This window comes from Microbispora rosea, from assembly GCF_044460045.1.
GTDB classification, from domain to species: Bacteria; Actinomycetota; Actinomycetes; order Streptosporangiales; family Streptosporangiaceae; genus Microbispora; species Microbispora rosea.
In genome coordinates, this window is sequence record NZ_JBITJO010000018.1 from 1 (window position 1) to 56,902 (window position 56,902).

A 56,902-nucleotide genomic window follows, 5' to 3' on the forward strand; every position below is an offset into this window, starting at 1 on the left:
ATGTTCTGCGCCACCGGATGATCCAGCAACAACGCCTGCGCCTTACGCTCCTCCGGCGCCAGACCCATCCCCATCCGCACCGCCCGCGTCGTACTACCCGGACGCACTACCCGACCGTCCAGCACCACCCGCCCACTGGCCCGCCGCGCACCGTAGATCGCCTCGACGATCTCACTACGCCCCGAACCCACCAGACCGGCCAGCCCGACGATCTCCCCCGCCCGGATATTGAACGACACCTGCTCAAACCGCCCCGCAAGCGTCAGGTTCTCCACCCGCAACACCTCAGGACGCCCCTCATGAGCACCCCCGTCCGGCCGCGGCGGAAACACATACTCCACATTCCGCCCCGTCATCAACGCCACGATCTGCGACGTCGGCGTGTCCTTGGCCGCCAAACCCACCGCGACCGTCCGCCCGTCCTTCAACACCGTGACCCGATCCCCGATCTCCCGGATCTCCTCCAGACGATGCGAGATATAGATCACCGCCACCCCCTGCGAGGTGAGATCACGGATCACCCGGAACAGATTGGCCACCTCGTCATGCGCCAACGCAGCCGACGGCTCATCCATGATGATCAACCGCGCCGAATGCGACAACGCCCGGGCCATACTCACGATCTGCTTGTGCGCCGGCGACAACCGGCCCACCTCCGTACGCGGCCGGATCTCCCCATGCCCCAACCGCCCCAGCAACCGCGCCGTCGCCCGATCGGCCTCACCCCGCCGCGAAAACCCCCACCTGGCCATCTCATGACCCAGGAAAATGTTCTCCGACACACTCAACCCGTCCACCAGGTCGAGCTCCTGATAAATCGTCGCGATGCCATGACCCATCGCCGCGGTCGGCGGCGCCAGCCGCACCGGCGAACCGTCCAGCAGCACCTCCCCCTCATCCGGCGCATGCGCACCCGACAAAATCTTGATAAGCGTGGACTTCCCGGCGCCGTTCTGCCCGAGCAGACAGTGCACCTCGCCGGCCCTGACCTCAAGGTCCACACCGTCCAGCGCGCGTACGCCGGGGAACTGCTTGACGATCCCCCTCATCTGCAGCAGGGGGTGTTCGTCGGCCATGGGGATCTCCCAAACGATGATCAGTTGGCGGAGTAGACGTGATCGCTGATGAGGCGGGTGGCGCCGATGACACCCGCGGTGTCGCTGAGTTCTGACAGCACGATCGGCAGGTTTCCGGTGGCGAGCGGCAGCGACCTGCGGTAGACGACGCTTCTGATCTCCGCGAGCAGCAGGTGGCCGAGCTTGGCCACGCCACCCGCGATGATCACGAGGCCGGGGTTGAAGAAGCTGACCAGGCTCGCCAGCACCTGACCCACCCGGCGTCCGCCGTCGCGGATCAGCCCGATCGCGCCCGCGTCGCCCTGCGCCGCCGCGGCGGCGACGTCCTCGGCCGTCAGCGTGCCCGCGACCGCGAGCCGTTCGGCCAGGTAGGGCGAGCCGCCCGAGCGTGCCACCACGACGGCCTCGCGCGCCAGCGCGGCGCCGCCGAAGTACGCCTCCAGGCATCCGGAGTTGCCGCAGGAGCAGACCGGCCCGAGGTCGTCCACCCGGATGTGGCCGATGTCGCCGGCGCTGCCGGACACCCCGCGGTAGATCTTCCCGTCCACCACGATGCCGCAGCCGATACCGGTGCCGATCTTGACGAGCAGGAAGTCGCCGACGTGCCGCGCGAGACCGGCGTGCAGCTCCCCGAGGGCCATGATGTTGACGTCGTTGTCGACCACCGCGGGACAGCCCAGCGCCTGCCCGACCGTCTCCCTGACCGGGTAGCGGTCCCAGCCCGGCATGATCGGCGGCACCACCGGAACGCCTTCGGCGAAGCTCACCGGCCCGGGGACGCCGATGCCGGCGCCGCTGAGTTCGGTGAACAGCCCGTCCCTGCTCAGCTTGCCGAGCAGTTCGACGGCCCGGTCGAGCACGAAGGCGGGCCCCTCTTTTATGTCGCAGGGCTCGCTCAGGTGACCGAGCACCTTGAGCTCTCCGTCGGTGACCGCGACGTCGATCGAGGTGGCGCCGATGTCGATCCCGGCGAACCGGATGTTGCGGGCAAGTCGCACGCGTCCCGAGCGCCTGCCCCCGCGTGAGGCGGCCAGTCCGTCGGGCTCGGCGAGTCCCAGCTCGATCAGCCGGTCCAGCTCGACGTTGAGCTTGGAGCGTGACAGGTCCACCACGTCGCCGAGTTCGGCGCGGGAATGCCCGCCGTCCCTCAGCAAACGCAGGAGCGCGGCCTGATGGACGTTCTCCGGCCTGATGGTCGTCCTCTTCACGTACGCCTCCGCGTCCCGGTGATTGGCTGGAAACGTACCCCTTTTCCGCTGATCAGGGAAGAGCTTTTATCGTTTCGATGCAACCTTTCGCTGAAATCAACAAAAGTTAGGAACGGCTGACGGGGTAGGAGTGCAGGAGGACGGTTGGAGGGCGCATGCTGGGGTTGCCTGACGAGGTGCGCGGCTGCCTGTTCGACATGGACGGGGTGCTCACGCGCACGGCCCGGATCCACGCCGCGGCGTGGAAGGAGATGTTCGACGAATACCTGCGCGATCGGGCGGCCGCCACCGACACGCCGTACGTGCCCTTCGACGAGGCCGGCGACTACGAGCGGTACGTCGACGGCAAGAAGCGCCTGGACGGCACACGGGGGTTCCTGCTGGCCAGGGGCATCGACCTGCCCGAGGGCAGGCCGGACGACCCGCCGGGCATGCCCACCGTCAACGGCCTGAGCAACCGCAAGAACGAGCTGGTCCAGGCGATCCTCGACCGGCAGGGCGTGGAGGTCTTCGAGGGCTCGCTGCGCTACCTGCGCGCCGTACGCGACGCGGGACTGCGCCGCGCGGTCGTCTCCAGCAGCGCCAACACCGTGCGCGTGCTCGCCGCGGCCGGGATCGACGACATGTTCGACGCGCGGATCGACGGCGAGGTGGCCAAGGAGCGCGGGCTTGCGGGCAAGCCCGCGCCCGACATGTTCCTCGCCGCCGCCGAGGCGCTCGGGATCGCGCCGGCCGAGGGCGCGGTGTTCGAGGACGCGCTGGCGGGGGTCGCCGCCGGGCGCGCGGGCGGCTTCGCCGTCGTGGTGGGCGTGGACCGCGGGCATCAGGCGCAGGCCCTGCGGGACAACGGCGCCGACGTGGTGGTGACGGACCTCTGCGAACTGCTGGACGAGAAATGATCAAGCATCCCGCCTTCATCGTCGAGCCGTGGTCGGTGCGGGAGTGCCACCTGCACACCGACGTGCTCGCCCAGACCGAGTCGGTGTTCGCACTGTCCAACGGGCACATCGGGCTGCGCGGCAACCTCGACGAGGGCGAGCCGTTCGGTCTGCCGGGCACCTACCTCAACTCCTTCTACGAGCTGCGCCCGCTGCCGTACGCCGAGGCGGGCTACGGCTACCCCGAGTCCGGGCAGACGGTCGTCAACGTCACCAACGGCAAGGTGATCCGGCTGCTCGTGGACGACGAGCCGTTCGACGTCCGCTACGGCACGCTGCACTCACACGAGCGGGTCCTCGACCTGCGGGCGGGGACGCTCATCCGGAAGGCCTGCTGGAGCTCGCCGACCGGGGCGCAGGTGCGCGTCACCTCGACCCGGCTCGTGTCCTTCACCCACCGGGCCGTGGCCGCGGTGCGCTACGAGGTGGAGCCGGTGGACCAGCCGCTCAACGTGGTCGTCCAGTCGGAGCTGGTGGCCAACGAGACCGTGCCGCCGCCGACCGCCGACCCCCGCGCCGCCGCCGCGCTGGAGGCGCCGCTGGTGCTGGAGGAGAACGTCACCGCGCGCAACAACGTGTGCGTCATGGTCCACTCCACCCGGGCCAGCAGGCTGCGGGTCGCCGCGGGGATGCGTCACGAGATCGAGGGCCCGGACGGCACCCGGGTCGAGTGCGACGGCGGCGGCAACGTCAGCCGGGTCACGATCGCCACCCGGCTCGTGCCGGGCGAGCGGCTGCGGCTGGACAAGTTCTTCGCCTACGGCTGGTCGGCCAAACGGTCCAGGCCCGCGATGCACGACCAGGTCGTGGCGGCGCTGGCGGCGGCCCGGCTCACCGGATGGGACGGCCTGTGCGCCGAGCAGCGCGCCTTCCTCGACGACTTCTGGGCGGGCGCGGACGTCGAGGTCGAGGGCGACGCCGAGGTGCAGCAGGCCGTGCGCTTCGGGCTGTTCCACCTGCTCCAGGCGGGCGCGCGGCTGGAGCGGCGGCCCATCCCCGGCAAGGGGCTGACCGGCTCGGGCTACGACGGCCACGCGTTCTGGGACACCGAGAGCTTCGTGCTGACGGTGGCCACCTACACCTACCCCCGGGCCGCCGCCGACGCCCTGACGTGGCGCGCCTCGATCCTGCCCCTCGCCCAGGCGCGGGCCGAGCAGCTCGGGCTGGCCGGGGCGGCCTTCCCCTGGCGCACGATCAACGGCGAGGAGTGCTCGGGATACTGGCCCGCGGGCACGGCGGCCTTCCACGTCAACGCCGACATCGCCGCCGCGGTCACGCGGTACGTCGACGCGACCGAGGACACCGATTTCGAGCGGGACATCGGCCTGCCGCTGCTCGTCTCGACCGCCCGGCTGTGGTGCGCCCTCGGCCACCACGACGCCGAGGGCCTCTACCGCATCGACGGCGTGACCGGCCCGGACGAGTACAGCGCCATCGCGGACAACAACGTCTTCACCAACCTCATGGCCCAGCGGAACCTGCGGGCCGCCGCCGCGACGGCCGTACGCCACCTCGACCGGGCCGAGCGGCTCGGGGTCACGCTGGAGGAGACGGCGATGTGGCGCGACTGCGCCGCCGCCATCTCCCTGCCGTACGACGAGCGGCTGGGGGTCCACGAGCAGAGCGAGGGGTTCACCGGGCACGCCGTGTGGGACTTCGCGGGCACGACGCCCGAGCAGTATCCGCTGCTGCTGCACTTCCCCTACTTCGACCTCTACCGCAAGCAGGTCGTCAAGCAGGCCGACCTCGTGCTGGCCATGCATCTGTGCGGCGAGGCGTTCACGCCCGAGCAGAAGGCGCGCAACTTCGCCTACTACGAGGCGCTGACCGTGCGGGACTCCTCGCTGTCGTCCTGCACTCAGGCCGTGCTCGCCGCCGAGGTGGGGCAGCTCGATCTCGCCTACGCCTATCTGGGCGAGGCCGCGCTGATGGACCTGCGCGACCTGGAGCACAACACCCGCGACGGCGTCCACATGGCCTCGCTCGCCGGGGCGTGGATCGCGCTGGTGGGCGGGTTCGGCGGCATGCGGGCACGCGACGGGCGGCTCCGCTTCGCGCCCCGCCTGCCGTCGGGCATCACCAGGCTCACCTTCCGCGTCCGCTACCGGGGCCGCCTGCTGCGGGTCGACATCACCCAGGACGGCACGACGTACCGGCTTCTGCACGGCCCGCCGCTCACGCTGTCGCACCACGGCGAGGAGCTCACGCTGGGCGCGCAGCCGCAGGCCCGGCGCAACGCGCCGCCGCCCTTCCCTGACCTGCGGGTCAAGCAGCCGCCGGGCCGCGAGCCCGCACCCCGGCGGCCCGGGGACCTGTCCCGCGATCTCATCGGCCCGGCCGAGGAGCCGGCCGAGGAGCTCTGACGGCCCGGCCGGCGCGACGAGGGAGGGTCAGAGCATCGCCTGCAGGGAGGCGCCGGCCTGCTGGCCCAGTGTGGTGGGGAGATAGGGCTGCTCGGCCATGACGGCCTCCCAGTTGTCGCGGATCGCCTCGATGGTGAGGTCGTCGGTCCGCCAGCCCGGCCCCTCGGCCACGAACACCCTGGCGATCCGCCCGGCGCCGACCGAGAACACCTCGCCGGTGGTCTCGCAGCTCTCGTGGGCCAGGTAGGCCACCAGCGGGCTGACCCGCTCGGGGGTGAACCTGCTCTCGAACTCCGCGGGCAGCAGCGTCTCGGTCATCCGCGTCCACGCGACCGGGGCGATCGCGTTGGCCTTGATGTTCGCCCGCGCGCCCTCGATGCCGAGGGTCTTGGTGAGGCCCACCAGGCCCATCTTGGCCGTCGAGTAGTTGGCCTGGCCGAAGTTGCCGAACAGCCCGGCGGGCGAGGAGGTGTTCACGATCCGTCCGTACGCCTGCTCCTTCATATGCGGGAACGCCGCGCGGCTGACCAGGAACGAGCCGCGCACGTGCACGGCGATCACGGCGTCGAACTCCTCGACCGTCATCTTCCCGAACGACCGGTCGCGCAGGATGCCGGCGTTGTTGACGACGACGTCGACGCGGCCGAACGCGTCGAGCGCCGTCCGCACGATCGCCTCCGCGCCCTCCGGGGTGGCGACGTTGTCGGTGCTGGCCACCGCCTCCCCGCCGTTCTTCACGATCAGTTCGGCGACCTCCGCCGCGGGGCCGGAGGACGCGCCGGAGCCGTCGAGGGCGCCGCCGAGGTCGTTGACCACGACCTTCGCCCCGCGCCGGCCGAGCAGCAGCGCGTGCGACCGGCCGAGCCCGTGTCCGGCTCCGGTGACGATCGCGACCTTTCCGTCGAACCTCAGCTCGGACCCCTCAGCAGCCGTCATGGCGCCACCCTTCGATAAAGAGAACAAGGTTCTGGTAGCACTTTAACCTCTGGCGGCGGTGCCGGCCGGTGCCGTGTCGTGGTGCGTCAGACGGCGACGTCGCCGCCGTGACCACCGTCCTGGACGTCGTCGCCGCCGGGTGCGACGGTATGGCCGCGGGCGGCCGTCAGGCGGACGGCGCGTACCAGAGGTCGGGCTCGCCCGGCACGCGGGTGACCATGTCCCGCCGCTCCAGCCACACCAGGTGGGCGAGCGTCTCGTTGTTGGCCGCCCGCCGCATGTACGCGGGGATCTCCTCCCAGCTGCGCGACCAGGTGAGCCGGGTGGCGATGTCCCAGCAGGCGGAGCCGTCGCCCTCCGCCACGACGCGCCGCACCTCCGCCAGCCGCTCCTCGTGGTGCCCGATCACGTAGTCCACGCGCTTCGCCAGCTCCAGGAAGCGGTACTCGTGGGCGGGCAGCACCTCCTCGACGTCGAGCTTGCCCACCGCCCGCAGCGCGTCGAGGTAGTCGGCGAGCGGGTTGGCCGTCGACTGGGGGTGCACGGCGACCATCGACGTGATCCGGGCGAGCACGTGGTCGCCGGAGAACAGCAGCCTGCGCTCCGGCTCCACGAAGCACAGGTGACCGGGCGAGTGGCCGGGGGTCCACATCGCCCGCAGGTTCCAGCCGGGCAGGTCGAGCCGGTCGCCGTCCTCGATGAGCCGGTCGGGCGTCGCCATCGTGACGAACTGGCGCACCATGACCGACGCCCCGGCGAGCTCCTGCGCCGTCATGTCCGGCACCCCGCACCTGACCAGCAGGGACCGCTCCCGCTGCACGAGCGACTCGATCGCCGACTCGTCGTAGCGGTCGTGCACGAGGCGGGCGTCGGCCGGATGCAGCCCGATCCAGGCGCCGGAGGCCTCCCGGATCCGCCCGGCCAGGCCGTAGTGATCCGGATGGATGTGCGTGACCAGCACGGCCTTCACGTCGGTGATCTCGTACCCGGCCGTGGCGAGCCCCGCGACGAGCGCCTCGTACGCCTCCTCGGTGTTCCATCCGGCGTCGATGATCACAACCCCGTCCGGGATCTCCAGGGCGTAGACCAGGACGTAGCGCAGCGGGTTGATCGGGATCGGGACGGGAATCGACCACAGCCCCGGCCGCACTCGCTCGACCTCGGGCAGTCCCCCGCCCAGCCACGCCGCGCGCTGCGCCTCGTTCGCCGCGGTCACGATCACCTTGCTCATCCGGCTCCCGCCCCTTTCGCCGCCCTGCCCGCTTGATTGTGCCGTCTTACCGAATTTGGTTCTACTGGGGGTGCCTCGGAGCGGGACCGGCCGGGAGGCGTACGTACAGAAGCGCGGAGGCGAGGACGACCCCGGCGGTGAGCGCCCAGACGGGGCCCACGCCGGCGACCCCCGCCAGCGGCACGAGGCAGAGCGAGGAGAGCATGCCGCCGAACTGGAGCTGCAGGGAGTCCACCGACATGACGGTGGCCCGGCGCTCTGCGGCGACCCGCTGGTGCAGCAGTTCGGATCTGAGCAGGGAGGCGACCGCGAGCGCGGTGAACAGGAGCACGTAGGCCGCCGCGGTCGCGACGACCCCGGCCGCGCCCCGCAGGACCGTCGATGCGGCCAGCGCGACGACCGCCGCCCCCGTGACGACCGTGGCCGAGGCGGCCGCGCGGACCGAGCCGCGGACGAGCCGGGCGACCGGCGGCGCGAGGGAACTGCCGAGCGCGTTGGCGGCGAAGCCGGCGAAGGTCACGAAGCTGTAGGCCGCGCCGCCCGTCTCGGATCCTCCGGTCAGGGCGGCGAGGCGGCCGGGGGTCAGCAGCTCGATGCTGTTCAACATCACACCGGCCCCGGCGGCCAGCAGCAGCAACCGCCCGAGGGCGCGGTCGGCCAGGCCGAGCCGGATCCCGGCGACGATCGTCACCGGCACGTCGCGAACCACCTCGGCCAGCCGTGCCGCCGCCCGGCCGGGTCCCCTCCCCGTACGGCTCGGCTCGCGCATGAGCACGAGCACGGCCACGAGGAGGACGATCGCGGCCCCCGCCCCCGCCCAGACCGGCGCGGCCAGCGGATCCCGGCGTACGGCCAGCGGGAGCAGGCCGCCGGCGAGCGTGCCGAGCGCCAGGGCGGCCGAGCCCGCGACGTTGCCGGCCGCCAGCCCGGGCTTCAGGTCGGCGGCCGGGCCGTATCGGGCGTGCAGGGTGTCGACGTACCACGCCTGCGCCGGCCCGCTGGACAGCGCACGCGCGGCGCCCTTGAGCACGGACGCGACCAGGAACGGCCACACCGAGTGCGCCAGCGCCATCACGACCAGTCCGGCCACGCTGACGACGGCCGACGCAGCGAGCACCGGGCGTCTCCCGAGGACGTCGGCCAGCCCGCCCGTCGGCAGTTCGAGCACGACGATCGTGACCGAGTAGGCCCCGCTGACCAGGCCTACCTCGGCGATGTCCAACCCCCTGGCGGACATCAGCAGCACCATCGGCGCCAGCATGAGGCCGGTCGGCAGCCAGGTGAGGAACTCGATCGCGGCGTAGCGCCCGTGCTCACGCATGCCCGGCCGCGGCGTCTCGGCGAGCGATCGCTCGGGCTCGCCCACGACCGGCTCACTCATGACCGGCCGCCGGGTCCCGGCGCGGATGGGCCGCCAGCAGGACCGCGACCTGACGCGCGTCCGGGTCGTCCCGATCCCGCTCTGCGGCCTCCAGGAGCATGGCCGACACCCGCTCGTAGAGGGACGCCACCGTCGCCGGCGACAGCCGCACCACCACGTCGGACATCCCCGCGGCCTCGACCCACGCCTCGCTCCACAGGTCGCGCTCGCGCTCGAAGTTCTCCACGTCGGCCGTGAGCTTTTCGAGCTGACGCCGCCGCAGGAACGCCGCGGCCTCGCGGCCCTCGGCGGTCGCGGCCATCTCCACGTCGCTCCAGGAGGTGAAGCGGTGGATCGCCCGCCACCGGCGCTCGCGCCGGTCGCGCCGGTCGGGATCGGCCTCCAGGAAGCCATACCTGGCGAGCTGGCGCAGGTGATAGCTGGTGGCGCCGGAGCTCTCCCCGAGGCGCCCGGCCAGCTCGGTCGCGGTCGCCGGGCCGTTCGCGCGCAGCTCCCCCAGCAGCCGCGCCCGCAGCGGGTGGGCCACCGCCTTCAGAATGCGGGGATCGTCGACGTGGAAGACCTCGTGATCCATACGGCCGACGCTAACCTCGCAAAGATAGTTTTGCAAAAGTCTCTTTGCGGAAATGTAAGTTTCAGCCGCGTCCCCTCGCAATGGCCGGTCAGGCGCGTCTCGCCGCCCCGATCGTTGACGCCCGTGGAAAGCCGAAGGAAGCATGCGAGTCGCCTCCCACCTTGGGAGCGCTCCCACTCTCCCCGAGGACCACTGTGCTCAGACGAATCGGCATCCTCGCCGTGGCGGCACTGGCCACGGCCTGCCTGACCGGCGCACCTCCCGCCACGGCGGACGAGGGCCCGGAACAGGTCCCCAACGGCACGTTCGACACCACCACCGACCCGTGGTGGCACACCGAGAACCTGAACTTCGAGCTGTCCGACGGCCGGCTCTGCTCCGACGTCCCCGCGGGCACGACCAACCCCTGGGACGCGATCATCGGGGTCAACGACATCCCGCTGGTCAAGGACGAGACCTACGCGTTCAGCTTCTTCGCCACCGCGAACCCCGGGAAGGTCGCCAGGGCGTACGTCCAGCTCCCGGTCGACCCCTACACGCAGTACGTGTCGGCCGCCCCCGAGCTGAGCGTCTCCGGCAACACCTACAGCTACACGTTCACCTCGCCGGTCGACCTGCCCAACGCGCAGGTCGTCTTCCAGCTCGGCGGCAGCGCGACGGCGTGGCGGTTCTGCATGGACAACGTCTCGCTCAAGGGCGGGGCGCCGCCTGAGGTCTACACGCCCGACACCGGCCCCCGGGTCCGCGTGAACCAGGTGGCCTACCTGCCCAAGGGCCCCAAGAACGCCACCGTGGTCACCGACGCCACCGAGGCGCTGCCCTGGCAGCTCAAGAACTCCGCCGGGACCGTGGTCGCGCACGGCACGACCACCCCGCGCGGCGTCGACGCCAGCTCCGCCCAGAACGTCCACTCGATCGACTTCGGCGCGTACACGAAGGCCGGGACCGGCTACACGCTGACCGCCGACGGCGAGACGAGCCGGCCGTTCGACATCAAGCCCGACGCGTACGCCGGCCTCAAGCTCGACGCGCTGAAGTTCTACTACACCCAGCGCAGCGGGATCGCGATCGACGACGCCCTGCGTCCCGGCTACGGCCGGCCCGCCGGCCACGCGGGCGTCGCCCCCAACCAGGGCGACACGAACGTGCCCTGCCAGCCGGGCGTCTGCGACTACTCCCTCGACGTGTCCGGCGGCTGGTACGACGCGGGCGACCACGGCAAGTACGTCGTCAACGGCGGCATCTCGGTCGCCCAGCTCATGAGCGAGTTCGAGCGCACCAAGAACGCCGCGACCGCCAAGCCGATCGGGAGCCTGAACATCCCCGAGAGCGGCGACGACGTCCCCGACGTGCTCGACGAGGCCCGCTGGGAGCAGGAGTTCCTGCTGAAGATGCAGCGCTCCGACGGCATGGTCCACCACAAGATCCACGACGAGAACTGGACCGGCCTGCCGCTGCTGCCGCACCTCGACTCGCAGAAGCGTGAGCTGCACCCGGTCTCCACGGCCGCCACGCTCAACCTCGCCGCGACGGCCGCCCAGTCGGCCCGGATCTTCGCGCCGTACGACGCCGCGTTCGCCGCGAAGAACCTCGCGGCGGCGAAGAAGGCGTGGACGGCGGCCAAGGCGCACCCGGACCTGCTGGCCTCCCCCTCCGACGGCGTCGGCGGCGGCACCTACGACGACGCCAACGTCAGCGACGAGTTCTACTGGGCCGCGGCCGAGCTCTACATCACGACGGGCGACAAGGAGTACAAGGACTTCGTCCTCGCCTCGCCGCACCACACGGCCGACATCTGGAAGACGGGCGCCATGGACTGGGGCAACGTCGCGGCGCTCGGCCGCCTCGACCTGGCGACCGTGCCCAACGCCCTGCCCGGACGCGACGAGGTGCGCGCCTCGGTGGTGGCCGGCGCGGACAAGTACCTCGCCGCGCTGAAGGCCCACCCGTACGGCCTGCCGTACGCCACGACGTCCTACGACTGGGGATCGAACAGCATCGTCGTCAACAACCTGGTGGTCATCGCCACGGCCTACGACCTCACCGGCGACGTGAAGTACCGCGACGGCGTGCTGGAGGGCATCGACTACATCTTCGGCCGCAACGCGCTCAACCAGTCGTACGTGACCGGTTACGGCGAGGTGGCGTCGAAGAACCAGCACACCAGGTGGTACGCCCACTCGCTGGACACCTCGCTGCCGAACCCGCCGCGCGGCACGCTCGCGGGCGGCCCCAACTCCGCCATCCAGGACCCGGTGGCCCAGGCGAAGCTCAAGGGCTGCGTGGCGCAGTTCTGCTACATCGACGACATCGGCTCCTGGGCGACCAACGAGCTGACGATCAACTGGAACTCGCCGCTGTCGTGGATCTCGGCGTTCGTCGCCGACCAGGGCGACGGCGCGGTCAAGGCGCCGGGCGGGTGCAAGGTTACCTACACCACGCACGGCTCGTGGCCGACGGGCTTCACCACCCAGATCACGCTCAAGAACACCGGCACGAAGGCGATCGACGGCTGGTCGCTGAAGTGGTCGTTCCTGGGCGGCCAGAAGATCGACATCGGCTGGAACGCCAAGTTCTCCCAGCAGGCGGCCACCGTGACCGCCGGGAACGAGTCGTACAACAAGACCATCCGGCCGGGCCAGTCGATCACCTTCGGCTTCAACGGCCAGGGCGCGCCGGGGGCCAACCCCGCGCCCGACCTGTTCACGCTGAACGGCGCCGCCTGCGCCTGACCCGATCCGCACCGGATCGGTAAGACTCCGGCCGCCGTCCCGGCAGGGGCGGCGGCCGGTTCCATTCACCCCCTGCGTCGTCGGGGGCGTTCCTCCTTGACCAAGGCGGCGAAACGGAAGGCGACCTCACCCCAGGCGGCCCGCGAGAGCGGGTCGTCGGTCACGGCGGCGGCGTACAGCTCGTCGACGTCGAGACCCCGCCTGCGGGTGTGCTCGACGTCCCACTTCCGGATGCGTTCCGGCCCGACCTCGGGGTGGAACTGCACGCCCCAGGCGCGGTCGCCCAGCCGGAACGCCTGGTAGGGGCAGCGTTCGGTCTCGGCGAGCCACACCGCGCCCGGCGGCAGGGCCGTGACGGCGTCGATGTGGTTCTCGATCGCCGGGACGGCCGCGGGCAGCCCGCCGAAGACCACGTCGTCCGCCGCCTCGGCCCTCATGGTGATGGACGTGCTGCCGTGCTCGGGCGCCCCGGCGTCGCCCTGGACCTTCCCGCCGCCGACCGAGGCCAGCATCTGGCCGCCCAGGCAGATGCCGAAGAACGGCGCCGACCGGGCGAGGGCCTGCTCGACGAGCGCGCGGGTGGCCGGCAGCCAGGGCGCCCTGTCGTCGTCGTCCGGCAGGTAACCGCCGCCGAGCACGAGCAGGCCGTCGTGCTCCAGTCGCGGTGGGAGGGCGGAACCGTCGAAGGCGGTGACCACGTCGACGGCGACCCCGGCGGCGTCCAGCCATTCCCCGAACCGCCCGGGACCTCCGTTCGCTCCGTTCTGTACGGCGAGCACACGTGGCGTGTCCGGCATGAGCCCGGACTCTACCGCCCTCGCCCCCGGACGCCGGGCGGCGGCCGCTCCCCCGCCCCCTGACGGGGGTCACAGGTCCGTCGTCCAGGGCACGTCCACCCAGGCCAGGGATGGCGCCACCCGGGCCGGCCTCGACGCGGCGGCGACGCTCGCCCTGCGGGCGTGGCCGTAGGCTGTCGGGCGTGATCGACGACATCTGGGTGGACGACGCCGTCACGGCGCTGCGTCCGGACTTCGCCGTCCTGGTGGTCTGCGCGTACGGCCTGCGCAACGGGCCCTCCGACGACCGTTCGCGGGCCTGGCTCGCCGACGCGGCGGCCGACGCCGTGCCGCTCGACGACGAGAGGATCGAGGCCTGGCGGGCGGCCTACCGCGCCTTCGGCGCCAAGCCCCAGCGCACCCGGCCTTCGGTCGACGCGCTGGTCCGCCGGATGCCGCTCCCCGAGATCAACCTGGTGGTGGACGCCTACAACAGCGTGTCCGTACGGCACGGCCTCCCGATCGGCGGCGAGGACCTGCGCCGCTACCAGGGCGCCGCCCGGCTGGTGCGGGCCGCGGGAGACGAGCCCTCGGAGGAGGCGCTGGGCGACCCCGAGATCGGCGAGGTGGTGTGGCGCGACGACGCGGGCGTCACCTGCCGGCGGTGGAACTGGCGGCAGTGCGTCAGGACGAGGATCACCGAGGAGACGGTGGACGCCCTCTTCCTGCTGGAACGCCTCGAACCGCTCTCTCTCGACGCGCTGCGCGCCGCGGGCGACGACCTTGCCGGTATGCTGTCCGATATAGCTCCCAATATCCGGATCGAGTCGCGGCTCATCGGCTGACCAGTCGTTGTGACCAGAGGGTAAGGGACACCTCACCACCCAGACGGGCTATCCGCGCGTGACCTGTTTTATCGATCCTGGGAGGATGGGCCGGGACCTGCGACCCGCCGGGGCGCACGTCGGTGTGTGAGGCGAGTAGCCTTGGACAGGTTCACCAAACATCAACGCCGATCTGCGGAAGAGGGCGATTTCCGCCGTGTCGTCTGAGTCGTCGCGGTCAAACCCACTGGCAAGCTTTGGGCAAAATGAGTGGCTTGTCGATGAGTTGTACCAAAAGTATCTCGAAGATCCCGAGTCTGTTGACCAGGCCTGGTGGCACTTCTTCGCTGACTACAACGGGACGGCCAAGCCCGCTCCGTCCAAGTCCGCGGTCGGCGCGAACGGCGCGACCGCGACGGCCGCGCCAGAGGCTCCCGCTCCGGTGAGCCCGGCCCCGCAGACGGCGCCACCGCAGCCGAAGCCGCAGGCGAAGCCCGAGGCCAAGGCGCCCGCCAAGCAGCAGACCCCGGCCGGCGCGGTCGAGGAGAAGCTGCGCGGCGCCGCCGCGCGCACCGCCGCCAACATGGAGGCCTCGCTGGTCGTTCCCACGGCCACGAGCGTCCGCGCGGTCCCCGCGAAGCTGTTGATCGACAACCGCATCGTCATCAACAACCATCTGTCCCGCGGACGCGGCGGCAAGATCTCCTTCACCCACGTCATCGGCTACGCGATCGTCCGGGCGCTGAAGTCCATGCCCGAGATGAACCACTCGTACGCCGAGGTGGACGGCAAGCCGGTCCTCGTCAAGCCCGAGCACGTCGGGCTCGGCCTCGCGATCGACGTGCAGAAGAGCGACGGCTCCCGCCAGCTCCTGGTGCCGTCGATCAAGCAGGCCGAGAGCATGGACTTCCGCCAGTTCTGGGTGGCGTACGAGGAGATCGTGCGCAAGGCCCGCGCGGGCAAGCTCGGCGTGGAGGACTTCCAGGGCACGACGATCTCCCTGACGAACCCCGGCACGATCGGCACGGTCCACTCGGTGCCGCGGCTGATGCCCGGCCAGGGCACGATCATCGGCGTCGGCGCGATGGAGTACCCCGCGGAATACCAGGGCGCCTCGGCGGAGACGCTGTCCCGCCTTGCCATCAGCAAGGTGATGACGCTCACCTCCACCTACGACCACCGGATCATCCAGGGCGCCCAGTCGGGCGACTTCCTGCGCCGCATCCACCAGCTCCTGCTCGGCGCCGACGGCTTCTACGACGAGATCTTCGAGTCGCTGCGCATCCCCTACGAGCCGGTGCGCTGGGTGCAGGACATCTCGGCCACCCACGACGACGACGTCGCCAAGTCCGCGCGCGTGCTGGAGCTCATCCACGCCTACCGGGTCCGCGGCCACCTCATGGCCGACACCGACCCGCTGGAGTACCGCCAGCGCAAGCACCCGGACCTCGACATCCAGTCGCACGGCCTGACGCTGTGGGACCTGGAGCGCGAGTTCCCCACGGGCGGCTTCGGCGGCAAGCCGCTGATGAAGCTGCGCGACATCCTCGGCGTGCTGCGCGACTCGTACTGCCGCACGATCGGCATCGAGTACATGCACATCCAGAACCCCGAGGAGCGGGCCTGGATCCAGGCGCGGGTGGAGCGGCCGCACTCCAAGCCCAGCCGCGAGGAGCAGCTGAACATCCTCCGCAGGCTCAACACCGCCGAGGCGTTCGAGACCTTCCTGCAGACCAAGTACGTCGGCCAGAAGCGGTTCTCGCTGGAGGGCGGCGAGTCGCTGATCCCGCTGCTCGACTCGGTGATCAGCGACGCGGCGGCCGAGCGCCTCGACGAGGTCGTCATCGGCATGGCCCACCGCGGCCGGCTCAACGTGCTCGCCAACATCGTGGGCAAGTCGTACGCCCAGATCTTCGGCGAGTTCGAGGGCAACATCGACCCCCGCAGCTCGCACGGCTCCGGCGACGTGAAGTACCACCTCGGCGCGAGCGGCGACTTCACGACCGTCGACGGCAACAAGATCAGCACGTCGGTGGTGGCGAACCCCTCGCACCTCGAGGCCGTCGACCCCGTCCTGGAGGGCGTGGTCCGGGCCAAGCAGGACCTGCTTGAGCGCGGCGAGGAGGGCTTCACCGTCCTGCCTGTGCTCGTCCACGGCGACGCGGCGTTCGCCGGTCAGGGCGTGGTCGCCGAGACCCTGCACCTGTCCCAGCTGCGCGGCTACCGCACCGGCGGCACCGTCCACATCGTGGTGAACAACCAGGTCGGCTTCACCACCTCCCCCGCGTCCTCGCGGTCGAGCGTGTACGCCACCGACGTCGCGCGCATGATCCAGGCGCCGATCTTCCACGTGAACGGCGACGACCCCGAGGCGGTCGTGCGGGTCGGCCGGCTCGCCTACGAGTACCGCCAGACGTTCCGCAAGGACGTCGTCATCGACATGGTCTGCTACCGGCGGCGCGGTCACAACGAGGGCGACAACCCGGCGTTCACGCAGCCGCTGATGTACGACCTCATCGACGCCAAGCGCTCGACCCGCAAGCTGTACACCGAGGCCCTCATCGGCCGCGGGGACATCACGGTCGAGGAGGCCGAGCAGGCGCTGCGCGACTACCAGGAGCAGCTTGAGCGGGCCTTCACCGAGACCCGTGAGGCCGTCAAGCAGCCGCCGGCGCCCGGCGCGGTCCGGGTTCCGGAGCCCGACGAGCTGATCCCGTGGTCGCACGAGGACACCAAGACGGCGATCTCGGAGGAGGTCGTCAAGCGGGTCATCGACACCCAGCTCAACCTGCCCGAGGGCTTCACCGTCCACCCGCGTCTCGCCCCGGTGATCCAGCGCCGCGGCGCGATGGTCTCCGAGGACGCGATCGACTGGGCGACCGGTGAGCTGCTCGCGTTCGGCTCGCTGCTCATCGACGACCACCCGGTCCGCCTGGTCGGTCAGGACTCCCGGCGCGGCACCTTCGGCCAGCGGCACGCCGTGCTGGTCGACCGCGTCACGGGCGATGAGCACACCCCGCTCAAGACGTTCAACCAGGGCACCACGAAGTTCTACGTGTACGACTCGCTGCTCAGCGAGTTCGCAGCCATGGGCTTCGAGTACGGCTACAGCGTGGTCCGCCCGGACGCCCTGGTCGCCTGGGAGGCGCAGTTCGGCGACTTCGCCGACGGCGCCCAGTCGATCATCGACGAGTTCATCTCGTCGGGCGAGCAGAAGTGGGGTCAGCGCTCCTCGGTCGTGCTGCTGCTGCCGCACGGTTACGAGGGCCAGGGCCCGGACCACTCCTCCGCCCGCATCGAGCGCTACCTGCAGATGTGCGCGCAGGACAACATGACGGTGGCGCAGCCGAGCACCCCGGCGAACTACTTCCACCTGCTGCGCTGGCAGGTGCTGTCGGAGCGGCGCAAGCCCCTCATCGTGTTCACGCCCAAGTCGCTGCTGCGGCTCAAGGCGGCGGCCTCGGCCACCTCGGAGTTCACCTCCGGCGCCTTCCGCCCGGTCATCGGCGACTCGACGGTGGACCCGTCGGCGGTCCGCAAGGTCGTGGTCTGCTCGGGCAGGATCTACTACGACCTGCTCGCGCGGCGCGAGAAGGAGGGCAGGAAGGACGTGGCGCTGGTGCGCCTGGAGCGCATCTACCCGTTCCCGGAGAACCCGCTCAAGGCCGAGCTGGCCCGCTACGGCGCGGACGCGGAGCTGCTCTGGGCGCAGGACGAGCCCGTCAACATGGGCCCGTGGCCCTACCTGAGCCTGAAGATGGTGGAGAAGCCCGACCTGCTCGGGGGCCGCACCTTCCGCCGGGTCTCGCGTACGCCGAACTCCTCGCCGGCCGTCGGTTCGCACTCCAAGCACGACGAGGAGCTGCGCGGCATCCTGGACGAGATCTTCGGCTGAGCGAGGATTCCGTACCACTGAGGAGGTCCCCCACGCCCGTGGGGGGCCTCTCTCCATGATCAGGTCATTCACTGGAGCGAGGTATGTACTTCACCGACAGGGGGATCGAGGAGCTCGTCGAGCGCCGCGGCGAGGAGGAGGTCAGCGTGGGCTGGCTCGCGGAGCGGCTGCGTGAGTTCGTGGACCTCAACCCCGAGTTCGAGGTGCCCGTCGAGCGGCTGGCCACCTGGCTCGCGCGCCTGGACGAAGACGACGACTGACGACCACGACCCACGAAGACGACCCACGAAGTCGACTGACGGGGACGGCTGACGGGGACGGGCGCACGACGAGACCCAGGGTCCGGGGGCGGACGCGGAAAACGCGATACATCTTGACTTTGCACAAACGCGATATATCTTGTTTGTGGATGGTTCGTCCGCGCGGATGCCGACCCGCGCGGGCGCAGGACTTCGCGTGGAAGGGCCTGAGTGATGCCCCAATGGACGATCGACTCCCCCGGACGGCTCACGTTCGGAGCGGTCACCGCGCTCAACGTGCGCATCGTGGCCGGCCGGCTGGCCGTGCTGGCCAGTGACGGCCCGCCGACCCTCGAAGTGACGGAGGTGGACGGCGCGCCGCTGGTGGTGACCCATGACGACGACGGCCGCCTGACCGTCGCGTACAAGGACCTGACGTGGGACGGGATCCTCGGGTGGTTACGCCCGGGCCCGCGCAGGACCACGCTGACGCTGACCGTGCCGAGGACGTGCCCCGTCCAGGCCGGGGTCGTCTCCGCCTCCGCCGTCGTGGCGGGCATGGAGGCGACCACCGGCGTGAAGGGCGTGTCGGGGGAGATCGTCCTCGACGGCGTCAGCGGCGAGGTGCAGGCCGAGACGGTCTCGGGCTCGGTGGAGAGCCGGAGCCTGGCCGGCGACCTGTCCTTCTCCAGCGTCTCCGGCGACCTCACCGTGGCCGCGGGCCGGCCGCGGCGGCTGCGCGCCAACACCGTGTCGGGCCGCGTCACCGCCGACCTCGAACTGGAGCCCACCGGTCACGTCACCGTGAACAGCATGTCGGGCGCGATCGTCGTACGGCTCCCGCACGACGTGGACACCGACGTGTCCGTCCACTCGACCTCAGGCAGGATCGAGTCGGCCTTCCCCGAGTTGCGCGTCGCCTCGGCCCCGGGAGCCCGTTCGCTCAGCGGCCGGCTGGGCGGCGGCATGGCGTCCCTCTCGGCGATCACGGTGTCCGGCGCCGTCACCCTGCTCAGCGGCCAGCCCGCCGGCAGGAGAGAAGAGGAGAGAGCGTGAGCGAGCGAACAAGGCGACACCGTGGCGGGCGACGGCCGCTCCGAGCCGAAGGCGGGGAGACGGCATGAGCCCCGTGTTCGGGCACGGCAGGCTGCGGCTCTACCTGCTGAAGCTGCTGGAGGAGAGCCCGCGGCACGGCTACGAGATCATCCGGCTCCTGCAGGACCGCTTCCTCGGCGTCTACTCCCCCTCCCCCGGCACGATCTACCCCAGGCTGGCCCGACTGGAGGACGAGGGCCTGGTCACCCACGAGGTCGTGGACGGCAAGAAGGTCTTCACCCTCACCGACAAGGGGCGGGCCGAGCTCAACGACCGGATGGACGAGCTGGCCGACCTGGAGCAGGAGATCACCGCCTCGGTGCAGGACATCGCGCGCGAGGTGAAGGAGGACGTGCGGCAGACCGTGCGATCCCTCCGCGAGGAGCTCACCCAGATGGCCAGGGACATCGGCCACGACAACCGCGACCCGCGGCGCGAGCAGAAAGACGAGTGGCGGCGGCAGCGCGACCACGCCAGGGAGGAGTGGCGCAGGCAGAAGGAGGAGTGGCGCCGCCACAAGCGCCAGTGGCAGGAGGAGAGCGAGCGCTGGCAGCACGAGTGGCGCCGGATCTGGGAGGAGTCCTGGGGGGCCGGCGGCGGCCGGCAGGGCGGGCACGACGCCGCGCTCAGCCGGATGCTGGCCGACTTCGTCGCCGACGTCCACCGGTCCTCCGGCGCGGGCGTGTCCGAAGGAGCCCTTGCCGAGTGCCGGGCCGCCCTCGACGAGGCCGCCGAGCGCATCCGCCAGGCGCTGCGTTCCTGACCTGGGTCGTCAGCCGGACCGCCGACGACCGAGCCGGACCGCCGGACGACCGGGCGTTCCGGCTCCGCCTCACGGCGCTCCGCCGCGCCGGGTCCGGTGGCCCGCCGCGGCGGACGGACGTGGGCCGCCGCGGCGGACGGACGTGGGCCGCACGACGCCTTCCGCGCCCCGGCCCCTCGTCAGAGTGTGAAGACCACCTTGCCGAAGACCTCGCCGCGGTGCATGGCCGCGAAGCCCTCCTCCGCCTCGGCCAGAGGCAGCACCCGGTCGATCATCGGCCGGACACCCGTCTGCTCCAGGAACACCGCGAGCCGCGCGAGCTGCGCACGCGTCCCCATCGTGGATCCGATGATCGACTTCTGCAGGAAGTAGACCTGCGCGAGCTGTGTCGCGGCGACCATGCCGCTCGTCGCGCCGCAGGTGACGATCCGGCCGCCCGGGCGCAGGGAGCTGAGCGAGTGCTTCCAGGTGGCCTCGCCGACCGTCTCCATGACGGCGTCCACCCGCTCGGGCAGCCGTGCGCCCGTCTCGAAGACCCGGTCGGCGCCGAGCGCGAGGGCCCGTTCCCGCTTGTCCTGCGAGCGGCTCGTCGCCCAGACGCGGAAGCCGCCGGCCCGGCCGAGCGCGATCAGCGCGGTCGCCACGCCGCCGCCGGCGCCCTGGACCAGGATGGTGGAGCCCGGCTCGAGCCCGGCCTTGTCGAAGATCATGCGGTAGGCCGTCAGCCAGGCCGTGGGCAGGCAGGCGGCCTCCTCGAAGGAGATCGCCGCGGGCTTGGGCACCAGGTTGCGGCGGGGCACCGCGACCTTCTCCGCGAACGTCCCGTCGTACTTCTCCGACAGCAGCGAACGCGCCGGGTCGAGCGTCTCGTCCCCGTCGACCGGCGTGCCGATGACGGAGTGGACGATGACCTCGTTGCCGTCCTCGTCCACCCCCGCCGCGTCGCAGCCGAGCACGATCGGCAGCCGCTCCTGGCTGATCCCCACGCCCTTGAGGGTCCACAGGTCGTGGTGATTGAGCGCGGCGGCCCGGACCGTTACGGTCGTCCATCCCTCCGGTACGACCGGCTCGGGGTGGTCCCCGAACGTCAGGCCCTTGATCGGGTCGTCCGGATCGAACTGTGTGGCGGTGACGGCGAACATGCCAGAACATTACTCCGGCCGTCGCGCCCGGCCCGGACATCCCCCGCACGGCTCGCCGCCGCGCGCCTTTTGATACCGGAGACCATCACTGGGACCAGAGCGCCGGAAATCAAACAAGACCGGTCAAGAATGGCGCGTCAACCCGCCGGCGCCGCCACGCGACGCCGTACGGCCAAGGCGCCATGACCTGGCACGATCAATCCCATAACCGCTCGCTATGGATAACAGATAGGGCAAAGTGCCGATTGTTCTCGTTATAGCCGCGGCAATTAGCAAGATCCGGTCATTAATCTCGGAGCGTTTTCCTGCGGAATGGGACGCACCCTCACCGTCCCAGGGAAAGGAGCTCCATGATCCCCCGAGCACGGCGTCTGGCCGTTCCCCTCACCGGCGCGCTCCTCGCGACCGCCGTGGCCGGCGCCATCCCGACGGCCTCCTGGGCCGCCACCGGCGCGGCCACGGCCATCGCGGCGGCACAGGCCGCCCCCGGCGACGTGACCGTCGAGGCCGCGCCCCAGACGCCCGACAAGGCCGCCGCCTTCTGGTCACCCCAGCGGTTGCGGGCGGCCACGGACTACACCGAGGAACTCGGCACCTCCGTCAAGGGCTTCGGCAGGGCCGGCGCCGCCATCCCGGACGGCAAGGCGGGCACGGTCCCGCCGATCGGCGCGGGCACAGGCGGAGCCGGCGGTTCCGGCACGATCAGCAAGCAGGTCAACCTGCCCCGCACGGTCGGCCGGGTGTTCTTCACCCTGCCGGGCAGGAACTCCCTGGACCCCAAGAGCTGGAAGTACTGCTCCGGCACCTCCGTGCAGGGCCGCTACCGCAACGTCGTCGCGACGGCCGGGCACTGCGTCTACGACCCGGTGACCAGCCGGTTCTACGACAACTGGGTGTTCGTCCCGTCGTACTGGGACGGAGATCAGGCTCGGGAGGGAAAGGCGCCCTACGGCATCTATCCGGCGAAGTGGTTCCAGGTGCACGACGACTTCGTGGCCAGGGACGACTACGACTACGACTACGCGTTCGTGAACGTGTCGTCGGGCTTCACGCTCACGCCCAGGAAGGACAGGGGCGTCACCCGGTACGCACGCACCCCGGCCGGCCGCCTCGGCGACAACGTGGGCGGCCAGGGCTTCACCTGGAACCGCAGCCCCAAGGTCACGGTCTTCGCGTTCGGCTATCCCGCCGGGCCGCACCCCGACGGCGACCGCCCCTTCACGGGACGGACGATGAAGTGGTGCTACGGCCGGTCGGCTCCGATGCCTGCCGTACCGAAGCACGACATCCAGGAGCACCTCGGGATCGCGTGCGGCATGACCTCCGGCGCCGGCGGCGGCCCCTGGCTGATGGGCTACAAGAGCGCGACCCGCATGGGCTACCTGAACGGCATCAGCAGCGTGGCGTGGGACAGCGACGGCAACAACAGGTACGACAAGATTTCCTCGCCGTACTTCAACGGCGAGACCTACGACGTCTACAAGGTGGCCGACAACCGGTGGACACCGTGACCGCGGACGTCTGACCGCACGGCCATTAGGTCAGGCAGGGGGCCCGGCGGGACTTCGCCGGGCCCCCTCGTGTCACGGCTCCCCTGCGCACCTTTACGTTCCCTGTACGCCGCGTGCGGTCGACTGGCATCGTCAGAAGTCGAACAGCGCCCCGGCGGCCGATTTCAGCTCACAGTCGTTGCCGAAGGTGCGCCCGAACTGGAAGTACTTCCCGTCCCATATGCCGCTGGCGGTGACCGTGACAGGTGCGTAGATCATCGTGCAGGGCTCGGCCGCGTTCACCCGCAGAGCGCTCGGGTCGACGCCCGCCCTGTTCAGCCACGCGCACGCCTTCTCCGCCGAAGGGTGCGAGCCGCCCACCGGAGAGCAGTTCAGGAACGCCGACCGCGCCGGCGGCTCCGCCTTCTCGCCGTTCGCGACGGTCAGGATCACCGCCCGCACCCGGGAGGCGACCGACGGCTGCGACGCCCGCAGGGCGACCTCGGGCGGCGGTGGAGCCGGCAGGGTGTCGGCCCGCGCCGGGGCCGACGTCGCCCCGTCGCCGGACACGCCCGGCTGGGCCCACGCTGAGGCAGAGGGGCCGGCGGCCAGCGCCGCACCGGCCAGTAGGACAAGCAGCGGTTTCATGCGATCCCCCCGTTTCCGCTGGTGACCAGCGTTCTCACGGGAGGCCTCCGGGGCAAGCGTCCACTCCGGACCTCACCGGAAACATGGCGTACCACAGATCACATCGGTTCCGCTCGATTCATAACGAGCTGGACAAGAAGGTGTGCCACAACCGTATGGATCTGGAAAAATCACCCCTTACTGACCATATCTCCGCCCCGAGAGGCTCACGGTGACCAGGAAGCTCACACTCGCCGCGGCCGGCGTCGTCGCCGCCGCGAGTGCGGTCGCCGTGATGTGGAGTCAGGAACCGGCCGTTCCCGCGACCGCCGTGGCCCACGCGGCCACGACGCCGGTCTCCGCGGTGACCGGCGTCAACAACAACACCGGCGTCAACAAGAACGGGGTCAGCGCCTTCCCCCTCGCTTCCAGCCAGGCGGACGAGCAGCGGGTGGCGGCCTACTGGAGCCCCGAGCGGCTCAAGCAGGCGAGCAGCTACGTGCCGAGCACGAAACCGTCCCCCTCGACCAGGAGCACGACCTCCGCGGTGGAGGTGGGCCCCGGAGACGCGAAGACCCGCACGGGGGCTCCGCGGGCCGCGACGCCCCCGCCCGCGGCCACCCCGCCGATGGTGGGCAAGGTGTTCTTCAAGGTCGGCGACAAGGAGTACTGGTGCTCCGCCTCCGCGGTGCACTCCGCCCACCGCAACCTCGTCGCCACCGCGGGGCACTGCGCGTACGCGCTGTCGCAGGACAAGCCGGTGCAGAACTGGGTCTTCGTCCCCGGCTACCACGACGGCGTCGCCCCTTCCGGCATCTTCGTCGGCCACACGCTCTACATGCAGGAGGACTTCGCCGGCCAGGGCGACTTCGACCGCGACTACGCCTTCGTGACCGTGCACCGGGGCTTCTCCTGGCAGCCGTACGTGGAGAGCGGCAGGCTCAAGTACCGCTCCGTCGACGTGGGCCGGCTGGAGGACAAGGTCGGCGCCTTCCGTTTCGCCTCCGGCAAGCCGCTCGGACGAGCGACGTACGTCTTCGGCTACCCGGCGGGCGCCAATCCCGACGGCAGCCGCCCGTACTCGGGACAGGCGGTGAAGTCCTGCGACGGCACCACCGAGAAGAAGTTCGTCAGCGCGCCGACCTGGCAGCTCGAGCACGGGGTGCGGCTGCCGGGCTGCCCGTTCACCGCCGGCGCCAGCGGCGGCCCGTGGGTGACCGGCTACAACGCCGCCACGCGGACCGGCTACCTCAGCGGCATCACCAGCCTGACCTGGAACCTCAGCGGCGGCGGACGCCTCGACGCCGTCTCCACGCCCTACTTCAACCAGCTGACCAAGCGGGTGTACGCCCAGGCGAGCAAGCAGGGCACGGGCTGACCTTCTTCACACCCGGCGAACCCCTATGTGTGATTTGCATCACACGTCAACGCTCTTCTCGACTGCGCCGCGTGCTCGATTTGACACGGACGGCGTCCGAGGGGACCTGCGCTGATCGCCCCGCACGCCTCAGCTCCTGACAAGCGCTGTCGAGGATCACGGAAAAGTCACGTGAGCGATGTGCCGGAAAACGCGTAAAACACGGATAAAGGCGAGAGGTACTGTCTTTACTAGCCCTTTACTGACGGGTGGGACGCATGTGGCGTGCCACGACAGCACCTGGAGATTCATGAACACGCGAGTCAAGCGCCTTATCCTCCCCATCGGGGGCGTGGCCGTCGCCGGCCTCGTCGGGGCCACGATGGCGGCGCCGGCTCAGGCCGCCGGTGACACGGCTCACGACACCCTGGCCGGCAGCGGCCTCGCCGCGAAGAACGTCATCGCCTACTGGCTCAACCAGAAGGCCTCCAACCTGGTCCACGCCACCCCGTACGGGTACGAGAGCCAGGTCAGCGCCAAGCACATCTCCACCGGCGGGCCGTCCGCCGACAGCAAGCCCGGAACCGTCTCCGCCACCGGCGGCGGGAAGTCCGCCGGCAGCCTGAAGAACGTGAACCTGCCGCGCACCACCGGCAAGGTCTTCTTCCGCGGCGGCGACGGCAGGCCGCACTGGTGCAGCGCGACCTCCGTGCACTCGAAGTACGGCAACCTGGTCGCCACGGCCGGGCACTGCGTCTACGACACCAAGACGAACCGGGCCACCATGGACCGCTGGGTGTTCATCCCCGGCTACTACCAGGGCAAGGCGCCGTGGGGCATCTACGTCGGCAAGACGGCCTACACCCACTACGACTTCGACGTCTACGAGGACGGCGACCGCGACTACGCCTTCGTGACCGTCTACAACGGCATCAAGGCGGGGCGCGGCGGCGACCTGCGCAACGTCGCCGAGTGGAGCTGGAAGCAGGTCGACAAGAAGACCTACACCGGCCACGACCGCTTCCTGCGCAAGAGCAAGGGCGGCAAGTACTACGTCGTCAAGTTCACCGACGCCGGCCGGCTCGAGAGCAACGTCGGCGCGCAGGGCCTGGCCTACAACCAGAAGGTCGGCAGCTCGGTCTACGTGTTCGGTTACCCGAGCGGGTCGCACCCGGACGGCAACCACGCCTTCACCGGCCAGACCCTCAAGTGGTCGTACGGCAAGACCTTCGCCGCCAAGGCCCCCGCGGTCAAGGGCGAGGAGCTCGTGGGCGTCAAGTCGTCCTTCACCGGTGAGGGCTCCTCGGGCTCGTCGTGGCTGCTGCGGTACAGCAGCGCCAAGCGGCTCGGCTACCTCAACGGCGTCACCAGCGGCGTCTCGGACACCGACGGCAACAAGCGGATCGACACCAGCGTCTCCCCGTACTTCGACGGCGAGACCTACGGCGTCTACAAGGCCGCCGCCGGCAACTGGTCCGGCTCCATCGCCTGAGTCGCGGGCATCACGGCGCCGGTCCGCGAGTGGCATGCTGGGTGGACGGCGATCACGAGGAGATCAGGATGACCCACCCTTCCGGCACGCAGCCCGCCTTCCGGCGCACCCCCCTGAACGCGGAGGAAAGGGCGCGCGGTGAGATCGCCTTCTCGCAGCTCGTCGTCGAACACCTCACCACGCAGGGACGGTTCAGGATCACCGCGGACAGCCCGGAGATGACGGACCTGTGGCAGGCGGTCGCCCGCAGGGCGGGTGAGACGCTGCGGCGGCCGGTGGTCAGCTACGCCAACGGCCGGGACATCGTCATCACCTTCGCCCAGGAGGCCCCGGGGCTCACGTCACAGGCCTGAGCACCCCCAAGAAGTGCCCCGTCGCGCCGCGGCGGGGCACTTCGGCGTTCGGGGAGGAACCGCGCTCCTTCCGCGTTGTTTTCCCGACTTGATCCCCGTCGCTGTATCTTCCTTCGCAGCCCGTTCACACCGCACTCCCGAGGGCGCCATCGGGCGAGGGAGACGTTCCACAGCAAGGAGATCCGGTTGAAGCGCATCCTCCCCCCGCTGTGGGGTGCGGCGGCGACGGCCGCGTTGCTCGTCAGCGGGACGGCGGTGCCCGCTCACGCCTACGAGATCACCGTGACCACCCCCCTCGTCTCCGACGCGAAGGCGGCGGAGGTGATCTCCTACTGGCTCGGCGACGGCGGACGCCTGCTCGCGGCGGCCACCCCCGTCTCCGCGCCGGCCGGGATCGACGCCACTCCCCTCCCGGCCGAGGGCAGCGCTCCCGGCGGCGTACGGGGCGTGGTGCCGGCCTCCGCCGGGGTCAAGCGGGCCGCCGGTCCGTCGAGGAACGTCAACCTCCCGAGGACGACGGGCAAGGTCTTCTTCGTCGGCTCGGACGGACTCCCCCACTGGTGCGCGGGCACCTCGGTGCAGTCCGATCACCGCAACCTCGTGGCGACGGCCGGACACTGCGTCTACGCCACGAGGCCCACGGCCGAGGGCGCAGGAGAGTCCGCCCCGACGCCCTACCGCTACTGGGTATTCGTTCCGGGGTTCGCCGGCGGCGGCACGCCCTGGGGCGTCTACGCCGGCGAACAGGCCTTCGCCCACAGCGACTACACCAGATATGGCGACCTCGACCGCGACTACGCGTTCGTCAGCGTCCACGCGGGCGTGCTGCCCAAACGCGTCACGCTGCGGGACGCGGCGCAGTACGCCGCGTTCTCCGCCGGGCCGAAGTATCACACCGCCACCGGCTACACCGGGGTCAGGCTGCTGCCGGCGGGGCGTCTCGGCGACAAGGTCGGCGGGCAGGGCCTCGCCTACAACCTGCCGGTCGACCGGCCGCTCGCCATCTTCGGCTACCCCATGCGGACCGCCGAGGGCCACGCGAGCGGCAACACCCGGCTCACCCGTGCGTACGGCAAGCCCTTCCTGGCCCGGGACCTGTCCAGGAGGGCGAACGAGCTGGTCGCCGTGCGCTCGGCCTTCACCGCCGCCTCCGGGTCGCCGTGGCTGGCCGCCTACCGCGGCGTCCGCGGTCTCGGATATCTGAACGGCCTGACGATCGGTCTGTCCGGCCCGGGGACCGGCCTGTCGCCGTACTTCGACGGGGAGCTGTTCCAGGTCTACAACACGGCCCGGCGCGCCGGCTGAGGACGCCGCTCGGCGTCCGCTCAGACGACGACCGCCGGCCTGCTCGCTCCCTGCCTGGTCGTGCTCTGCCTGGTCGCGCCTTCTCCGTCCCTCGCGCGGCCCCGGCCGCGCTCCAGCAGCTCCGCCACCCGCGGCTCCGCGGCGTGCGGCGCGAACCTGCGGCACATGTCGGCCACGTACGTCCGGGTCCGCGCCGACTGGATGCCCTCGGCCAGGTCGAGGGCCGACGACGCCGCCTGGCAGGCCTCCTCCAGCTCGCCCTCCTGGATGAGCGCCGTCGCGAGCAGCGAGAGGTTGAACATCTTGCCGCGCACATAGCGCCCGTCCATCACCAGCGAGCGCCGGGCCTGCCGTACGGCCCGCGCCCCGTCGCCGAGGTCGCGCAGGCAGTGGGCCGACTTCGCGGCCAGGTAGGCCTCGTCGAAGTAGCCGATCCAGCCGGGCTCGTTCTGCGGTCTGCGCCGGTCGAAGGCGACCTCCGCCTCGTGCAGCGCGCCGCCGCACGCCGTGCGCTCCCCGAGCAGGGCCAGGGCGTGCGCCTCCAGCACCCGGGCCTCGGCCAGCAGCGTGCCGACCCCCGAGCGCCGGGCCGCCGCGACGGCCGCCCTTGCCAGCTCCAGCGCGTGCCGGGAATGCCCGATGTAGACCGCCTGATGGCTCATCCCGGCCAGGATCTCGCCGCACAGGGCGTGGTCGCCCGCGCCGCGCGCCAGGCCGAGCGCCTGGATCAGATAGCGCTGGGCCAGCCCGTGCTGCTCCAGGTCGTAGGCCATCCATCCGGCCAGCCGGGTCAGCTCGGCCGCCGCGGTCGCCAGCGATCGCCCGGTGGCCTCGCCGTACGCGCCCTCGCGCAGCAGCGGCGTCACGGCGGTGTGCAGGTAACGCACGACCGGACCGCGGATGCTGCCGCCGCCGAACCGGTTGTCCAGCTCGCTGAACGATCGGGTGACCTCACGGATCGCGGCCACGTCAGAGGGCCCGACCCGGCGCGGCCCGTTCGCGGAGAGCCGCTCCCCGCCGGGCGCCGCCAGCCAGCGGAACATGCCCGCCGAGCCCGCTCCCAGGGCGAAGGTGGAGTCGAGCAGGAACCTCCGCCGCTCGACGTCGGCCCTCCACAGTGCTGTCACGCTTGCCACACCCTCCTCCCACGAATGGGGGAACTCCTGTCCCAGATCGGCGGGGACCGTTCCGCGCGGCATCCCGATGTCCTCCCTGGACACCTGCCGCCCCAGCCGCAGCGAGAAGATCTCGGCCAGCAGGCCGGGAACCGGTTCACGCGGGCGGCGCCCGCCGATCCAGCGCAGCACGGAGCCGTGGTCGTACCGCATCCCCAGCAGGCCCCGGGCCGAGCCGAGACCGTTGAGCCGCCGGGCCAGGCCCTTGCGGGACAGTCCGGCTTCGGTGAGGTGCTGCTGGAGGAGGCGGTTGGGGTCACATCGCATTGCTCTCCAACCGGGACAGGCAATAGCCGAGTTGGTTACGGAGAGCTTTCTTTATAGCACTAACCGTGAGGACCTAAAGGGATTCCCAAATGTTTGACGGCCCTGGCATGGGCGCTGACGAGGAAAGACGAGGGGCCGCGCACCGCGCCTGTCACGCGGTGCGCGGCCCCTCGGGGTCCGTGCCTGGTCTGTTCCTGCGTCCGTTCCTGCGTCCGTGTCCGCCTCGGGACGGCTACTTGCGGGCGACGCCGTCCTGCCGGGCCTGCCGCGCCACCGCGGCGATCACGGCGGGCGCGACCCGGGTGTCGAACGGCGAGGGGATGACGTAGCTCTCGGTGAGACCGTCCCCGACCACGGCCGCCAGCGCGTCCGCCGCCGCCACCTTCATGTTCTCGGTGATCGTCGTGGCGCGGACGTCGAGCGCGCCGCGGAAGACCCCGGGGAAGGCCAGCACGTTGTTGATCTGGTTGGGATAGTCGGACCGGCCGGTGGCGACCACGCGGGCGTGCCTGCCCGCCACCGCGGGATCCACCTCAGGGGTGGGGTTGGACAGCGCGAACACGATCGAGTCCGGCGACATCGCCGCGATCGCCTGCTCCGAGACCGTCGACCCGGACAGGCCGACGAACACGTCGGCGCCGGCGAGCGCCTGCTCGGTCGACCCGGACAGGCCCGCCTTGTTGGTGTCGCGGGCCAGCGCCCGCTTGACCGGGTTCAGGTCCTCGCGGCCGGCGTGGATGACGCCCTTGGAGTCGGAGACCGCGATGTCGCCGATCCCGGCGTTCAGCAGCATCCGCGAGACGGCGACGCCGGAGGCGCCGGCGCCGGCCACCACCGCGCGCAGGTCGCCGAGGGACCGCCCGGTGAGGCGGGCCGCGTTGCGCAGCGCGGCGAGGACCACGATCGCGGTCCCGTGCTGGTCGTCGTGGAAGACGGGGATGTCGAGAAGCGCCCGCAGGCGCTCCTCCACCTCGAAGCAGCGGGGGGCGCTGATGTCCTCCAGGTTGATGCCGCCGAACGACGGCGCGAGCCTGGCCACGGTCTCGACGATCGCGTCCACGTCGGTGCAGTCGATGCAGATCGGCACGGCGTCGACGCCGGCGAACTGCTTGAACAGCAGGGCCTTGCCCTCCATCACGGGCATGGCCGCCGCCGGCCCGATGTCCCCGAGCCCCAGGACGGCGGTGCCGTCGGAGACCACGGCCACGACATTGGACACCCAGGTGTAGTCGTTGACCAGGTCCGGGTTGTCGGCGATGGCGGTGCAGACGCGGGCGACTCCCGGCGTGTACGCGAGCGACAGGTCGTCGGCGTCGCGGACCGGGACGGTCGAGCGGACCTCCAGCTTGCCGCCGCGGTGCAGCGCGAAAGCGGGATCCAGGTCGAGAGATTCCAGGGAAACAGGTGTTACGGTCACAGCGACCCCAGTGTCGAAAGGACGAGATTCCTTCGGTAGACGCCGTCAAGAGAACGAGAGCCCAGGCTTCGGTAGCCGCCGGAGGCCGTCGTCGTTGACGGTCGTCTCTTGAGGGGGGTACGGGGGTCACCCGTTCCCTGATTGTGCCACACGAAGTGACAAGCGCCCCTGCCCGATCGGGTCACATAACGTTGTACGTTCAGGTGTTCCCCCAGGCCATCGGGCGTGTAATACTCGGCTTTGCCAGTGATCTCTTACGTATTTGGGCGCCCCAGTGGACTTGACGTCTTACGCCGAGCTGGCCGTTCAGCTGGTCAACATGGGCGACGAGCTCAAAAACCCCTTCTCCCTGCGAGCCCTGCTGGAGGAGACGGGCCGCACGGAGGCGGCCGCCCGCCTCACCCGCCGTGACATCGACGCGCTGTGCGAGCTACGCGACGAACTCGCGGAGGTCTTCACGTCCGCCGCCGAGGGCGACGACGCGGACGTGGTCGAGCGGCTCAACGGGCTGCTGGTCCGCCATCCCGTGCATCCGCAGATCTCCGGGCACGACGGGCAGCCCTGGCACCTGCACCTGACCGAGGGCGGCCGGGTCGCCGACGCCCTCGCGGTCGGGTCGGTCATGGGCCTGGCCAGTGTGGTGACCCGGCTCGGCGTGGACCGGCTCGGCGTCTGCCAGGCGGCGCCGTGCCGCAACGCCTATCTCGACACCTCCTCCAACCGGTCGCGCCGCTACTGCTCCGAGCGGTGCGCCAGCCGGGCCAACGTGGCCGCCTACCGGGCGCGCAAGCGAGGCGCCTGACCAAGCCGTCCCGGCCGGTCAGGGGGCGGGCGCGGGGAAGCGCAGCGCGGGCCGGGGCCAATAACGCAGCACCACCCTGCCGACGACGTCCTCCTCGGGCACGGCGCCGAAGTCCCAGCTGTCGCGGCGCCCTGGGGCCGACTGGTTGTCGCTCTCCAGCCACCAGCCGTCGCCGGTGAGCCGGAAGGCCCGCTTGACGATCAGGCCGTGCGGCCGCCTGGCGACCACCACGTCGCCCGGGCGGACGGGGGCTCCGCGCCGTACCAGCAGCCAGTCTCCCGGCCGCAGCGCGGGCAGCATCGAGTCGCCGGTGACACACACCGCGGTGAGCACATCCCCCTCCGCACAGTGATTTCGAGACGAGTAAGGTCGGTCCTGGAACAGTGCTGTCACCAGCATTCCTAAGGAAGGATTCCGATGCTCGCACGACTGCTGCGACCCAGGCACGAGGCGTCCGCCCACTGCGACCTGCCGTGCGGGGTCTACGACCCGGCGCAGGCCCGCATCGAGGCCGAGTCGGTGAAGGCGATCATTAAGAAGTACGCCGACAACGACGACCCGGTCTTCAGGACCCGCGCGCTGATCATCAAGGAACAGCGGGCCGAGCTGGTCAAGCATCACCTGTGGGTGCTGTGGACCGACTACTTCAAGCCCCCGCACCTGGAGCAGTACCCCCAGCTTCACCAGCTCTTCTGGGACGCCACGAAGCTCGCCGGCGCCGCCGGCGCCAAGGGCACCGTGGACCCCTCGCTGGCCGACGACCTCCTCGCGAAGATCGACGAGATCGCCAAGATCTTCTGGGAGACCAAGGCCGCCTGAGCCGCGGAATCTCGGGCCCCGCACGGCCTCCAGGGTCGCGCGGGGCCAGATCATCTCAAGGCCCATACAAACTCCATATTCGGTAGTACGGAATTTACGTGCAGTTACCTCCAAGGATCGCCACAATCAGCGCGTCCAGCCGGGGCAGCACCGCGCGAGTGGCGGTAAGTTGCAGTCAGCGGCACTCAGCCGGCTGAAGGGGCGAGGAGGAACGTGACCGAGGAAACCGAGACGCCTGCGGTGGATCTGACCGGGATTCGCGATGCTGTGAGTGTCCGGCTGCCCGCCGTGAGCGCCTACCTGTCCGTGCTGCGCACGGCGACCGCCGGGCTCGCCGCGCGGCTCGACTTCACCCTCGATCAGATCGAGGACCTGCGCATCGCCGTCGACGAGGCGTGCGCCATGTTGCTGCGGCACGCCGTGCCCGGAACGGACCTCCTCGCGGAGTTCGAGCTCACGGGCCAGGAGATGACGGTCCGCGTCGAGGTCAACACGCTCGGCGTGAGCTCGCCCAACCGGGAGGACTTCGCCTGGATGGTGCTGACCGCGCTGGCCGACGACGTGGACGCCATCTCCGATCACGCGGACCACCTGGCGATCGTGCTGCGTAAGCGCCGGAGCCCGGCGAGGCCGTCGTGATGACGGAAAGGACGAGTGCGATGACCTCCGGCGACTCGGCGGTGCCGGACCGCGTACGCGCGCGCACACTCTTCGCCGAGCTGTCGGAGCTCCCGCCGGACGACCCGAGGCGCCAGCGCATCCGCGACGAGCTGGTCGAGCTCCACCTGCCACTGGTGGAGTACCTGGCCCGCCGCTTCCGCAACCGGGGCGAGTGGCTTGACGATCTCACGCAGGTCGCCACGATCGGGCTGATCAAGTCGATCGACCGCTTCGACCTCGCACGCGGCGTGGAGTTCTCCACGTACGCCACCCCGACCATCGTCGGCGAGATCAAACGGCACTTCCGCGACAAGGGCTGGGCGGTCCGCGTCCCGCGCCGGCTGCAGGAGCTGAAGCTCTCGCTCACCAAGGCGATAAGCGAACTCTCGCAGCGGGAGAGCCGGGCGCCCACGGTCGCCGAGCTCGCCGTCCACCTGGGCATGAGCGAGGAGGAGGTCCTGGAGGGCCTGGAGTCGGCCAACGCCTACTCCACCGTGTCGCTCGACGCGCCGGACTCCGGCGACGACGACGCTCCCGCCGTGTCCGACTCGCTCGGCATCGTGGACGAGTCGCTGGAGGGCGTGGAGTATCGGGAGTCGCTCAAGCCGCTGCTCGAGCGCCTGCCGCCGCGTGAGAAGCGGATCCTGCTGCTGCGTTTCTTCGGCAACATGACGCAGTCGCAGATCGCGACCGAGCTGGGGATCTCGCAGATGCACGTGTCCCGGCTGCTCGCCCGGACGCTGGCCCAGCTCCGCGAGGGCCTCACCGCCGAAGACTGATCGTCCGGCCCGGGCGGCCTGGATAGATCAGAGACGGACGACCGCGACGCCGTGCTCCCCCCGGCGGCGCCCGGTCAGTGACCGGTGGCTGTCCCGCGGCTTGCCCGGTGTCGGCCCCGTGTCGGCCCGCTATCGGCCCCGTGTCGGCCCGATGTCGGCCCCGTGTCGGGTCAGTGCCTGCCCGCCGTCCGCTCAGCGTGCACCGTCTTCGCCCATGAGGGCGTGGGTGGAGGCCGGCGCGAGCAGCGCGACCAGGGCGATCGCCGCCGCGGTGATGAGAGGGACGCCGAACCCGTACTGCGCGGACTGGATGAGGCTGATCGCCACCGGAAGCGCGAATATCTGCGTCACCACGGCCGGGCCCCGGCTCCAGCGCAGCACCTGCCACACGCCCCAGGCCACCCAGAGCAGCAGAGCTCCGCCGAGCACGCCGAATCCGGCCACCGCGATGCTGGTGACCAGGTCGGTGGGTTTGCCGATCACGGTCTCGACGCCGACATATCCGCCCAAGGCGAGGGCGAGCAGGCCTTCCGCGGCCAGAACGGCGGCGGCCACGGTCAGCGTGGCGGGGCGGCCGACGGAACTGCTGATCACACCGCCCAACCCTACCCGCAGACACCCGCGCCCCCGTGGGGGAGTCACCGGAGAGGCATCACCCGGCGCGAGCGGTAAACCGTTCGTTAACCTTCAGGCATGCGGGCACTCCTCCTCGTCAATCCCAAGGCGACCTCGACGCACCGGCGCACGCGCGACGTGCTGATCCGGGCGCTCGGCGCCGCCGTCGACCTGTCAGTCGAGGAGACCGCCTATCGCGGCCACGCGACCACGCTCGCGGCCACCGCGCACGCCAAGGGCTTCGACACGGTGGCGGTCCTCGGCGGCGACGGCACGATCAACGAGACCGTCAACGGCCTGCTGGACGCCCGGCCCGCCGGCGGCGCGAACGAGCGGCCCGCGCTCATCGTGATCCCCGGGGGCAGCGCCAACGTCTTCGCCCGCGCCCTCGGGCTGCCCAACAACCCGGTCGAGGCGACCGGCGCCGTCCTGGAGGCGCTGCGCGAAGGACGCCGCCGGACCATCGGTTTGGGACAGGCGATTTGGCACGACGAGGTTTCAGGGCCGGACCCGGGGGCAGGTGCGCCACCTGACCAGCGAAGGTCTAGATATTTCACATTTTGTGCTGGGCTGGGATACGACGCCGAGGTCGTCCGGGCCGTGGAGGGCCTGCGAAGCGCGGGGCATCGCGCGCTGCCCGCTCTCTACGTGAACACGACGATCCGCCACTTCTTCGTGACGGACCGCCGGCGGCCGGCCATCCGGCTGACGCGTCCCGGCCGGCCACCAGAGGATGGGATCTTCATGGCGATCGTGTCCAACACGTCGCCGTGGACGTACGCCGGCACACGTCCGATCAACCCGACGCCGTGGGCCGGCTTCGAGACGGGGCTCGACATGCTCGGACTCCGCAGGATGGACCTGCCGACGGTGCTCGCGCTCGCCCGGCAGATCATCGGTGAGCACCGGGGATTGCCTCGCGGTAAACACCTCGTTCAGCTGCATGACGAGGCCGAGTTCACGCTCCACGCCTCCCGCCCGGTCGCCTTCCAGCTCGACGGCGACTACCTGGGAGAACACGAGTGGGTGATCTTCCGCGCTATCCCGGACGCATTACAAGTCCTCGTCTAGCTTGTTACATGTAGTCATAGTGTGACGCATCCGACAGCCACGACGGGCAAAACCTTGTTCCAAACCTCTTGTGTGGTGTTGGAACGGCTGAAAAGCTGAACTACGACGTCGGAACGTAGGACCTTTACGGAGACCACCGCCTCCGTGAGGAGCCCCGGCGATCACGTGAACGAGCCCGGCCCCCATCCCAGGATCCGGGCGATTGTTCGCATCAGCTAGTGAAAGAGTTCACAAAGTTGACGGCTAGAGGAGCCACGGAGGCTCCACTTTACGAAGGAGTGGAACGCATGGACTGGCGCCACCGCGCTGCCTGCCGTGACGTGGACCCCGAACTGTTCTTCCCGATCGGGAACACTGGTCCGGCGCTCATGCAGATCGAAGAGGCCAAGCAGGTATGCCGGCGATGCACCGTCGCCGAGTCCTGTCTCAAGTGGGCCCTCGAGTCGGGTCAGGACGCCGGAGTCTGGGGCGGGCTCAGCGAGGACGAGCGTCGCGCCCTCAAGCGCCGTACGGCTCGCGCCCGCGCCCGCGCCGCCGTCTGACTCCCCCGCCGCACGCGAACGCCTTCGGTGAATGCCAGTGACGGCATTCACCGGATCGCGGGACCTCGGAGCCCGGCCGGGACGGCCGCGTAGCCTCCCGCCCACAGGGCCGTCTGTCCACCAACGCATCGCGTCCACTATGGCATCCCCCACACAGGTCTCGCACAGCGGGACCCCCTGTGGGGCCTCCCGCGAACCCGAGGCCCCTGTGGGGGATCGAAGCCCTCGGGGAGATCAGCCCGACTGCACCGGGATGCTGAGGCTGACCTCGGTGCCCCCGCTGTCTCTCGTGGCCACACCCAGGCGGCCCGACAGTTCGCCGACGACCAGCGTACGGACGATCTGAAGACCGAGGCTCCCCGTGGCCTCCAGGTCGAAGTCCTCGGGCAGGCCCTTGCCGTCGTCGGCCACGGTGAACTCCAGCCGATCGGCGTCGCGGGAGACGACGATCTGGACGTTTCCGGAGGAGTGGGCGAACCCGTGCTCGACCGCGTTCTGCAGCAACTCGGTCAGCACCATGGCGATGGGGGTCGCGACCGCGGCGGGCAGCACGCCGAAGCTGCCGACCCGCTTGATCGCCACCTGCGCGACCGCCACCTCCGCCGTCATCGCGATGACCCGGTCGGCGATGTCGTCGAACTCGACCATCTCCTCCGGCATCTGGGCGAGGATCTCGTGGACGATCGCGATCGAGCCGACCCGCCGTACGGCCTCGTTCAGCGCCTCCTGGCCCTCCGGGTTGTTCAGCCGGCGCGCCTGGAGCCGCAGCAGCGCTGCCACGGTCTGCAGGTTGTTCTTGACCCGGTGGTGGATCTCGCGGATCGTCGCGTCCTTGGTGAGCAGTTCCCGCTCACGCCGCCGCAGCTCGGTCACGTCGCGGATCAGCACCAGCGCGCCGATGCGGCCGCCACCGACGATCAGCGGGATCGCCCGTAGCTGCACGACCGTGCCGCCGTTCTCCACCTCGGTCTCCCGGGGGGCCCGCCCGCTGGCGACGAGCATCAGGTCCTCGTTGATCGGCTCGTCGGAGTAGCACAGGTCGGCGGTCGTCTTCCCCAGGTCCGCCCCCACGAGATCGGCGTGCAGGCCGAGCCTGCGGTAGGCCGACAGCGCGTTGGGCGAGGCGTAGGTGACCCGCCCGGCCTTGTCCAGGCGGAGCAGGCCGTCGCCCACCCGGGGCGACCTGACCAGGATCGGCTCCTCCTCCGCGAAGGGGAACCTGCCCTCGGCCACCATCTGCGCCAGATCGGACGCGCTCTGCAGATAGGTCAGCTCCAGCCGGGACGGGGTCCGCGCCGACGACAGATTGGTCGAGCGCTGGATGACCCCGATGATCGGGCCCTCCTTGTCCCGCCGCACCGGGATCGTCTCCTCGCGCACCGGCACGCCGCTGGACCAGTCGGGGTCGCCCTCCCTGCAGATGCGGTTCTCGGCCCAGGCCACGTCGATCAGCGGCCGCTCTCCGACGGCGATGGACATGCCCACGACGTCGTCGTGGTAGACGGTGGGACCGGTCGTGGGCCGCATCTGGGCCACCGCCACCCACCTCGTGCCGCTCTGATCGGGAACCCACAGTATGAGGTCGGCGAACGACAGGTCGGCGAGCAGCTGCCAGTCCGAGACCAGCGAGTGGATCCAGTCGACGCCGGCGGAATCGAGTGCGGTGTGGCGCGACACCAGGTCGCTGAGAGTCGGCACGACTGCATGATGCGCCGCTGTCCGGGTCGAAAGCGAATCGACCATCGCCACCTGGCAAGATGCACCTCATGACAGGGCCGTTGGACAGACTACGCGCGGCCGCCGCCGAGCGCGAGGCGGCCGGCCTGCGCCGCACTCTCCGCCCGCGCACGCCCGGCCACGACGGCCTGCTCGACCTGGCCTCCAACGACTACCTGGGGCTGTCGCGGGACGAGCGGCTCGTGGAGGCGGCCGTACGGGCGACCCGGGAGTGGGGGGCGGGCTCCACGGGCTCACGTCTGGTCACCGGCTCCACCCGGCTCCACGCCGAGCTGGAGGACCGGCTCGCCGCGTTCACCGGAGCGGCCGGGGCCCTGGTGTTCTCCTCGGGCTACCTCGCCAACCTCGCCGCGGTCGCCGCCCTCGGGCGGGGCGGCCTGATCGTCTCGGACGCCGGCAACCACGCCTCGATCGTCGACGCCTGCCGGCTGTCGCGGTCGCGGGTCGTGGTCACGCCGCACGGCGACGCGGAGGCGGTGGACAAGGCCCTGGCCGAGCGTGCCGAGGAGCACGCCCTCGTCGTCACCGACGCCGTCTTCTCCGTCGACGGCGACCTCGCCCCGCTGCGCGCCCTGCACGAGGCGGCCGTACGGCACGGCGCGCTGCTGGTGGTGGACGAGGCCCACGCGCTCGGCGTGGTGGGCGACCACGGCAGGGGCGCCGTACACGCGGCGGGCCTCGCCGGCCGCGCGGACATTGTGAGAACCGTCACGTTGTCGAAGTCCCTGGGTTCCCAGGGCGGCGCCGTCCTGGGCGCCCCCGAGGTGATCGGCACGCTCGTGGACACCGGCAGGTCGTTCATCTTCGACACCGGCCTCGCACCAGCCTGCGCCGGTGCCGCCCTGGCCGCTCTCGATATCCTGGAGAGCACCGCTGACCTGCCCGTACGCGCTCGGCTGAGAGCCGGGGAACTGGCCGCGATGGCCCGCGAGCTCGGCCTGGAGACGGCCGATCCGGCGGCCGCCGTCGTGCCGGTCGTGCTCGGCTCGCCCACGCTCGCCCTGTCAGCGGGAGCCCTGTGTGCGGAACTGGGGGTTCGCGTGGGATGCTTCCGCCCACCATCGGTGCCTCGTGGCCGGTCCTGTCTGCGGTTGACCGCGAGGGCCGATTTGAGGTCCGATGATCTCGCGGTGGTCCGGGGTGCGCTCACCGCTGTGGCCGAGTTGACGATGTTGCCTGAGTTGGGCGATGTGGCCGAGTTGAGGGTGGACAGGTGACGGAGCACAGCGAGGACTCTCCCCGGGTTCCGAAGTACTACGACGTGAAGCGCAGTCTTCTGGAGCTCACCAAGAGCCTGCCCGCGGGCAGCGCGCTCCCGCCCGAGCGCGCCCTGGCGGTGCGCTTCGAGACATCCCGGACGACGGTCCGGCAGGCGCTGTCGGAGCTCGTGGTCGAGGGGAGGCTGCTGCGCATCCAGGGCAAGGGCACGTTCGTGGCCCAGCCCAAGGTCGCCCAGGTCCTGCAGCTCACCTCCTACACCGGTGACCTGCGCACGGTCGGCCTGGAGCCGGACACCAAGATCCTCGACATCAGCTACATCACGGCCGACGAGGCGCTCGGGCGGCGGCTGGCCATCAATCCCGGCAGCCGGGTCCTGCGGATCCACCGCCTGCGCCTGGCCAACGGCGAGCCGATGTCCATCGACACCACGCACCTGTCCGCCCGCCGGTTCCCCCGCCTGCGGCGCGAGCTGGAGGTGCACTCCTCGCTGTACGAGACGCTGCACAACGCCTACAACGTGCGGCTGACCGACGCCGAGGAGGTAATAGAGACCGTGCTCGCCACGCCGTACGACGCGCAGGTGCTGGGCGTGGACGTCGGCCTGCCCATGCTGCTGCTGACCCGGCACGCCTTCGACGCCGACGGCAACCCCGTCGAGTACGCCCAGTCGCTCTACCGCGGCGACCGCTACAAGTTCGTCACCCGCCTCCGCCGCCCCTGACCCCCACCCCCGCGATCATGTAATTTGTCGCAGCGCCCACATGTGACCTGCGGATTCACCGTTCGTGATCTTGCAAGATCACGGGGGTGTCGGGTGGTTCGGTGAGCAGGAGGCGTTCTACTCTGCGGGGCGTGAGCATTCTCGTTGTGACGGGGACGGACACGGGGGTCGGGAAGACGGTGGTGACGGCCGCGCTCGCCGTCCTGGCCCTGGAGCGGGGCGCGACGGTGGCGGTGGTGAAGCCGGCGCAGACCGGGGTGGCGGCCGGGGAGCCGGGGGACCTCGACGAGGTGATCCGCCTGTCGGGGGTGACCACGACCTTCGAGATGACCCGGTATCCCGATCCGCTCTCCCCCGCCGCGGCGGCCCGCGTCTCCGGCATGCCGTCGCTGTCGCTCACGTCGGCGGCGGCGCGGATCGAGGAGCTGGCCGAGTCGCACCGGCTGGTACTCGTCGAGGGCGCCGGGGGCCTGCTGGTCCGCTACGACGAGGAGGGCGGCACGCTCGCGGACCTGGCGCGGCGGCTGCACGCCCCCGTCCTCGTGGTGGCGCGCGCCGCCCTGGGCACGCTCAACCACACGGCGCTGACGCTCGAAGCCATGGCGGGCCGGGGCCTCGACCTGGCGGGCGTGGTGATCGGGTCCTGGCCCGCCGAGCCGGGGCTCGCCGAGCGGTCGAACGTCGCCGACCTGGAGATGCTCGCCGCCCGGCCGCTGTCGGGAGCGCTGCCGGAGGGCGCGGGCGCGCTCGGCCGGGAGGCGTTCGCCCGCGCCGCCCGCGTCGGACTCGCTCCCACCCTCGGCGGCATGTTCGACCCGGCCGGATTCCGCTCGGCCCTTAAGCTGCCCCTGTGACGGGAGTGCCGCCGAGGACCGACGGGAGTGCCGCGTGAAGACCGACATCCTGGAGATCGCCCGCGTACGGGTTCTGGACGAGGGCAGGGGCCTCGACGCGGCCCAGGCGCTGGAGTGCCTGACGCTGCCGGACGAGCGCCTGCCCGACCTGCTCGCCCTGGCGCACGAGGTGCGGATGAAGTGGTGCGGTCCCGAGGTCGAGGTGGAGGGGATCGTCTCGCTCAAGACCGGCGGCTGCCCGGAGGACTGTCACTTCTGCTCGCAGTCCGGCCAGTTCTCCTCCCCGGTGCGCGCGGCCTGGCTCGACATCCCCTCGCTCGTCCGGGCGGCCGTCGAGACGGCCGCGACCGGGGCGACGGAGTTCTGCATCGTCGCGGCCGTACGCGGACCCGACCGGCGGCTGATGGACCAGGTCCGTGAGGGCGTGAAGGCGATCCGCGAGGCGGTCGACATCAACGTGGCCTGCTCCCTCGGGATGCTCACGCAGACGCAGGTGGACGAACTGGCCGAGATGGGGGTCCACCGCTACAACCACAATCTGGAGACCGCCCGGTCGCACTTCCCCCGCGTGGTCACCACGCACACCTGGGAGGAGCGCTGGGACACCTGCCTCATGATCCGGGAGGCGGGCATGGAGCTGTGCTGCGGCGGCATCGTCGGCATGGGAGAGACGCTGGAGCAGCGGGCCGAGTTCGCCGCCCAGCTGGGTGAGCTGGAGCCCGACGAGGTGCCGCTCAACTTCCTCAACCCCCGCCCCGGCACGCCGTTCGCCGACCAGCCCCTCGTCTCGGGCGCCGAGGCCCTGAAGACGATCGGCACGTTCCGCCTCGCCCTGCCGCACACGATCCTGCGGTACGCCGGGGGCCGCGAGCTGACCCTCGGCGACCTCGGCACGAGGGACGGCATGCTGGGCGGCGTCAACGCCGTCATCGTCGGCAACTACCTGACCACCTTGGGCCGCGCGCCCGAGCGCGATCTGGAGCTGCTCGCCGACCTCAAGATGCCCATCAAGGCGCTCTCCCAGACCCTCTGACGCCACCGGCGGGCGATCGGCTGGAATCCCAGCCTGCGGTGGCGGAGTAGCCGCGACGACACCGGGCATCAGCGGGAGTGACCGAGGTTCTCCTGTGGCTGGAGGGCATTGGCCGTTCCCCTGTTCCCAAGGGAGTGTCGAGGAAGTGCCGCCCGTCGCGCGACAGGGCATCACTTTCGAAACACGACCAAAGTGACCGACTGGTAGGTTTCACCCTATGGAGTCCCCCAAACACGCAGGCGACATCGCCGTCACCGTCTCCCAGGCCTACGGCGTGGACACGATGTTCACGCTGTCCGGCGGGCACGTCTTCCCCTTGTACGACGGGGCCGTCCATCAGAACATGCGCATCCTGGACGTGCGCCACGAGCAGAGCGCGGTGTTCGCGGCCGAGGCGACGGCCCGGCTGACCCGCAAGCCCGGCCTCGCCGTGCTCACGGCGGGCCCCGGCGTCACCAACGGCGTCTCGGGGGTCGCCACGGCCCACTTCAACGGCTCCCCGCTCGTCGTGCTCGGCGGACGCGCCCCGCGCTCACGCTGGGGTTCCGGGGCGCTGCAGGAGATGGACCATCCGCCGCTGTTCGCGCCCATCACCAAGCTCGCCTTCACCGGGTCGGGTGCGGACTCCATCGGGCAGGACGTCGAGATGGCCTTCAGGACCGCCCTGGCCCCGCACCGCGGCCCGGTGTTCCTGGACGTCTACATGGACGACCTGTTCTCCCCGTCGCCCGAGTACGTCTCGGAGACGCTGACCCCGTCGCCGCTCGAGCCCGACTCCGAGGCTCTCGCCGGCATCGCGCGGCTGCTCGCCGAGGCCGAGCGCCCGGTGCTGGTGTTCGGTTCTGACGTCTGGATGGAGCGCGCCGAGGAGGCCGCGCGGGACTTCGCCGAGGAGTGGCGCCTGCCCGTCGTCCCCAACGGCCAGGGCCGGGGCATCCTGCCCGCCGGGCACGAGCTGCTGGTGACCCGCGCCCGGGGCGTCGCCTTCGGCCAGGCCGACCTCGTCATCGTGGTCGGCACCCCGCTCGACTTCCGGCTCGCCTACGGCTGGTTCGGCGGCAAGGAGGGCGCACCGCTCGCCAGGGTCGTCCACATCGCCGACGCACCCTCCCAGCTCGCCACGCACACCGGCCTGTCGGGCTCGGCCGCCGGCGACCTGTCGGTCGTCTTCTGGGGCCTGTCGGCGGCCTGCGGGGCCGCCGGGGTGAACCCCAAGGCGTACGAGCCGTGGGTGACCAGGCTGAGCGAGGCCGCGGCGGCGGCGACCGCCGGGGACGCAGCCCTGCTGGAGTCGGACGCCGACCCGATCCACCCGATGCGCATCTACGGCGAGCTGAACAAGGTGCTCGCCGACGACGCCGTCGTCATCGGCGACGGCGGCGACTTCGTCTCCTACGCCGGCAAGTACGTCGAGCCGCGCAGGCCCGGCAACTGGCTCGACCCCGGCCCGTACGGCTGCCTCGGCACCGGGCTCGGCTACTCCATCGCGGCGCGTCTCGCGAGGCCGTCGTCGCAGGTCGTGCTGCTGCTCGGCGACGGCGCGGCGGGCTTTTCGCTGATGGACGTCGACACGCTGGTCCGCCACCGCATGCCGGTCGTCATGATCTGCGGCAACAACGGCATGTGGGGGCTGGAGAAGCACCCCATGCAGATGCTGTACGGCTACGACGTGGCGGCCGAGCTCCAGCCGCAGTGCCGCTACGACCAGGTCGTCACCGCGCTCGGCGGCGGCGGGGAGCTCGTCACGTCGCCGGGCGAGATCGGCCCGGCGCTGCGCCGCGCCTTCGACTCCGGCGTGCCCTACCTGGTCAACATCGCCACCGACCCGGCGATCGCCTACCCGCGCAACACGACCGGGGTGTGACCACCGGCGGAGCCCCGCGTACGTCCGTCGCGCGGGGCTCCCGTCGGGGCGGTCTCAGGACGTCGCGGGAGAGCGGCTCCCGGCCGCGCTGGGCGACGGGCTGGGCGAGGGAGGCGGGCAGTCCTTCTTCACGGTGAACGTGACCGCCGTACCCTCCTTGACGGACGTGTTCGCCGCCGGTTTCTGGCCGACGACCGTCCCCTTGCACTCCCCTTCGCCGTCGTAGACGGGTTTCGGACTGAGACCCAGCATGTTGAGCCGCGCCAGCGCTGAGCTCTCGGGCAGGCCCTTGAGATCGGGCACCTTGACCAGGCCCTTCGTCGAGCTCGGCGAGGGCGTCGGGGAGGCGGTGGGGCTCGGCGACGAGCTGGGAGTCGGGCTCGGCGTGGGGCTCGGCCTTCTCGGCTTGGCCGGGCTCGGCTGCGTCACCGGCACCTTTGGAGAGGGCCTCGTGGGGGGCCGCGAGTGGACCCGTGTCGGACTCGGGGACGGGTCAGCGGTGGCCACCGTCAGGGCCGGCGCGGGCGACTCAGAGACGCCCGACCCGGCCGAGGCCATGTTGATGCCGAGGACGGCCAGACCGCCGACGACGGCGAACCCCGCCACCCCGGCCGCGACGGGCATTCCCTTGCCCTTCTTGGACCGCTGCGCCGCGCGCCGCGCCGTACGGGAGCCCTGCTGCGGGGAGGCGACGGTCGTCGGCGGCACGGCCGGGGCGTCGTTCCACGACTCCCGTGTGACGCGATAGGTGGCTCCGGTCGCCGGGACGGCCTCCGGCCCGCCCTGGTAGGGGCCTGCCTGGGTGGTCGCCCCCGTGGGAAGAGGCGGGGCCCCCATGCCCGTGGACGCCGGGCCCCCCGTGACACCCTGCGGGCCGTATCCCGCGCCGGCCATGCCCTGTGGGCCATAGCCGGGCGCGGCGTCCGGGACCACGGTGCCGGGCATCCCGGAACCAGCGGCCAGCACCGACTGCCGGGCGGCCTGACTCATCGCGGCGGCCGACGGCCAGCGGCGCGCCGGATCCTTCGACATGGCCCGTTCGACGACGGCCCGGATGGCGGGCGGCACGTCCGGCGGCAGCGGCGGCGGCTCCTCGCGGATGTGCTTGAGCGCGATCGTCACCGGCGAGTCGCCGTCGAAGGGACGCTGCCCGGCCAGGCACTCGTACGCCACCACGCCCAGCGCGTAGATGTCGACGGCGGGTGTGACCGGGGCCCCCTCGGCCTGCTCGGGCGCGCAGTAGGCCGCGGTGCCGAGCACCATTCCGGCGTCGGTGAGGCGGCTGCCCTGGTCGGCGCGGGCGATGCCGAAGTCGGTCAGCACCAGCGTGCCGTCGGACCGCACCAGCAGGTTGCCCGGTTTGACGTCCCGGTGCACGATCCCCCGCTCGTGCACGGCCTGGAGGGCGGAGGCCGCCTGCGCGATGAGCTCCATCGCGGGCTCGGCGCCGATGCGGCCGAGGCGCATCAGCAGGCGGTCGAGGGGCTCGCCGTCGACGAACCGCATGACCAGGTACGCGGTGGAGCCGTCGCCGGGGACCTCGGTGACCCCGTAGTCGTAGACGTCGACGACGCCGGGGTGGTTGACGGTCGCCATCGCGCGGGCCTCGCCCTGGAAGCGGACGGCGAATCCGGGGTCGTCGAGACGACCGGGGAGAAGCACCTTGACGGCGACGGTGCGCGCGAGGACGGTGTCCTCACCACGCCATACCTCGCCCATGCCCCCGGCGCCGAGTCGGGCGTCCAACCGGTAACGCCCAGCCAGGGTCATGCCTTGGGCCACCATTTGCGCCCCGTACCCCCTAAGTCAATCGACCCCCGAAGGTGTCCAACAAAGCAGGTTCGTGTCGCGGGTAGATAACGACAACTTCACGGAACCCTGTACGCGTAAGGGATCCAGGCTCGGGGGATCGAAAGTCGAGCCTACCTGTTATCCGTCCCTACTACCGTGCACCGAGCACCGTGCCGTCCATTTCCTGGGCGTGACCTGGACAACCATGCGGCGACGGCAGTGCGGGCAGTAACGCGGTGGCTCCATCACCCGGGCGGCCAGGCAGGCCGCGTGATCACCGTTTCCGGCCGGGCGGCCGCAGTGATCGCAGTAGAGGTCCACAGTGCACCACCCTAACCGCTGCCCGCCTCCGCCGCCCGGAAAGCATCATGGAGTCCCCGCTGCCGTTTAAGACGCTTCCCGGACCCATTTAGTTGCCTCGCGGCCTCCACAAGCGCCGGTGAATGCCGACCCAATAGGCTGACCCGCATGAGTGTTGCTCCAGGTCTGCGCGCCGAGGTCCTCATCATGGTGGAGCGCGGGGACACGGCGATCCGGGTCGGCAGCGGCGACGTGCCGGTGCTGGGCACGCCGCGGCTGCTGTCGTTCGCCGAGGGAGCCACGGTCAAGGCCGTCCAGCATCACCTGGAGCCGGGGCAGACCACCGTGGGGACCAGGGTGCTGATCGAGCACCGCCTGCCCAGCCCGGTCGGGATGCACGTCGAGATCGGCGTCGAACTCACCGAGGTGGACGGCAGGCGGCTCGTCTTCTCCGTCAGGGCCGTCGACAAGACCGGCGCCCTGGTCGCCACGGGCACGATCGAGCGGGTCGTCGTCGACCGGGAACGGTTCCTCTCCCGTCTCTGAGCGTCCGTCCCGCGCTACTCGATGACGGCGATGGGGTCTCCCTCCTGGACGACGTCGCCCTCCTTCACGTGGAGCTTCGAGACGGTCCCGGCGTCCTCGGCGAGGACGGGGATCTCCATCTTCATCGACTCCAGGATCACAAGGGTGTCGCCCTCCTCGACGACCTCGCCCTCGCTCACGACGATCTTCCAGACGTTCGCCACCATCTCGGCGCGCACCTCGGCCACCCGGAAACTCCCCTCAACGTAATTCGGCAGATCAGGCTTTTCTCATTCGGGAGACCAGCCCGGTGTCGTAGTTCCCGCTCACGAACTCGGGATGGTCGAGCAGCTCGGCGCAGAACGGCAGGTTGTGCTTCGGGCCCTCGATGCGGAACGCGGCGACGGCCTCCCTGCCCCGCTCCAGCGCCTCCTCACGGGTGGCGCCGACGACGCAGAGCTTGGCCATCAGCGGATCGTAGAACGGCGTGACGGTGTTGCCCGCCGCGTATCCCGAATCGACGCGCACCCCCTCGCCCACCGGCTCCTCCCATACCCCGATCTTGCCAGGACCCGGCAGGAACCTGCGGGGGTCCTCGGCGTAGACGCGGAACTCTATCGCGTGGCCGCTCACCCGCGGCTGGAGGGAGTAGGTCTCGCCGGCCGCGATCCGGATCTGCTGCTCCACGAGGTCGAGACCGGTGACCAGTTCGGTGACGGGGTGCTCCACCTGGAGCCGAGTGTTCATCTCCAGGAAGACGAAGTCCTGGGCGTCCGCGTCCACCAGGCACTCCACGGTGCCCGCGCCGCGATAGGCCACGGCCTCCCCCGCCCGTACGGCCGCCGCGAGCATCCGCTCGCGCAGCTCCGGGGTCACGCCGGGGGACGGGCTCTCCTCCACGACCTTCTGGTGGCGCCGCTGGACGGAGCAGTCGCGCTCGCCCAGGGCGACCACGGTGCCGTCGGCGAGGCCGAGGATCTGCACCTCGACGTGCCTGGCCCGCTCGATGTAACGCTCGAGCAGGATGGCCGGCTCGCCGCCGAAGCGGGCGGCCGCCCGGCACGCCTGCTCGAACGCCTTGGCCAGCGACTCGCTGTCGCGCGCCACGCCCATGCCGATCCCGCCGCCCCCGCCGGCCGCCTTCACCATCACGGGGAACCCGATCTCCTCGGCGGCCCGTTCGGCCTGCGCGAGGTCGGAGACCGGCTCCCTGGTCCCGGCGGCGACCGGCACGCCCGCGGACTCCATCAGGTTGCGGGCGTTGATCTTGTCGCCCATCTGCTCGATGGCCTTGGGGTCCGGGCCTATCCATACGAGACCGGCGTCGACCACCGCACGGGCGAACGCGGCGTTCTCCGCGAGGAACCCGTATCCGGGGTGCACCGCCTGCGCTCCCGTCGTACGGGCGGCCTGGAGAACCTTGTCGATGTCGAGGTAGCTCTGGGCCGGGTTCGCGGGCCCGAGGAGCACGGCGTCGTCGGCCTCACGCACGAACGGCAGATCGGCGTCCGCCTCGGAGTGGACCGCGACGGCGCGCAGCCCCATGCTCCGCACCGTACGGATGATGCGGCGGGCGATTTCACCACGATTGGCGACGAGAACTGAGTCGAACACGCACCCAACTCTAGGATGATCCCCCGCTCCGTCCCCCCGCCCGTTCCGACTGAACGCGGGGGCCGAATCTGTAGGGTCGCCACAACAACGACGGGCTCGGCGTGCCGTTGGAGGCGGTCCGATGCTACGTCTGCTACAAGCGTGTGACGAGCACGAGCCGGTCGACGACGCGCGCCATCGCCTCCACCACCCCGGGGTCGTAGGCCGACCCCCCGTCGAGGCGTAGCCGCTCCAGTGCCGCCGCCGCGCGGTCCCTGTCGGTCGATCCGCCCACCAGGTCGTCGTAGGCGTTGGCGGCCTTGATGATGCGGCTGGCCGTGGGCGGGGACTCGCCGAGCGTCTCGCACTGCCGCCGGACGATCTCCGCGACGCCGTGGAGGACACCGGTCTTCCTGATCACCTCGGCGCCCAGCTCGGCGATCCGCCGCGCCTGCGCGGGGTCGGCCAGCACGGTCGCGCCGCCGGGGATCGGGTCGCGCAGCGACAGCTGGCCGATGTCGTGCATGAGCGCGGCGTACTCCAGCTCCAGCAGCTGCGGCTCCGCCATGCCCAGCTCCCGGCCGATGGCGACCGACAGCTGGCTGACGCGGCGCGAGTGGCCCGGCTCGACGTATCCGCCGACCTCGGTGACCCGGCTCAGCGCGCGCACGGTCTGCAGGTAGGTCGCCCGGATGCCGGCGTACTTGCGGAACGCCACCTGCGTGACGAGCAGCGGCGCGGCGAACGCGGGCAGCGCGGTCATGTCCATGCTGTGCGAGGCGAGCGCGAGCAGGATGCCCGACGCCGCGACGGCGGCGCCGAGCGGCGCGGCCATCCTGATCTCGTCCCGTACGGCCACGGCGAACGCGGTCCTGACCTGGTCGGCCCGGTGCATGGCCGCGATCACCACGTCGGCCACGAGCATGATCGTGACGAGCACGGCCATCACGCCGAGCGCCGGCCACCAGTTGCCGTTCCGGTCGCCGGTGTCCCGCGCGAGCTCCCCCAGCGGGCCGGTGAGCGGCCGGTAGGCGAAGGCGAGCAACGACCCGGCGAGCAGCCGCCGGGCCATCGCGTCGAGACGTGGCGGCCGGCCGACCGCCAGATGCGGCAGCCCGCCCGCGATCATGCCGACCGACATCACCGCCACGACCTGCAGGGCCGAGTGGTGCGCCGGCCGTCCGCCCACGTCGAGCAGCAGGGCGTATCCGAGGGAGGCGGCGGTGGAGATCGGGGCGACCTCGCGGTTGCCCGGCATCGTGAGCCTGGCCAGCTCTCCGGCCGCGATGAGCGCGCCGAACCCGATGGCGACCCGCGGATCGGTCAGGCCCTCCGCCGCCGTGTGGGCGATCCCCGCCACGGTCAGCATCCCGGCGGCGCAGATGAGCAGGAGCTGGCCCGAGTCGAGCCCCACCGGCCTGGCCGTCAGCCGACGCTCCCTCACCGCTCCGACACCACCTGGATGGGCGTCGTCGGGTCGTCGTGATCCTTCACGGTGGTCTCCACGGCCGCGTCGTCCAGGGGGACGGGCACCGGCTGCGCCATGTCCCAGCCGTGCCGGTCGAGCGCCTCGACGAACGCGCACACCATGTCGGGGTCGAACTGGGTCCCGGCGTTCTTGCGCAACTCCGCCACCGCGAACTCGATCGACTTGGCCTTCCGATAGGAGCGGTCGGAGGTCATGGAGTCGAACGCGTCGGCCACCGCGATGATCCGGGCGAACTCGGGGATCTCCGAGCCGGCCAGGCCCATCGGGTAGCCCTTGCCGTCATGTCGTTCGTGGTGGTGCATGATCCCGGCGAACGCCTCGTCGAGGAAGTCGATGCCCCGCACGATCTCCAGCCCGCGCATCGGATGGAGCTGGATCGCGGCGTACTCCTCCTCGGTCAGACGGCCGTCCTTCTGCAGCACCTTGGTCGGCACGCCGAGTTTGCCCACGTCGTGGAGCATGCCCGCGTATCGGATCGCGCGCAGCCGCTCGGTGCCCATGCCGATCTCCTCAGCGATCATCGAGGACGCCGCGGAGACCCGCGTGCAGTGCCCGCGCGTGTAGTAGTCCTTCGTCTCCACCGCCTGGCACAGCGCGGCGATGGTCGCGTCGTACGCCCGTTGCTCGGCGTGGTAGTGCCCCAGCGCCCACCGGGCCACGAACAGCGGCAGCAGCACGAGCACGGCCGAGATCGACTGCACCGTCGACCACAGGGCCGCGATCAGCAGGCCGAAGGTGGCGAAGCCGACGTAGGAGCTCAGGAACTGCACCATTGCGCGGAGCGAGACCTGGTCTTTGTGCACCGCGGACGCCAGCCGCAGGATGACCGCGGTCAGCGCGAAGTTGACGGCCACGAAGACCACCGTCGCGGCGGCGTACGGCACGAGGATGCCCGGGAAGTCGGCCGGCTCGGGCAGGTGGGCGCGTCCCCCCGCGCTCTCGTACGCCCACCCGGCGGCGTAGCCGCACAGGGCGTACTGCGCGCCGTTGAACAGCCGTTTCACCATCGGCAGGCCGGGGCGCACGCTCACGACCGCGGCCAGCCCGACCAGGGCCGCGCCCTCCGGGCCGACCAGCACCACGGCGGCCAGCGCGGCGGAGAAGCTCACCGACACCGCGACGTGCGGCACGTTGAGCAGGGTCGGCACCGACTCACAGAGCAGGAAGAGCAGCGCCAGAACGAGAAGCGCCGACCAGTCCTCCGCCACGAGCCCGTGATGAACGAGGAGACCGCGCGTGATCACGAGACCGGCGGTTCCGACGAGTGCGACGAAGTAGACCCTGGCGGGCCACGGCAGTTCCCGCATGGCGGCCACCTTGAATGCGGTTCGGACCCGTGGGCCGGCCCTGCCGGACCGGCCCACGGGCAGTGACTACGTCCAGGAGATCCCCGGGGTGCCGGCCGCGAGACCGGCCAGAGCCACCACCGGAGTAAGCAGCGCCAGCGCCACTATTAGCCTGACGACGGTCTTCCCAAGCATTGCGCCGCCTCCACGTCGATGTCGCACTCAGGCTACAGAAGGGCCGACGGCGGATCTGGGATGTCGCGACCATCGCAGCCAAACCGTAACCAAGCAATCACACCGCGTGCAATTGCACCGGTTTGTCGCCACCTGCCGCGGACCCGAGACGGGAAAGCCGCCGCGACGGCCGACGATCTCGGCATGCTCAACTAGTAACACGCCGCATCCGGTGATCAAAGCGATCAGACGAGCGCTTGCCGGGCCCATTCGACGGTGGCCTTGAGGCCCGTGGGCAGGTCGTGCCGGGGACGCCAGCCGAGGGCCTCGTACGCCGGAGCGGGGTCGACGGCCATCGCGGGGAGGTCGCCCAGGCGAGGAGGATCGAAGCGCGGCTCGTCCGGCGCTCCGGCCGCCGCGGCGATCAGACTGTGCAGCGCACGGTCGGTGGTCTGGACGCCGGTGCCGAGGTTGACCCGGCGGCCGTCGCCGTGGGGCCCGCAGGCGCGGGCGAAGCCGTCCACCACGTCCTCCACGAAGACGTAGTCGCGCGTCTGGGAGCCGTCGCCGTACACGACCGTGGGTTTTCCCGCCAGCAGGGCGTCGGTGAAGATCGCGACCACTCCGGCCTCACCCTCGGGCGACTGGCGCGGCCCGTAGACGTTCGACAGCACGAGCGTGGTGTATTCGAGCCCGTGCAGCGCCCGGTAGGTGGCGAGGTACAGCTCACCGCCGAGCTTGGAGGCGGCGTACGGCGAGCGGGGATCTGTGGGGGCGTCGCCGGGGACCGGGATCACGGCCGGCCTGCCGTAGACGGCGACGGAGGAGGCGTAAACGATCTTTCGGGCCCCGGAGCGGCGAGCCGCCTCCAGGACGTTCACCGTGCCCTCGACGTTGATCCCGGCGTCGGCCACCGGGTCGGCCACGCTCCTGCGCACGCTGATCTGCGCGGCGAGGTGGCAGACGACCTCCGGCCGCCAGCGCTCCGCGAGATCGGCGAGCGCGGGGTCGCGCACGTCCATGACGTGCAGGGGGGCGTCGGGGTTGCGCACGTGACCGGACGACAGGTCGTCCACCACCGCGACCTCGTGACCGTCCGCCAACAGCCGATCGACGAGGGTGGACCCGATGAACCCCGCCCCGCCGGTGACCAGTGCCCGCATGTCCCCGCCCTTCCCGGCCTTCCCGGCCTGTAACGGGAGATCCTAACGAGCATTGCCCCGGCCCGGCCCGATCACACCCCCGCGACGGAGGCGCGCCCAGCGAGAACAGGCACGGCGACAGAGCGTGGCGAAAGGGCCGCGCCGGCCGTCACCCTGCCGGGACCGCCGGGCTAGTCCGCCATCTCGGCGCGTACCTGCTCGATCCGGGTGAGCACCTTGCTGCGCAGGTCCTGCGGGACGGGGTCGCACCCGCAGTGTTTGGCCACGAGCCGCTTGACGGCCTCCTCGAGGCCGTACTCCTCCAGGCAGGGGGAGCACTCGTGCAGATGCTTCCTGATCTCGGCGATGCGGTCGCTGTCCAGCTCACCGTCCAGGTAGGTGTACACCCGGTCGAGCACCTCGCTACACGGGGTGTCGTGGTGGTTCCCGCAGCTCATCGCTCCTCCTCGCCAAGCGTCCCGCCCAGACCCGCGCCGCGGGAGTCCGACCGCACGAGGCCGCGCTCGCGCGCGTAGTCCTCAAGCTGGTTGCGCAACTGCCGGCGTCCACGGTGGAGGCGCGACATCACGGTCCCGATGGGCGTGCCCATGATCTCGGCGATCTCCTTGTACGGGAAGCCCTCGACGTCCGCCAGATAGACGGCGATGCGGAACTCCTCGGGGAGCGCGGCGAGAGCGTCCTTCACGTCGCTGTCGGGAAGGTGTTCGAGCGCCTCGATCTCGGCCGACTTCAACCCGCTCGACGTGTGCGACTCCGCCCGCGCGAGCTGCCAGTCCTCGATCTCCTCGGTGCCCGCCTGCTTGGGCTCCCGTTGCTTCTTCCGGTAGCTGTTGATGAACGTGTTGGTGAGGATGCGGTAGAGCCAGGCCTTGAGGTTCGTCCCCTCCTGGAACTGGTGGAAGGAGGCGAACGCCTTGGCGAAGGTCTCCTGCAGGAGATCCTCCGCATCCGCTGCGTTTCGGGTCATCCGGAGCGCCGCCGAGTAGAGTTGATCGAGAAACGGCATGACGTCGCGCTCGAACCGCTCACTGCGCTGCTCCAGAGTCTCCTCGGCTGTCTTGGAGACCGGACCCACCCCCTTCAGGACACCGTACCCAGCCGAGGATACCGGCCCGGCAAGGTCCAGCCCGTCGAGGCCTTCTGGCAGCACCAACGTCTTCATGCCCAACTGCAACAGGGCGGGCGTAGAGTCTGTTCCCGGTGCAGATTGAGGTGACGAACGGCCCGGTGCGGGGAAAAAAGTAAGCACCGGCTTGGTAGCCCGGAAACCGAGTTTCGCTGCCGCACGCCCATGCGCGGGGCAGCCAGAGTCCAGGAGTCGCTCGTGCTGCCTATACCGGCCAACGAACTCAACGGCCCGGGCACACTCGGGCCGTACTGGACCTTTTATCACGCGGTCGTCGCCGAACAGTTGCGCCAGTGGCTGCCCGGCCGTCCCTCCCTGCTGCTGGACCTGTCCGGCGGACGGGGGCGATGGCCGGCCCAGGCGGCGCGCGCCGGTCACCGGGTGATCGAGGTCATGGACTTCCGCAGGCCGGCGGAACCCTGGTTGCGCGACGCCTCCGAGCGGATACAGAAGGTGCGCGCCGACAATCTCGGCTTCCTGCCCGACGGCAGCGTGGACGGCGTGATCGCCGAGGAGCGCGCGCTGTCGGTCGAGATCATGGCCGAGTCCGTCGTCGAGGACGTGGCCCGGGTGCTGCGGCCCGGCGGGCGCGCGCTGCTGTGCGTCGACTCGCTGGTCCTCGGCATGGCGATCCTCGCCGAGCAGAACTACTGGGCGCACCTGTGCCAGACGGGCGAGGTCATGCTCATCCCCTGGCCCGACGGCAGCATCACCCGCTGCTTCACCAGTCAGCAGATACGCGAGCTGATCACCGGCGCCGGCCTGGAGGTGGAGTGGGTGCGCCCGCGCACCGTGCTGTCCCCCTCCACCGTCGACCACGTGCTGAGCGGGGAGAGCAAGTCGCTGTCCTGGCTGGTCCGCACCGAGCTGGAGACGCAGGCCGACGGTGACGACACCGTCGGCATCCACTTGGTGGCGAGCGCCCGCAAGCCGTTGTGAACGCTCTAAGGGAACGCGGCGCGGACAGGCGCTCGCGGGAGGCTCGGGCGGATGCGGCGCTCGACAGGATCACCGGCGGCGCTCGGCCCGCGACTGGCACTGCACGCACCGGGCCGCCTCGGGGCGGGCCTCCAGCCTGCCCTCGGGCACGAGCGTGCCGCAGTCGACGCAGCGGCCGTAACCGCCGTCGTCCAGCCGCCGCAGCGCGGCCAGCACGGCCGTACGCTGCCGGGAGGCGGCGTCGAGCATGGCCCGGGTCCGGTCTGCGTCGGTGAGGTCGGCTCCCGCGTCGGCGAGGCATCTGTCGCGCCCGACGGCCGGATCCCCACGCAGCACGCTGATCGACCGGTCGAGCTCGGCGAGCATGCTTTCCAGGCGCATACGCGCGGTCGCGACGTCCACGGATCCGCACCTCCGGGAGTGGGGGAATCACCCGTCCAGGAGCCCCCGGTCTCCTGCACGGTCAGCGGCCGGTCACCTACCGAGCGACCGCTTTCTCGAACGGATGCCCACTTCGCGCGCCGCTTACACCCTTGACCTGCTCACCGACTGCGGGCTCGGGCTCACTGGCGCGGGGGCAGTCCGATGAGGTGCGTCGCGCCGAGGAAGAAGGCCGCGCGGACGTTGTCGTCGCCCACGAGGTCACGGATCGCCGCCGCCGAGGTTCCCGCCTCGCCGTAGCCGACCTTCAGGAACGACGGGTCCGGCTCCTTGGTCACGTCGAGTCCCTTGAGCAGGACCTGCGCACCCCTGTCCGACTTGGACACCGCGCCCCAGAGCTGGGTGTAGACGTCCACGGTCAGCAGGTCGACGAAGCCCTCGCCGATGATCTGGCTGTGCCGGATCCCCTCCGCCGTCTCCCTGAACCGGGGGTGGGCGAGCCGGTGCATCAACTCGTGCACGAGCGTTCTGATCACCCGCCAGCGCCAGTCGGACTTCGTCCCCCACGCGGGACTCGGGAAGATCGGCTGAACGGAGATGTTGCCCTCACCTCCGCTGTGCGCCGCGGTCAGCTTGACCATGGCCTCGACCCTCCTGCTCAGGGTCGCGTCCCCCGACAGGCGCTCCCGCAGCAGGGCGCGCAACGTATCCCGGTCGCCGGAACGGGTGGCGTCGTAGTTCGCTCTGACGAGCAGCGCCCCTCGTTGCTTGTCCCAGCCGACCGCCTGCGCCCTGTTCATCATCCAGTTCAGCCGCTGGGCGGGCCCGGCGGGCAGCTCCCAGGTGCTCTGCAGGCGTTCGCTGTAGCGGAAGCCGTCGAAGTACGGCCCCTCCTCCCAGGAGTCCGCGTACGGCCGCAGTCCGACGGCGACGAACATCTGGAGGAAATCGGCGACGCGCCTGAGGTGATCGAGCGACTCCGGCTCGGACCGCGTACCCGTGGGCGGCGCCCAGTGCCGGAGCTGCTCGTCCACCACCTTCACCAGCAGATCGGCCAGCTCCTTGAGCACGTTCTCCTGCAGCGGCCCGACCTTCGTCTCCCCCTTGCCGTCCTGGTCGGACCCGGGAGGGTTGTAGATGAGGTTCAGCTTCGCCGCCACCGCCGTCTCGGGCAGGGCGAGCTTCCGGACGACCGCCCCCCTCACCCAGCCGCTCGCCCGCAGCACCTCCCGTTCGAACGCGTCGTTCTCGGCGCCCGGCATCGCCGTACGCAGGGTCGCCCGGCCTATCAGGCGAGACACCGCCGCGGTGTGGTCGAAGTCATCGGGGAGAGCGTTCATGTTGGCGCCGTACAGATAGAGGGCGTGGGCCAGCCAGAGCTGGTCCTCACCCTGGTACTGCGCGATCTGGGACCAGATGTCGATCTCCAGCCCGGTGAACAGGCGGTAGACGCGGTTGAAGTAGTCGGGGTACTTGTTCGCGGGGAGGGCACGCAGTTTCGTGTAGTCGACCGTCGCCTCCAGCGGTCCGAAGCCGACCGTTCTCGGCTCTGCCGGGGTATGCGCGAGATCGTTCGTCAGGGACATGTAACGCTCCAAGTAACTGAGAGTGGCGAATTACGTACATGTCGTGCAAGCGCCACCGGAGCGTACGTCCGGCCCTGACTTCCATCAAGCAGCTTGTCCGCCATAGGACAGCCTGAACGGCTCCGCCCGTGCCTGTGCTCGGGCCGGGAACGTCTTGTCCGGGGAGCCGTCAGAGCAGGCGCGGGACGTCATCGCCCTTCAGGGCCTCGATCAGCTCGGGACCGTTGTGACGGACGCTGTTGACGGCGTCGGAAACGGCGTACGCCTCCAGCCGGTCCGGGCCGGCCGGGACGAGCAGGCCCGTGGGGTCGGTCACGCGCGGGTCGAGCCACTCCGTCCAGCGGTCGCGCTCGACCATCATCGGCATCCGGTCGTGGATGCGGCCCAGCTTGTCCGTCGCCGTGGTGGTGATCACCGTGCAGGTGCACAGCCACTTCAGCGGGTCGTCGTCCGGGCGGGTGGGGTCCTTCCAGAACTCGTACAGACCGGCCATGGCGAGCACGCCGCCGTCGGCGGGATGGATGAAGAACGGCTGCTTCTTCTTGCCCTCCAGCGGCATCCACTCGTAGTAGCCGTCCGCCGGGATCAGGCAGCGCCGCGACTTCAGCGCCCTGCGGTAGGACGGCTTCTCCGCCACGGTCTCCACCCTGGCGTTGATCATCCGCGAGCCCACCGACGGGTCCTTGGCCCAGCTCGGCACGAGCCCCCACCGGACCACCCGCAACTGCCTGACCGGCTCGTCGCCCGGGCGCTCGCCGTCGTCGTCCTTCGGCACACGGCTCATGACCGCGTAGACGTTCTTGGTGGGCGCGACGTTGTAGTCGGGCCGGAGCTCGCCGCCGGGCACCTGGTCGGGCACCCCGTCCAGCTCGACCTGGAACTCCTCCAGCAACTCCTGCTTCTTCCGCGCAGACGCGTACCTCCCGCACATGCCACCAAGACTGCCACGAAGTCGTGTCCCGGGGCGGGCCGCACACGTTCTCACGGCTTCTCACGACGGTGCGGACGAGCGTGCGCGCACTAAGCTTGCGGCATGGCCTCTCCGCAGTCCGCGTCCGGCGGCGCCGCGCCGCACGGCATCGATCAGAACGGCGTCGAGAAGAACGCCGGCGCACCGCTCTGGCCCGCCCCCGTGGCCGCCGAGCCGGTTCGTGCGACGGTCCGCCTGCCCGGCT

54 protein-coding genes (1 of these 54 cut by a window edge) are annotated in these 56,902 nt (G+C 70.8%); 28 read left to right on the top strand and 26 right to left on the bottom strand.

The features are described 5' to 3' along the window. Positions 1-1,076, bottom strand: a 1,076-nt coding sequence (locus ACIBK1_RS39420) for a sugar ABC transporter ATP-binding protein (RefSeq protein WP_396740763.1), incomplete at its 3' end; no start/stop codon positions are given. Positions 1,077-1,096: 20 nt separating this feature from the next. Further along, positions 1,097-2,284: an ROK family protein gene (locus ACIBK1_RS39425; RefSeq protein WP_030511473.1), complete on the bottom strand. Its 1,188-nt coding sequence runs from the start codon at positions 2,282-2,284 to the stop codon at positions 1,097-1,099. Positions 2,285-2,439: 155 nt separating this feature from the next. Between ACIBK1_RS39425 and ACIBK1_RS39430 the strand changes: the two genes are divergently transcribed. Together ACIBK1_RS39430 and ACIBK1_RS39435 are read left to right on the top strand one after the other, a co-directional pair. Continuing rightward, positions 2,440-3,183: a beta-phosphoglucomutase family hydrolase gene (locus ACIBK1_RS39430; RefSeq protein WP_396740765.1), complete on the top strand. Its 744-nt coding sequence runs from the start codon at positions 2,440-2,442 to the stop codon at positions 3,181-3,183. Next, positions 3,180-5,585: a glycoside hydrolase family 65 protein gene (locus tag ACIBK1_RS39435; RefSeq protein ID WP_396740767.1), complete on the top strand. Its 2,406-nt coding sequence runs from the start codon at positions 3,180-3,182 to the stop codon at positions 5,583-5,585. The genes ACIBK1_RS39430 and ACIBK1_RS39435 overlap by 4 nt, the downstream gene beginning before the upstream one ends. Positions 5,586-5,612: 27 nt before the next feature. Here ACIBK1_RS39435 and ACIBK1_RS39440 read toward each other — a convergent pair whose 3' ends face one another. From ACIBK1_RS39440 to ACIBK1_RS39455, 4 genes are all read right to left on the bottom strand, one after another. Then, complete coding sequence (locus ACIBK1_RS39440; RefSeq protein ID WP_030511470.1) at positions 5,613-6,521, bottom strand: SDR family oxidoreductase; 909 nt, start codon at positions 6,519-6,521, stop codon at positions 5,613-5,615. A gap of 166 nt (positions 6,522-6,687) precedes the next feature. Then, positions 6,688-7,752, bottom strand: a complete 1,065-nt coding sequence (locus ACIBK1_RS39445; RefSeq protein ID WP_051762499.1) for an MBL fold metallo-hydrolase — start codon at positions 7,750-7,752, stop codon at positions 6,688-6,690. A gap of 61 nt (positions 7,753-7,813) precedes the next feature. Then, on the bottom strand, positions 7,814-9,133 hold the full coding sequence (locus ACIBK1_RS39450; RefSeq protein ID WP_363528080.1) for an MFS transporter: 1,320 nt from the start codon (positions 9,131-9,133) through the stop codon (positions 7,814-7,816). Continuing rightward, positions 9,126-9,707 carry a winged helix-turn-helix domain-containing protein gene (locus ACIBK1_RS39455; protein ID WP_030511467.1) on the bottom strand — a complete coding sequence of 194 codons (582 nt, stop codon included), beginning with the start codon at positions 9,705-9,707 and terminating at the stop codon, positions 9,126-9,128. The genes ACIBK1_RS39450 and ACIBK1_RS39455 overlap by 8 nt, the downstream gene beginning before the upstream one ends. Before the next feature lie 194 nt (positions 9,708-9,901). On the opposite strand from ACIBK1_RS39455, the gene ACIBK1_RS39460 reads away from it, so the two are divergent. Next, positions 9,902-12,439, top strand: coding sequence for a glycoside hydrolase family 9 protein (locus tag ACIBK1_RS39460; protein WP_396740770.1), 2,538 nt, complete (start codon positions 9,902-9,904; stop codon positions 12,437-12,439). 65 nt (positions 12,440-12,504) lie between these two features. Here the strand turns inward: ACIBK1_RS39460 and ACIBK1_RS39465 are convergent, their stop codons facing one another. Further along, the gene (locus ACIBK1_RS39465) at positions 12,505-13,236 is read right to left on the bottom strand and encodes a type 1 glutamine amidotransferase (RefSeq protein WP_030511465.1); all 732 of its coding nucleotides are present in this window, start codon (positions 13,234-13,236) and stop codon (positions 12,505-12,507) included. Here ACIBK1_RS39465 and ACIBK1_RS39470 point away from each other — a divergent pair. The 6 genes from ACIBK1_RS39470 (at position 13,235) to ACIBK1_RS39495 (ending at position 20,031) form a co-directional block, all read left to right on the top strand. Beyond that, the gene (locus ACIBK1_RS39470; protein ID WP_396740772.1) at positions 13,235-13,408 is read left to right on the top strand and encodes a hypothetical protein; all 174 of its coding nucleotides are present in this window, start codon (positions 13,235-13,237) and stop codon (positions 13,406-13,408) included. The two genes, ACIBK1_RS39465 and ACIBK1_RS39470, sit on opposite strands and share 2 nt — an antisense overlap. Before the next feature lie 10 nt (positions 13,409-13,418). After that, positions 13,419-14,060, top strand: coding sequence for a B3/B4 domain-containing protein (locus tag ACIBK1_RS39475; RefSeq protein ID WP_030511464.1), 642 nt, complete (start codon positions 13,419-13,421; stop codon positions 14,058-14,060). Between the two features lie 196 nt (positions 14,061-14,256). After that, a complete protein-coding gene (locus tag ACIBK1_RS39480) occupies positions 14,257-17,934 on the top strand; it encodes a multifunctional oxoglutarate decarboxylase/oxoglutarate dehydrogenase thiamine pyrophosphate-binding subunit/dihydrolipoyllysine-residue succinyltransferase subunit (protein ID WP_030511463.1) in 3,678 nt (1,225 codons plus the stop codon). 83 nt (positions 17,935-18,017) lie between these two features. Continuing rightward, positions 18,018-18,194 carry a DUF6104 family protein gene (locus tag ACIBK1_RS39485; RefSeq protein WP_167769298.1) on the top strand — a complete coding sequence of 59 codons (177 nt, stop codon included), beginning with the start codon at positions 18,018-18,020 and terminating at the stop codon, positions 18,192-18,194. A 213-nt stretch (positions 18,195-18,407) separates the two neighbouring features. Next, positions 18,408-19,229: a DUF4097 family beta strand repeat-containing protein gene (locus ACIBK1_RS39490; protein WP_396740774.1), complete on the top strand. Its 822-nt coding sequence runs from the start codon at positions 18,408-18,410 to the stop codon at positions 19,227-19,229. A gap of 64 nt (positions 19,230-19,293) precedes the next feature. Further along, the gene (locus ACIBK1_RS39495; RefSeq protein WP_030511461.1) at positions 19,294-20,031 is read left to right on the top strand and encodes a helix-turn-helix transcriptional regulator; all 738 of its coding nucleotides are present in this window, start codon (positions 19,294-19,296) and stop codon (positions 20,029-20,031) included. Positions 20,032-20,210: 179 nt separating this feature from the next. Here ACIBK1_RS39495 and ACIBK1_RS39500 read toward each other — a convergent pair whose 3' ends face one another. Further along, entirely contained in the window at positions 20,211-21,173 is a 963-nt protein-coding gene (locus ACIBK1_RS39500; protein WP_030511460.1) for a zinc-binding dehydrogenase, read from the bottom strand. A gap of 350 nt (positions 21,174-21,523) precedes the next feature. On the opposite strand from ACIBK1_RS39500, the gene ACIBK1_RS39505 reads away from it, so the two are divergent. Then, positions 21,524-22,684: a trypsin-like serine peptidase gene (locus tag ACIBK1_RS39505; protein ID WP_396740776.1), complete on the top strand. Its 1,161-nt coding sequence runs from the start codon at positions 21,524-21,526 to the stop codon at positions 22,682-22,684. 132 nt (positions 22,685-22,816) lie between these two features. Here ACIBK1_RS39505 and ACIBK1_RS39510 read toward each other — a convergent pair whose 3' ends face one another. Next, complete coding sequence (locus ACIBK1_RS39510) at positions 22,817-23,311, bottom strand: SSI family serine proteinase inhibitor (protein ID WP_051762497.1); 495 nt, start codon at positions 23,309-23,311, stop codon at positions 22,817-22,819. 211 nt (positions 23,312-23,522) lie between these two features. Here ACIBK1_RS39510 and ACIBK1_RS39515 point away from each other — a divergent pair, with 211 nt between their 5' ends. From ACIBK1_RS39515 to ACIBK1_RS39530, 4 genes are all read left to right on the top strand, one after another. Further along, positions 23,523-24,668 carry a trypsin-like serine peptidase gene (locus ACIBK1_RS39515; RefSeq protein WP_051762496.1) on the top strand — a complete coding sequence of 382 codons (1,146 nt, stop codon included), beginning with the start codon at positions 23,523-23,525 and terminating at the stop codon, positions 24,666-24,668. Between the two features lie 289 nt (positions 24,669-24,957). Next, entirely contained in the window at positions 24,958-26,139 is a 1,182-nt protein-coding gene (locus ACIBK1_RS39520) for a trypsin-like serine peptidase (RefSeq protein WP_357316633.1), read from the top strand. A gap of 68 nt (positions 26,140-26,207) precedes the next feature. Further along, entirely contained in the window at positions 26,208-26,492 is a 285-nt protein-coding gene (locus tag ACIBK1_RS39525) for a hypothetical protein (RefSeq protein ID WP_156081186.1), read from the top strand. A 186-nt stretch (positions 26,493-26,678) separates the two neighbouring features. Continuing rightward, on the top strand, positions 26,679-27,797 hold the full coding sequence (locus tag ACIBK1_RS39530; RefSeq protein WP_030511454.1) for a trypsin-like serine peptidase: 1,119 nt from the start codon (positions 26,679-26,681) through the stop codon (positions 27,795-27,797). A 20-nt stretch (positions 27,798-27,817) separates the two neighbouring features. Here ACIBK1_RS39530 and ACIBK1_RS39535 read toward each other — a convergent pair whose 3' ends face one another. Together ACIBK1_RS39535 and ACIBK1_RS39540 are read right to left on the bottom strand one after the other, a co-directional pair. After that, positions 27,818-29,239, bottom strand: coding sequence for a hypothetical protein (locus ACIBK1_RS39535; protein WP_051762495.1), 1,422 nt, complete (start codon positions 29,237-29,239; stop codon positions 27,818-27,820). Positions 29,240-29,471: 232 nt separating this feature from the next. Continuing rightward, positions 29,472-30,656 carry an NAD(P)-dependent malic enzyme gene (locus ACIBK1_RS39540; RefSeq protein ID WP_076442171.1) on the bottom strand — a complete coding sequence of 395 codons (1,185 nt, stop codon included), beginning with the start codon at positions 30,654-30,656 and terminating at the stop codon, positions 29,472-29,474. Between the two features lie 274 nt (positions 30,657-30,930). On the opposite strand from ACIBK1_RS39540, the gene ACIBK1_RS39545 reads away from it, so the two are divergent. After that, positions 30,931-31,458, top strand: a complete 528-nt coding sequence (locus ACIBK1_RS39545) for a CGNR zinc finger domain-containing protein (RefSeq protein WP_030511451.1) — start codon at positions 30,931-30,933, stop codon at positions 31,456-31,458. An 18-nt stretch (positions 31,459-31,476) separates the two neighbouring features. On the opposite strand, the gene ACIBK1_RS39550 is transcribed toward ACIBK1_RS39545, so the two are convergent. After that, complete coding sequence (locus tag ACIBK1_RS39550; RefSeq protein WP_030511450.1) at positions 31,477-31,791, bottom strand: S24 family peptidase; 315 nt, start codon at positions 31,789-31,791, stop codon at positions 31,477-31,479. 84 nt (positions 31,792-31,875) lie between these two features. Between ACIBK1_RS39550 and sodN the strand changes: the two genes are divergently transcribed. The 3 genes from sodN (at position 31,876) to ACIBK1_RS39565 (ending at position 33,716) form a co-directional block, all read left to right on the top strand. Continuing rightward, positions 31,876-32,277, top strand: a complete 402-nt coding sequence (gene sodN / locus ACIBK1_RS39555) for a superoxide dismutase, Ni (protein WP_030511449.1) — start codon at positions 31,876-31,878, stop codon at positions 32,275-32,277. Positions 32,278-32,490: 213 nt separating this feature from the next. Further along, the gene (locus ACIBK1_RS39560; protein WP_030511448.1) at positions 32,491-32,916 is read left to right on the top strand and encodes an ATP-binding protein; all 426 of its coding nucleotides are present in this window, start codon (positions 32,491-32,493) and stop codon (positions 32,914-32,916) included. Beyond that, positions 32,916-33,716 carry an RNA polymerase sigma factor SigF gene (locus ACIBK1_RS39565; RefSeq protein WP_030511447.1) on the top strand — a complete coding sequence of 267 codons (801 nt, stop codon included), beginning with the start codon at positions 32,916-32,918 and terminating at the stop codon, positions 33,714-33,716. Before ACIBK1_RS39560 ends, ACIBK1_RS39565 begins: the two co-directional genes overlap by 1 nt. 192 nt (positions 33,717-33,908) lie before the next feature. Here ACIBK1_RS39565 and ACIBK1_RS39570 read toward each other — a convergent pair whose 3' ends face one another. After that, positions 33,909-34,310, bottom strand: coding sequence for a hypothetical protein (locus ACIBK1_RS39570; protein ID WP_231514131.1), 402 nt, complete (start codon positions 34,308-34,310; stop codon positions 33,909-33,911). A gap of 99 nt (positions 34,311-34,409) precedes the next feature. Between ACIBK1_RS39570 and ACIBK1_RS39575 the strand changes: the two genes are divergently transcribed. Then, a complete protein-coding gene (locus ACIBK1_RS39575) occupies positions 34,410-35,402 on the top strand; it encodes a diacylglycerol/lipid kinase family protein (protein WP_030511445.1) in 993 nt (330 codons plus the stop codon). A gap of 287 nt (positions 35,403-35,689) precedes the next feature. Then, positions 35,690-35,944, top strand: coding sequence for a WhiB family transcriptional regulator (locus ACIBK1_RS39580; RefSeq protein ID WP_030511444.1), 255 nt, complete (start codon positions 35,690-35,692; stop codon positions 35,942-35,944). Between the two features lie 234 nt (positions 35,945-36,178). On the opposite strand, the gene ACIBK1_RS39585 is transcribed toward ACIBK1_RS39580, so the two are convergent. Next, positions 36,179-37,642 (bottom strand): sensor histidine kinase, encoded by a 1,464-nt coding sequence (locus tag ACIBK1_RS39585; protein WP_030511443.1) that lies wholly within the window; start codon positions 37,640-37,642, stop codon positions 36,179-36,181. Between the two features lie 68 nt (positions 37,643-37,710). On the opposite strand from ACIBK1_RS39585, the gene ACIBK1_RS39590 reads away from it, so the two are divergent. From ACIBK1_RS39590 to ACIBK1_RS39610, 5 genes are all read left to right on the top strand, one after another. Next, on the top strand, positions 37,711-38,898 hold the full coding sequence (locus ACIBK1_RS39590; RefSeq protein WP_051762502.1) for an 8-amino-7-oxononanoate synthase: 1,188 nt from the start codon (positions 37,711-37,713) through the stop codon (positions 38,896-38,898). Beyond that, on the top strand, positions 38,895-39,623 hold the full coding sequence (locus ACIBK1_RS39595) for a GntR family transcriptional regulator (protein ID WP_030511441.1): 729 nt from the start codon (positions 38,895-38,897) through the stop codon (positions 39,621-39,623). The genes ACIBK1_RS39590 and ACIBK1_RS39595 overlap by 4 nt, the downstream gene beginning before the upstream one ends. A gap of 131 nt (positions 39,624-39,754) precedes the next feature. Continuing rightward, a complete protein-coding gene (gene bioD / locus ACIBK1_RS39600) occupies positions 39,755-40,477 on the top strand; it encodes a dethiobiotin synthase (RefSeq protein ID WP_030511440.1) in 723 nt (240 codons plus the stop codon). A gap of 34 nt (positions 40,478-40,511) precedes the next feature. After that, on the top strand, positions 40,512-41,510 hold the full coding sequence (gene bioB, locus ACIBK1_RS39605) for a biotin synthase BioB (RefSeq protein WP_030511439.1): 999 nt from the start codon (positions 40,512-40,514) through the stop codon (positions 41,508-41,510). Between the two features lie 217 nt (positions 41,511-41,727). Next, positions 41,728-43,374, top strand: coding sequence for an acetolactate synthase (locus ACIBK1_RS39610; RefSeq protein WP_030511438.1), 1,647 nt, complete (start codon positions 41,728-41,730; stop codon positions 43,372-43,374). A 54-nt stretch (positions 43,375-43,428) separates the two neighbouring features. Here the strand turns inward: ACIBK1_RS39610 and ACIBK1_RS39615 are convergent, their stop codons facing one another. Continuing rightward, the gene (locus tag ACIBK1_RS39615; RefSeq protein ID WP_396740781.1) at positions 43,429-45,144 is read right to left on the bottom strand and encodes a serine/threonine-protein kinase; all 1,716 of its coding nucleotides are present in this window, start codon (positions 45,142-45,144) and stop codon (positions 43,429-43,431) included. 159 nt (positions 45,145-45,303) lie between these two features. Further along, positions 45,304-45,486, bottom strand: a complete 183-nt coding sequence (bsaP, locus tag ACIBK1_RS40650; RefSeq protein WP_076442192.1) for a biotin synthase auxiliary protein BsaP — start codon at positions 45,484-45,486, stop codon at positions 45,304-45,306. A gap of 147 nt (positions 45,487-45,633) precedes the next feature. Between bsaP and ACIBK1_RS39620 the strand changes: the two genes are divergently transcribed. After that, positions 45,634-46,011 carry a thioesterase family protein gene (locus ACIBK1_RS39620; protein ID WP_030511436.1) on the top strand — a complete coding sequence of 126 codons (378 nt, stop codon included), beginning with the start codon at positions 45,634-45,636 and terminating at the stop codon, positions 46,009-46,011. Positions 46,012-46,025: 14 nt separating this feature from the next. Here ACIBK1_RS39620 and ACIBK1_RS39625 read toward each other — a convergent pair whose 3' ends face one another. The 7 genes from ACIBK1_RS39625 to ACIBK1_RS39655 form a co-directional block, all read right to left on the bottom strand. Next, the gene (locus tag ACIBK1_RS39625) at positions 46,026-46,238 is read right to left on the bottom strand and encodes a biotin/lipoyl-binding carrier protein (RefSeq protein WP_030511435.1); all 213 of its coding nucleotides are present in this window, start codon (positions 46,236-46,238) and stop codon (positions 46,026-46,028) included. A 31-nt stretch (positions 46,239-46,269) separates the two neighbouring features. Next, the gene (locus tag ACIBK1_RS39630; RefSeq protein ID WP_076442194.1) at positions 46,270-47,604 is read right to left on the bottom strand and encodes an acetyl-CoA carboxylase biotin carboxylase subunit; all 1,335 of its coding nucleotides are present in this window, start codon (positions 47,602-47,604) and stop codon (positions 46,270-46,272) included. Positions 47,605-47,737: 133 nt separating this feature from the next. Next, entirely contained in the window at positions 47,738-49,027 is a 1,290-nt protein-coding gene (locus tag ACIBK1_RS39635) for an HD-GYP domain-containing protein (protein ID WP_051762494.1), read from the bottom strand. Further along, positions 49,024-50,379, bottom strand: coding sequence for an HD-GYP domain-containing protein (locus ACIBK1_RS39640; protein ID WP_030511432.1), 1,356 nt, complete (start codon positions 50,377-50,379; stop codon positions 49,024-49,026). Before ACIBK1_RS39640 ends, ACIBK1_RS39635 begins: the two co-directional genes overlap by 4 nt. Before the next feature lie 398 nt (positions 50,380-50,777). Beyond that, the gene (locus ACIBK1_RS39645) at positions 50,778-51,695 is read right to left on the bottom strand and encodes an NAD-dependent epimerase/dehydratase family protein (RefSeq protein ID WP_396740783.1); all 918 of its coding nucleotides are present in this window, start codon (positions 51,693-51,695) and stop codon (positions 50,778-50,780) included. A gap of 170 nt (positions 51,696-51,865) precedes the next feature. Then, positions 51,866-52,132, bottom strand: a complete 267-nt coding sequence (gene rsrA, locus ACIBK1_RS39650; RefSeq protein ID WP_030511430.1) for a mycothiol system anti-sigma-R factor — start codon at positions 52,130-52,132, stop codon at positions 51,866-51,868. Beyond that, positions 52,129-52,770, bottom strand: coding sequence for a sigma-70 family RNA polymerase sigma factor (locus tag ACIBK1_RS39655; RefSeq protein WP_036408640.1), 642 nt, complete (start codon positions 52,768-52,770; stop codon positions 52,129-52,131). Before ACIBK1_RS39655 ends, rsrA begins: the two co-directional genes overlap by 4 nt. A gap of 249 nt (positions 52,771-53,019) precedes the next feature. On the opposite strand from ACIBK1_RS39655, the gene ACIBK1_RS39660 reads away from it, so the two are divergent. Then, positions 53,020-53,760, top strand: a complete 741-nt coding sequence (locus ACIBK1_RS39660; RefSeq protein WP_030511428.1) for a class I SAM-dependent methyltransferase — start codon at positions 53,020-53,022, stop codon at positions 53,758-53,760. Positions 53,761-53,829: 69 nt separating this feature from the next. On the opposite strand, the gene ACIBK1_RS39665 is transcribed toward ACIBK1_RS39660, so the two are convergent. The 3 genes from ACIBK1_RS39665 to ACIBK1_RS39675 all read right to left on the bottom strand — a co-directional run bounded on the left by ACIBK1_RS39665 (position 53,830) and on the right by ACIBK1_RS39675 (position 56,658). Further along, a complete protein-coding gene (locus ACIBK1_RS39665) occupies positions 53,830-54,162 on the bottom strand; it encodes a TraR/DksA family transcriptional regulator (RefSeq protein WP_396740785.1) in 333 nt (110 codons plus the stop codon). Between the two features lie 161 nt (positions 54,163-54,323). Continuing rightward, on the bottom strand, positions 54,324-55,727 hold the full coding sequence (locus ACIBK1_RS39670; RefSeq protein ID WP_030511426.1) for a hypothetical protein: 1,404 nt from the start codon (positions 55,725-55,727) through the stop codon (positions 54,324-54,326). Positions 55,728-55,896: 169 nt separating this feature from the next. Continuing rightward, positions 55,897-56,658, bottom strand: a complete 762-nt coding sequence (locus ACIBK1_RS39675) for an SOS response-associated peptidase (RefSeq protein ID WP_396740788.1) — start codon at positions 56,656-56,658, stop codon at positions 55,897-55,899. A 102-nt stretch (positions 56,659-56,760) separates the two neighbouring features. Here ACIBK1_RS39675 and aroA point away from each other — a divergent pair, with 102 nt between their 5' ends. After that, positions 56,761-56,902, top strand: partial view of a 3-phosphoshikimate 1-carboxyvinyltransferase gene (aroA, locus tag ACIBK1_RS39680; protein WP_396740790.1) — the start only. Its footprint extends 1,223 nt past the window's final position; the window shows 142 of its 1,365 coding nt (coding positions 1-142); it begins with the start codon at positions 56,761-56,763; the stop codon falls past the right edge of the window.

Bases quoted from the DNA above. Each gene is read 5' to 3' on its own strand.
- ACIBK1_RS39430 (WP_396740765.1), top strand. From the start codon at position 2,440: ATGCTGGGGTTGCCTGACGAGGTGCGCGGCTGCCTGTTCGACATGGAC.
- ACIBK1_RS39435 (WP_396740767.1), top strand. From the start codon at position 3,180: ATGATCAAGCATCCCGCCTTCATCGTCGAGCCGTGGTCGGTGCGGGAG.
- ACIBK1_RS39440 (WP_030511470.1), bottom strand. From the start codon at position 6,521: ATGACGGCTGCTGAGGGGTCCGAGCTGAGGTTCGACGGAAAGGTCGCG.
- ACIBK1_RS39445 (WP_051762499.1), bottom strand. From the start codon at position 7,752: ATGAGCAAGGTGATCGTGACCGCGGCGAACGAGGCGCAGCGCGCGGCG.
- ACIBK1_RS39450 (WP_363528080.1), bottom strand. From the start codon at position 9,133: ATGAGTGAGCCGGTCGTGGGCGAGCCCGAGCGATCGCTCGCCGAGACG.
- ACIBK1_RS39455 (WP_030511467.1), bottom strand. From the start codon at position 9,707: ATGGATCACGAGGTCTTCCACGTCGACGATCCCCGCATTCTGAAGGCG.
- ACIBK1_RS39470 (WP_396740772.1), top strand. From the start codon at position 13,235: ATGAGCCCGGACTCTACCGCCCTCGCCCCCGGACGCCGGGCGGCGGCC.
- ACIBK1_RS39465 (WP_030511465.1), bottom strand. From the start codon at position 13,236: ATGCCGGACACGCCACGTGTGCTCGCCGTACAGAACGGAGCGAACGGA.
- ACIBK1_RS39485 (WP_167769298.1), top strand. From the start codon at position 18,018: ATGTACTTCACCGACAGGGGGATCGAGGAGCTCGTCGAGCGCCGCGGC.
- ACIBK1_RS39490 (WP_396740774.1), top strand. From the start codon at position 18,408: ATGCCCCAATGGACGATCGACTCCCCCGGACGGCTCACGTTCGGAGCG.
- ACIBK1_RS39495 (WP_030511461.1), top strand. From the start codon at position 19,294: ATGAGCCCCGTGTTCGGGCACGGCAGGCTGCGGCTCTACCTGCTGAAG.
- ACIBK1_RS39500 (WP_030511460.1), bottom strand. From the start codon at position 21,173: ATGTTCGCCGTCACCGCCACACAGTTCGATCCGGACGACCCGATCAAG.
- ACIBK1_RS39505 (WP_396740776.1), top strand. From the start codon at position 21,524: ATGATCCCCCGAGCACGGCGTCTGGCCGTTCCCCTCACCGGCGCGCTC.
- ACIBK1_RS39510 (WP_051762497.1), bottom strand. From the start codon at position 23,311: ATGAAACCGCTGCTTGTCCTACTGGCCGGTGCGGCGCTGGCCGCCGGC.
- ACIBK1_RS39520 (WP_357316633.1), top strand. From the start codon at position 24,958: ATGAACACGCGAGTCAAGCGCCTTATCCTCCCCATCGGGGGCGTGGCC.
- ACIBK1_RS39525 (WP_156081186.1), top strand. From the start codon at position 26,208: ATGACCCACCCTTCCGGCACGCAGCCCGCCTTCCGGCGCACCCCCCTG.
- ACIBK1_RS39535 (WP_051762495.1), bottom strand. From the start codon at position 29,239: ATGCGATGTGACCCCAACCGCCTCCTCCAGCAGCACCTCACCGAAGCC.
- sodN (WP_030511449.1), top strand. From the start codon at position 31,876: ATGCTCGCACGACTGCTGCGACCCAGGCACGAGGCGTCCGCCCACTGC.
- ACIBK1_RS39565 (WP_030511447.1), top strand. From the start codon at position 32,916: ATGACGGAAAGGACGAGTGCGATGACCTCCGGCGACTCGGCGGTGCCG.
- ACIBK1_RS39575 (WP_030511445.1), top strand. From the start codon at position 34,410: ATGCGGGCACTCCTCCTCGTCAATCCCAAGGCGACCTCGACGCACCGG.
- ACIBK1_RS39580 (WP_030511444.1), top strand. From the start codon at position 35,690: ATGGACTGGCGCCACCGCGCTGCCTGCCGTGACGTGGACCCCGAACTG.
- ACIBK1_RS39590 (WP_051762502.1), top strand. From the start codon at position 37,711: ATGACAGGGCCGTTGGACAGACTACGCGCGGCCGCCGCCGAGCGCGAG.
- ACIBK1_RS39610 (WP_030511438.1), top strand. From the start codon at position 41,728: ATGGAGTCCCCCAAACACGCAGGCGACATCGCCGTCACCGTCTCCCAG.
- ACIBK1_RS39615 (WP_396740781.1), bottom strand. From the start codon at position 45,144: ATGACCCTGGCTGGGCGTTACCGGTTGGACGCCCGACTCGGCGCCGGG.
- ACIBK1_RS39620 (WP_030511436.1), top strand. From the start codon at position 45,634: ATGAGTGTTGCTCCAGGTCTGCGCGCCGAGGTCCTCATCATGGTGGAG.
- ACIBK1_RS39640 (WP_030511432.1), bottom strand. From the start codon at position 50,379: ATGCGGGAACTGCCGTGGCCCGCCAGGGTCTACTTCGTCGCACTCGTC.
- ACIBK1_RS39645 (WP_396740783.1), bottom strand. From the start codon at position 51,695: ATGCGGGCACTGGTCACCGGCGGGGCGGGGTTCATCGGGTCCACCCTC.
- rsrA (WP_030511430.1), bottom strand. From the start codon at position 52,132: ATGAGCTGCGGGAACCACCACGACACCCCGTGTAGCGAGGTGCTCGAC.
- ACIBK1_RS39670 (WP_030511426.1), bottom strand. From the start codon at position 55,727: ATGTCCCTGACGAACGATCTCGCGCATACCCCGGCAGAGCCGAGAACG.
- ACIBK1_RS39675 (WP_396740788.1), bottom strand. From the start codon at position 56,658: ATGTGCGGGAGGTACGCGTCTGCGCGGAAGAAGCAGGAGTTGCTGGAG.